The sequence below is a fragment of the Brachybacterium fresconis genome, from assembly GCF_017876515.1.
Classification (GTDB): domain Bacteria; phylum Actinomycetota; class Actinomycetes; order Actinomycetales; family Dermabacteraceae; genus Brachybacterium; species Brachybacterium fresconis.
On sequence record NZ_JAGIOC010000001.1, the window covers coordinates 743,081 to 798,080 of the forward strand.

Here is a 55,000-nt window from a genome sequence, read left to right on the forward strand (position 1 = left end):
CCCTCGGAGCACGCCGCCGAGGTAGTCGACGTACTGCACGATCAGCGGGCGGTCGTAGCCGGCCTCGGCACGGCGCTCCGCGAGCTGTTCAGGGGTCAGCCGGCCGCCCAGGGCCGCCGTGATCGGGTCGCCCGTGATCCTCATCAGGAAGAACACGACCGTCATCAGGATGAACACGGTCGGGATGATGAGCAGGAACCGCACCAGGATGTAGCGGCCGAGACCTCCCGAGCGCTCGCGCTTGCGCGCGGGTCGGGGGGTGGTGGGCTCGACCGTCGTATCGGGTTCCGCGCTCACTTGCTGATCGGAGCGACGCGGAACTTGAAGGACGAGTCCAGCGTGACGCCCTCGACCTCGGCCGTGGACACGGCGATCTGGGCACCCTGCAGCAGAGGCAGGGTCGAGATCTCCTCGGCCACGATGTCCTGGATCTGAACGAACAGCGCCTCGCGCTCCGCCTCGTCCTGGGTGCCGCGCTGCTGCGCGATCAGCTGGTCGACCTTCTCGTTCGAATAGTGGTTGACCAGGAAGTTGTCCGTGGCGAAGAACGGCGAGAGGTAGTTGTCCGCGTCCGAGTAGTCGGGGAACCAGCCCAGCTGGTAGGCCGGGTAGACGTCGCTGGTGCGATCCTTGTTGTACTGCACCCACTCGGTGGACTTCAGGTCCACCACGAACAGCTCGTCGGCCTCCAGCTGCGCCTTCACCGCCGCGTACTCGTCGCCCGAGGAGGCGCCGTAGTGGTCGGGGTTGTACTGCAGGCTGAGCTGCACCGGGATCTCGACGCCGGCGTCCTCGAGGCGCTTCTTCGCGCGAGCGGCGTCGGGGCCGCCCTCGCCGTCGCCGTACATGTCCTTGAACTGGGTGCCGGAGCCCGGCAGACCCTCGGGGATGTAGGAGTACAGCGGCGTGTAGGTGCCCTTGTAGACCGACTCCGAGATCGCCGCACGATCCAGGAGATCGGCGGCGGCCTGGCGGACGGCCTGCGACTTGGCCGGATCGGCGTTGTCGGTCTTGGTGCCGTAGGGCATCGTGGCGAAGTTGAACACGATGTAGCGGATCTCGCCGCCGGGGCCCTCGTGCACGGTCACTGCGTCCTTCGTCGAGAGGTCCTCGATGGCGGTGGCGGACAGCGAGCGCCACACGCAGTCGATGTTGCCCTCCTGGATGTCCAGCCTCATATTGCTCTGGTCGGCGTAGTAGGACATCGACACCTTCTGCGTGGCAGGTGCGCCGAAGATGCCCTTGTAACCGTCGAAGGCCTGGTAGGAGACCAGATCGTTGATCTTCCAGCTGGTGATCTGGTAGGGGCCGCAGAACGCGCCGCCGTCGACGATGTCGTTGTCGGAAAGCACCTCGTCGGCGGGGAAGACGTCGGCGTCGACGATGGGTCCGGCCGGGCTGCACAGCACGTACGGGAAGGTCTGGTCGTTGGGCTCGGTCAGGTGGAACTCGACGGTGAGGTCGTCGACGGCCACGACCTCCTCGAGGTTCCCCAGCAGGCTCGAGGGACCGTTGGGATCGGCGATCTTCAGCTGCCGGTCGAAGGTGTGCTTGACGTCCTCGCTGGTCAGCTCGTTGCCATTGGCGAAGGTCAGGCCCTCCTGGAGCGTGACGGTGTAGACGTTCTCGCTGGTGAACTCCCCGGACTCGGCGAGGTCGGGCTCGGGCTTGCCGTCCTCGGAGCCGATGGACGTGCCCATCAGGTAGCCGTAGCACTGGGTCCACACCGTCGAGGACCCGTTGTCGTAGGCGGCCGCCGGATCCAGGGCGGTGACCTTGTCGGTGGTGCCGACGGTGAGGGCGCCCGACCCGTCGCCGCCACCGCTGCCGCCGCCGTCGTCCGCGGTCTTCGCGCAGGCGGACAGCAGGACGGGGACCCCCGCCATGGACAGCAGCACTGCCCGTCGCCTCGGGGTGAAAGCGGCATCGAACATGGGGTTCCTCCAGGGGTGAAGCGGTCCGCGGGATCACGGCTCTGTGAGGCGCCGGCGGTTGCTTGTGACGTGACGCACCGGTGCGTGTGCCCTGAAACGTAGCAGTGACACGCAGGAGCATCGAATCCCTGGAGGGCATCCGCTGACCTGTGACGGAAACGTTATCCGACCGCTCGGATGGGCCGGCCGGCCTTCCCTGCCGTCCGACGACCACCGTCCCTGCCGCTCGATGCCCGCCTGACGCGCCGTCCTTCGCCCCGCCCGACTCGTCGTCCGACACGCCGGTCCGGACGTGCAGACTTCCCCGATGCGGTGCGGAGACGTCTCGGATCGGGAGAATGGGCAGGGCGAACCGAGCCGAGGACGACCCGAGGAGACCCCCGTGACCGATCACCGCTCCACCCTGCTGGCCGATGGCGCCTCTGTCGAGCAGGTGGCCACCGGCGCCACCTGGGCCGAGGGTCCGGTGTGGATCCCGGGTCGCCGTGCAGTGCGCTTCAGCGACATCCACGACGACCGGATCCTGGAGTACTCCGAGCAGAGCGGGGAGCTGACGGTGTTCAGCGCTGCCGCCGAGTACACCAACGGGCGCACCCTGGACCTCGCCGGGCACGTCGTGGAGTGCTCCCACGGCCGCCGCGCGATCCAGCGCGACACCGCCGTCGGCCCCGGACGCCCTCCCGCGCCGACCACGCTCGTGGACCGCTTCGGACCCCACCGCCTGAACTCCCCCAACGATGTGGTCGTCGCCTCCGACGGGGCGATCTGGTTCACCGACCCCGCCTACGGCATCAAGCGACCCGTCGAGGGGCATGCCGGCGAGGAGGAGTACGGCGACCGCTACGTGTTCCGCTACGACGAGGCCGCCGACACCCTCACCCCGGTGGTGATCGACGTGGAGGCGCCCAACGGGCTGGCCTTCTCCCCCGACGAGTCGCTGCTGTACGTCGCCGACTCCTCGCTCTCACCCGCCGACGAGTCCGACCCGTTCCCCGATCGTCCTCACGGCCATGCGATCCACGTGTACGACGTCGTCGACGGGCGGCAGGCGAAGAACGGCCGCATCCTCACGGAGGTCTCCCCCGGATTGCCCGACGGGATCCGGGTGGACGTCGAGGGGCGGATCTGGAGCTCGAGCCTGTCCGAGGTGCAGGTCTTCGCCCCCACCGGCGAGCGCCTGCTGGACCTGCCGGTGCCGGAGAAGACGGCGAACCTGTGCTTCGGCGGCGACGACGGGCACACGCTCTACGTGGTCGCGAGCACGAGCCTGTACCGGATCCGCACCACGACGCGGGATGCGGTGGCCCTCGCGCGCTCCTGACAGCTTTTATCGGTTGTGTCTGTCGATACAGCAGAAAGCGACGTGGATGCGTCCCCGATCAGCCCGGCAGCTCGTTCCACCACCGCAGCACCCGCAGCGCCTGCAGGGTCAGCCAGGGAGAGGGCTCGCCCAGCGGGACGTCGATCTCGAACCACACCTGGCCGGGCAGGACCTTCTGCTGGAGCCAGGTGCCGTCGCTCTGCTGCGCCTCGCGGACCATCTCGACCGCCTCGGCCATCCGCGGATCTCGTCGGCCCGCGAGGCGGAAGTGGTCCAGCGCCCGCAGCGCGGAATAGATGTGGCGCGGCGGGTAGAGGAAGTGATCCACCCAGGGTCCGAGGAGCTCCCCGGTGCTCAGGCGCCGGGTCAGGTGCCGCTCGAGCAGGTACTCCTCCCCCGACGCGCGCGCCGCGCGGGTGGCCTCGGTGCCGCCGGTGGCCTGCTCGTGGATCAGCAGGGCGCGCAGAGCGTTGAGCGTGGAGTGGACGCTCGAGCGCACCGAGCCGTTCACCCACTCGCAGTTCCAGCCGCCGTCGGGCTGGAGATGCTCGACGAACCAGGTCGCGAGATCCTCGACGTCGGCCCCGAGCCAGAGCCCGTTGGCCAGCGTCATCGCATTGATGCAGCAGTCGACCTCGCCGCCCCAGTACGGCAGGCTGCGGTCGTGCTCCCAATGGGAGTTCTTCGCCAGCAGCGCAGCGGTGTCGCGCTCGATCAGCGGCGCCGCGTCCATCCCCCACTCGCGCAGGGTGGTCAGCGTCCAGGTGGTCGCGGTCCAGGGCTGGCCGGGCAGGGTGCTGCTCTCGGGGTCCTCGAGGAATCCGGCCGGGAAGAACGCGCCGCCTGCCCACTGCCCGTCGGGGTCCTGCCGCTCCAGCAGGGCGGCCCCGAATCCCTCGTGGGGGATCCGGGCACGGGTGGCCTCCCACCGCTCGGTCGGGGCGTCGAGCAGGTCGCGCTCGACCTGCCAGCGCAGCGCGGGGTCGGTGTCCAGGAGCCAGGAGATGACGTCGGTGGGTGCCATGGGGTGATCTTCGCATCGCGTCCGGAGAGCTGTCACGGCGTACTCGGGCGACGCGGAGGTTCGTCCCCCAGGATTCGTCCCGTGCCCGGCGCCCCGGGCGCGCCCCGACCGGAAGGACTCTCATGAGCACCTTCGACCGACTGGCCGGCATGGCCCGCAAGGCCCTCGACTCGAGGACGACTTCCTCCCGCGACGCGGGAACGCGACCTGGTGCACGATCAGGGGCGGGATCCGGCGGGAGCTCCGACTGGCGCTCGATGGTCCGCCGCGCCTCCGATGCGATCACGGGCGAGAGCGACCAGCGCTCCGGCCCGGCTCCGTCGGCCGCGGCATCCGGACCCGCACCGTCGGCGGCGTCCGAGGAGGACCGTCGTGCGATCGCCCGCTACGACTACCTGGTGCGCACCGCGGCGCCCGACCAGCTCGAGCGCGTCCACCGCGAGGCCTTCGAGCGCCTGACCCCTCAGCAGCGCACCCAGTTGACCGCCTCGATGCGTTCCGAGCTGCCCGAGCCCGAGCGGCCCCGCACGGACGCCCCGGACGACCTCGCCCGGTCCGCGACCCGGCTCGGCGCTATGGACCCTCGACGGCTCACGGGCTTGCTGGGGCGTTCCGGACGCTCCCGGTCCGGTGCCGGAGCAACCGGCGCCGGGGCCCTCGGTGTCGGGGCGGTCGGCGCAGCCGGCGGGCTGCTCGGCGTCGTGGCCGGTGGTGCGATCGCCACCGGGGTCGGAGGCTCCCTGCTGCAGGAGGCCGTCGCCTCGGGCATCGACGTCGACTCCCTCACCGCAGGCCTGGAGGCGGATCTGGGCGGACTGACCGAAGGGCTCGAGGGCCTTGCGAGCGCCGAGGACGCCGAGGGTCTTGCCGACGGAGTCGGCGGCGGCATCTCGGATGCCGGGGACAGAGTCTCCGGCATCGGCGAGAAGTTCTCCGACATCGGGGTCGGAGACCTCTTCAACCGCTGATCAGAGCTCGTCAGAGCGGGACCGGGCCGAAGCGGGACCAGGCCACGAAGACGGAGACGATCGCGAGGACGATGGAGGGCAGCGCCTTGGCCAACCCGTCGCCGCGGCGGATGTGCACGAGGGCCGCGAAGACCATGGTGATCGCGAGCCCTGCGGCGGCCAGCGCCACCAGGACCGGCAGGACGCCGGTGACGGCGGGAAGTATCAGGCCGAAGGCGCCGAGGATCTCGAGCACGCCGATCCCGAGGATCACGCTGTGCGGGAAGTCCTCGACGTACGGGGTGCGCTCGATCTGCTGGTCTCGTGCGGTCAGGAGCTTCGCGGCACCCGACGCGGCGAACACCGCGGCGAGCACGAAGGCGAAGATCCACAGGAGCATGTTCATGACAGCGCCTCCTTCATCGGGAACTCGAGTATCTCTCGTCGCGGTGCGCTCTGTCACACGAACGGGACTGCGACCTGGCGGGAGAGCTGGTCGGTGACCTCACGGGCGGACGTGCCGACGAGCTGACCGATCAGTCAGCCGGTCCAGTCCGTCGGCCCGGTCAGTCCGTCAGCCCGGTCAGTCCGTCGGCCGCACCAGGCGGTCGTGGCCCGACTCCTCCAGCTCCGCGATATCGGAATGGGCCTTGAGGAAGGCGGAGAAGGTGCGGAAGCCGAGGGCCTTCTCGCTGAACGAGGGGTCCATGCGGCGCATGTGCGACTTCACGGCGGAGCTGTGCAACCACTCGCTGTCGCCGCGACCGCCGAGCTGCAGGGCGCGCTGGAGCAGACGCGTGGCCGCTTCACCGGGATCCTCGGTGATCTCTTCGTCGTCCGCCTCGTCGACCGTCTCGTCGGCCGCCCCGTCGGCGTTCTCGGAGGGGTCGGAGGGCCCGGCCCCTCCGCCGCTGGAGCGTGAGCCTCTGCCCCGCCCGCGACCGTCGGAGTCCCCCGTGCCCTGCCCGCGCCGGGACCGGGTGGATGCTGCCGGCTCGGGCCGCTCGATGCCGGGGAGGTTGTCATAGGACTCGAACTCGTCGCAGGCCGCGGCCAGGGACTTCGCCGTCGAACCCGCTACCCCGATGCCGATCACGTAGCGTCCCAGGCGCCGGCAGCGCTGGGCGAGCGGCACGTAGTCGGAGTCCCCGCCGACGATCACCACGTGGGTGAGGTCGGGGATGCGGAACATGTCCTCGACGGTGTCCACGGCCAGGCGGATGTCCGCCCCGTTCTTCGCGTAGGCGGCAGCGGGGAAGAGCTGGACCAGGTCCACGGCGCGGGCGACCAGCTGCGAGCGATAGTCGGCGTTGACGGGCGCGGACCAGTCGGCGTAGGCGCGGGTGAGCATGAGAGAGCCGAAGGAGGCGGCGTAGTCGATCACCGCGCCGACGTCGACCGTCGCCGCGGCGAGGCGTTCGGCGACCCCGGGGGCCGACGGGTCCTCGGCGATCTTCTGGCGGTCCCGGCTGTAGGCGTTGCGTCCGTGCACGCGGTCGTACCAGGACATGACGATGTTGTCGAAGTCGAGGTAGACGGCGACGCGGGGATCGGTGGGTTCAGCCATGGCACCAGTCTGCCCCCGCGAGCGGGTGTGATGGCGGAGCGCCGGTCGTGCGGGTGTCGGACGGGCGGCGACGGGGGCGTCGGGCACATGACGGAGCGAGCGCCGGACGGGAGCTTCGGGCACATGGCAGAGCGAGCGCCGGACGGGCGGCGGCGTGGGTGTCACGCGCATGGCGGTCCGGGAGTCGGACGGGCGAAATCCCCCGGAGCTGCGGGGAATCCGACACGCAGATACCCCTGATGCGCGTAGGAGAAGATCAATCTTCACATCACCACGACATACATTCCTGCGCACCCATTGCACCATATCCAGGTGACATTCTAGAGCTCGTCATCGTCGAGCTCCAGGAGGCTCCTTCGCACCCTCGTCGCACGGTGCCTCGGCGCCTCGGCGCCTCCGGTGCGACCGTCCCCATCGTCCGACGTCACGATCCCCGGACGGAGCAAGCCCGTCGCACCAGCTCACCTCCCTCGATCCTGCCGCACGAGCACTCGCCCGCAGGCGTCACCACGCACGAGTGCGGACCGGACGCGCATCCCTTCCGTCAACCCGATCACGGTAATTGTGGACAACTCATGACGGTGGAGGAACGATTCATCCTTCCTCCACAGGCACCCTTTTTCCACATCCTGTGGATACTCTTCGGGAACATCCCCCACTTTGTCCACAACTCTTCTTTTTATGGGCGTCGAACGGTAGGGTCGAGTCATATCGAATGCACATCCGAGAGCAGGGAAGCCCGGACGGGAAGGAGGTAAGGGTCATGAGCGCGATCGTGAGCGCCCCGTCGGCCGATGGGGACGACGAACTGGATGGCTTCGACGCCTCGGATCTCGCCTTCCTCGCCTCCCTCCCCCAGCGCCTCCGTCAGGTCGGCGCCCATAAGCCCTTGACCCGGGAAGACCTGCCCACGCGCGGGAAGAGCACGAAGGCTCCCCGGCTCAGCGACGCCACACAGCTCGCCTGGGACGCCGAGACGAGCAGCGCTCGTGCCCTGGCCTCCCGGTACCGCGCTGTGGCGGCCCTGTACACCTGCGAGGCGGAGGGCGATGAGTCCTGCGACCAGGAGGATCTCGACACGATCCGGACCGCTCTCGCCCTGCGGGTGACCGATGGCGCAGCCCGCTGGGAGCTGCGCACCGCCCGCCAGGCCGTCGACCAGTTCCCCCGCACTCTGGAGCGACTGGAGTCCGGGCGCTTCCCCTCGACGTGGTTCACGCGGATGCTGCGGACGGCCCAGAACCTGAGCGACGAATCGCGACGCAAGATCGACGTGGCGATCGCGACGTGGTCCGTGGACATCACCGCTGAGCGCTTCATCACCCTGCTCAATGCCCTCGTCCAACTCATGGGACAACGCGAGGAGGATGCGGAGGAGGAGCCGCCGGAGCCCGTGCGCACGGTGGAGCTCGCCCCAGATGCCGTCCCGGGGAACGGTTCGATCACCTTCCGTGGCCCGATCCCGGAGATTCTCGCCTATTGGAAGAGGTTGGATGAGGCCGGTCGCGCGCTCCGGTCCGAGCAGCGCAGAGCACTCCGCGAGGGCACCGAGATCCCCTTCGACATCGACGAGATCGCCGCCCGGACGGGTCGCCCGGTCCCGCTCGACCGATTGCGCTTCGAGCTTGCGCTGCAGGCGCCCTTCGACACGGACGGTGTGCACGTGCCCGCGGAGCGGTTCCGCCTCAACATCACGGTGCCGATGCTGACTCTGCTCGGTGCCTCGGACGCCCCGGGCATGGTCGAGGGTCGCTCCCCCGTCCCGCCGCGGATGGCACGCTCCCTCGCGGGCGCCGAGAACACCTGGTACCGCGTGCTCACCGATCCCGGCACCGGCGCCTTCCTGCCGTGTCCCGCCCAGAAGTACCACCCGGACAGATCCATGCTCGAGCACCTGCGGCTGCGGAACGCGACCTGCGCCGTGCCGGGCTGCACCCGCTCCACCTCGTGGGCCTCGGAGGCCGATCACATCGAGGAGTACGACCACGTGGACCCCACCCGGGGCGGCCTCACCGAGGTCGAGAACCTGCACCTGCTGTGCTGGAGGCACCACGTCCAGAAGACCCAGGGCCTGCTCGATCCCGACCGACTGCCGAGCAACGGCACCGGCCCGGGACGCACCCGGTGGGCCGTCGGCCGGTCCGGGGACCACACGATCACCACCGACGACGTCGACCTCGCCACCCGCATCGCGGTGCGGGAGCTAGAGCGCATCTGGGAGCACCATCAGGCTCGGAAGAGCTCCCGACCTTCGGCCTCCCCACCCGAGACGCCTCCGGCAGAACCTCCGACGCCCCCGCCGCCCGCGGCGCCGCCGGAGATCCCGCCCGGGCCGTGGGACCCGGATGATCCCCCGCCGTTCTGATCGGTATCACCCGACCCCGGGGCGTTCCTGCGCGCTCCGGGGCACGAGTGCGTCAGCGGCGCTGGATCTGCAGCGATCGGCGGCGCCGGTGCACGGTGAGGTATTCGAGTCCATCGTCCCCGGCGCGGAAGCCGCGCACCGTGCGGCGGGGCAGGAGCGCGACGTCCCCGGGCCGCAGGGGCTCTTCGGCGTCCTCGGTGACCAGAGTCCCGCTGCCGCTGACCACATGGATCAGCGTGTCCACCTCGGCACCGACATGGGGGTCGATCCCGTCCCCGGCGGGCAGGCGGATCAGATTCGAATCCAGCTCGCGCTCCGGCTCCACGATGGACCACGCGGCACCGCGGCGCGGCTGCTCAGGCAGGTCAGAGGTATTGGTCAGGACAGGCATGTCGTCGGCTCCCGGTTCTCGATGTCGCCTTCGAACGTACCCGCTCCGGGGCCCCGGACGTGGCGGCGAAAAGGGTCCTCGGTGCGCTCACAGGGCTGGTCGCGTGGGTGCCGTCGCCACGGCGACGAGATCCGCGGCCGGTCCGGTGAGACGCCGCGGCCCCGTCCACACAGCGGTCAGGGGCCGGCGCAGCCGTTCCCCCTGGACCGGCACGCGGTGCAGCTGTCCCGTCTCCAGCAGGGAGCGGACGGCCAGCATGCTCAGCACGGCGGGGCCCGCCCCGGAGCTGACCGCCACCCGCACCGCCGCGTTGCTGCTGAGCTCCTGGACGGGCGCGGTGCGAGCGGCCGACGGCACCAGCTCCTCGAAGGCTTCCCGCGTCCCCGATCCACCCTCCCGCACCACCAGCGCGGTCGCCGCCAGCTCCTGGAGGCCGACCGGCTCGTCCCGCGACGCCCAGGGGTGGTGCGGGGCGACCACCACCACGAGCTCGTCCTCGCGCAGGTCCTGAGCGTGCACCCAGCGCGGCACATGCGGGGTCTCGATGAATCCCAGCTGCAGCTGCCCGCCGCGGACCTGTTCGAGCACCTGCGTCGAATTCAGCACCCGAAGGTCCACCCGCACCCGAGCACTGGTGCGGCGCAGCTCGGTGAGCCAGGCCGGCATGAGGTGCTCCGCGATCGTCATGCTCGCCCCGACCTGCAGCTCGAGCGTGTCCTCGTCGCGGCTGTGGTGCAGCCAGCCCGTGAAATCCGCGGCGGCCTCCAGCAGCTCGCGGGCGTGGGCGGCATAGAGCAGGCCGGCCGACGTCGGGCGCGCACCACGCGGATGACGATCCAGCAGCGCCATCCCTGCCTGGGACTCCAGCTGGGCGATCATGCGACTCGCGTTCGGCTGGTACATGCCCAGGCGGCGGGCACCCGCGCCGAGCCCGCCCTCGTCGACCACCGCGACGAACAGGGCGAGAGCCGGCAGATTCGGCAGCGGAGCAGACATATGGGAATGATATGCCCTGATCCGGATCTGCCGTCTACCGGGCCGGACCCCCCGGTGACAGGGTTCTTCCATGCCCTCGCCCCTCGCCGAATCCCGCACCGCCACCGCCGCTCCGTCGGCCCGCCGCACCCTCGCCCCCGGCCTGCTGCTGTGCCTCGCCGTCGCCGTGCTGGCGCAGCTGATCGCCCCGCTCATCCCGGGCGTGAGCGCTCTGATCATCGCGATCGTGGCGGGGATCCTCGTCGCCAACACCACGGGACTGCCCTCCGCCGTCTCCGCCGGCACCGACTTCTCGGCGAAGAAGCTGCTGCGCGCGGGCATCGTGCTGCTGGGGCTGCAGCTGGTGCTCGGCGACATCCTCGCGCTCGGTGCCCCGATGCTCCTGGTCGTGGTGGTGATCGTCGGCGGCGGCATTCTCGGCACCGTGGCGCTGGGCCGGCTGCTGGGCGTCGCGCCGCGTCTCGCGCTCCTGGTCGCCTGTGGGTTCTCGATCTGCGGTGCCGCCGCCGTGGCCGCGGCCGCCGGGGTCACGGATCCCGAGGACGACCACGAGGAGGACACGGTCACCGCCGTCGCCCTCGTCGTGCTCTGCGGGACGGCGATGATCGCGCTGGTCCCGCTCGCCTCGGCCCTGATCGGGCTCGCGCCGGGCACCGCCGGACTCTGGGCGGGCGGTTCGATCCACGAGATCGCCCAGGTCGTCGCCGCCGGCGGCGTGCTCGGCGGCGGGGCGCTCGCCGTCGCCGTCGTCGTCAAGCTCGCCCGCATCCTGATGCTGGCCCCGGTGATGGCCGTGCTCAGCGCCCGGGAACGGCGCCGCGGCGGGGCCGATGGTGCCCGCCCGCCCCTGGTCCCCGTGTTCGTCCTCGGCTTCCTGACGATGGTGCTGCTGCGCTCGTTCCTGCCGCTGCCCGCCGCGGTGGTGGACGCCGGGTCGGTGCTGCAGACGATCCTGCTCGGGGCGGCCATGTTCGCCCTCGGCACCGGCGTGAAGGTCCGCGCCCTCCTGCGGGTCGGGGCTCGTCCCTTCGCCCTGGCCGCCGCCTCCACCGTGCTGGTCGCCTCGATCGCACTGCTCGGGGTGCTGATCGTCGCCTGACGGCCCGGAGCAGCACCCCTTCTTCTCCGCATGTGCGTCGCTATAGTGGTTCTCATGACGCAGATACGGGTTCGAGACGCAGCGGCTTTCCTCGGAGTCAGCGACGACACCGTGCGCCGCTGGATCGAGAAGGGAACGCTCGAGGCGACGGCCGACGCCTCCGGGCGCACGGTCCTGGAGGGCACGGAGGTCGCCCGCATGGCCCGGGAGCTCGCCGTGACCCCGGAGCCCGTCGGCAGCCCCCGGTCCTCGGCGCGCAACCGCTTCGTCGGACTCGTCACCGACGTCGTCCTGGACACCGTCATGGCGCAGGTCGAGCTGCAGTGCGGCCCCTTCCGCGTGGTCTCCCTGATGAGCAGCGAAGCCGCCCGGGAACTCGGCCTCGAGCCGGGAATGGTCGCCAGCGCCGTCGTGAAGGCGACCCAGGTGGTCATCGAGGCCGAGCCCGCGCCGGGCGGACGCTCATGAGAGCCGTCTCCCGCCTCGGGGCCGCGACGGCCGCCCTGACCCTGGCTCTCGGCGTCGCCGGCTGCTCCGGCTCGTCGGCCTCCTCCGACACCCTCGTGGTCTACGCCGCCGCCTCGCTGCAGGAACCCTTCGAGGAGCTCGGCGAGCGCTTCGAGGCCGCCCACGACGGGGTCGCCGTGCAGTTCAGCTTCGCCGGCTCCTCGACCCTGGTCGCCCAGATCCGGGAGGGCGCCCCGGCCGACGTCTTCGCCTCGGCCGACACCCAGAACATGGACAAGCTGACAGGCGCTGACCTGCAGGGCGCCGAGCCCGTGGACTTCGCGACCAACACGCTGATGATCGCCGTGCCCGCCGGCAATCCGGCCGGGGTCACCGACCTCGCCTCGCTCACCGAGGACAGGCTGGACCTCGTCGTCTGCGCACCGGAGGTGCCGTGCGGGAGCGCGACGGAGACCGTCGAGCACACCGCGGGGATCGAGCTCTCCCCCGTCAGCGAGGAGCAGTCGGTCACAGATGTGCTGGGGAAGGTCACCAGCGGCCAGGCCGATGCCGGACTGGTCTACGTCACCGATGTGCGCACGGCCGACGAGGTGGAGGGCATCGCGTTCCCTGAGTCCGACAGCGCCGTGAACACCTACCCGATCACGACGGTGGCCGGCAGCGAGAACGCCGCGCTGGGCGATGAGTTCATCGACCTCGTCACCGGCACCGCGGGCCAGGAGGTCCTGGCGGAGTACGGATTCGCCGAAGCATGAGGTCTTCGGCATGAGGTCGCTGCCCCGCTGGGTCCTGGTCCCCGCCCTGCTGGGCGGGCTGTTCGTGCTGCTCCCGCTGATGGCCATGGCGACTCGGGTCCACTGGGGTGATCTCGGCGCGCTGCTGACCAGCGACTCCTCCCTCGCCGCGCTGCGGCTGAGCCTGAAGACCTCCGCCACCAGCGCTGCCTGCTGCGTGCTGCTCGGCGTACCCATGTCGCTGCTGCTGGCTCGCTCGAGCTTCCCGGGGCTATCCCTTCTGAGGTCGCTGATGCTGATCCCGCTGGTGCTGCCGCCGGTGGTCGGGGGCATCGCCCTGCTGTACACCTTCGGCCGCCAGGGGCTGATCGGCCAGCAGCTCGAGCTGCTGGGGGTGCAGATCGCCTTCTCCACCACGGCGGTGGTGCTCGCGCAGACCTTCGTGGCGCTGCCCTTCCTGGTGATCAGTCTCGAGGGGGCGCTGCGGACCGCGGGCACCCGCTACGAGGCGGCCGCCGCATCGCTCGGTGCCCGCCCCACGCGGGTGCTGATGCAGGTGACCCTGCCGCTGGTGCTGCCCGCTCTCGTCTCGGGCACGGTGCTGTCCTTCGCACGGGCGCTCGGCGAGTTCGGCGCGACGATCACCTTCGCCGGCAGCCTCCAGGGCACCACCCGCACCCTGCCGCTGGAGATCTATCTCCAGCGCGAGACCGATCCGCAGGCGGCGGTCGCCCTGTCCTTCCTGCTCATGATCGTGGCGGTGGCGATCATCGCGGTCACCGGCAGGCGGGCCGCGCTATGAGCCTCACCGTGGGCGCCACGGTCCCCGAGCGCGGGATCGACGTCGAGCTCGAGCTCGTCGGCGGCGAGACTCTGGCTCTGGTCGGTCCCAACGGCGCCGGGAAGTCGACGATCCTGTCCCTGATCGCCGGGACCCTGCGTCCCGCGACCGGCACCATCGCCCTCGACGGCCACGTGCTGACCGGCCCGCGGACCTGGGTGCCGCCGCATCACCGCGCCGTCACCACTCTCGCCCAGGACCCCGTGCTCTTCCCTCACCTGAGCGTGCTCGGCAACATCATGTTCGCCCTGCGCGCCCAGGGGATGCCGCGACGACGCTCCCGACGGGAGGCCGAGCGGTGGCTGCAGGAGATCGGGGGGCCGGAGCTCGCGGACCGTCGGCCCGCCCAGCTCTCCGGCGGGCAGGCGCAGCGTATCGCGGTCGCCCGGGCCCTGGCGGCACAGCCGGACCTGCTGCTGCTGGACGAGCCGCTGGCGGCGCTGGACGTCGATGTCGCCCCCGCACTGCGCGACCTGCTGCGCCGGGTCCTGGCCGAGCGCTCCGCAATCGTGGTCAGTCATGACGTGCTGGACGCGGTGACGCTCGCCGACCGGGTGGCGGTGATCGAGGCCGGACGGATCGTCGAGTCCGGCTCCGCCGCCGAGGTGCTCACGCGCCCGCAGGCCGCCTTCACCGCGCGCCTGGCCGGGATGAATCTGCTCCGCGGCGTCTGGGACGGTCGCGCGATGCGCCTCGGCGAGGAGGGAGGCCAGGCCATCCTGCGGGGCGAGCCGGTGGAGCCGATGGCCGCCGGCACCCCGGTGCGCGCGACGGTTCGCCCAGCGCGAGTCCGACTGCACGACGGGACCGACGCGCCGCCGACGGCGACGGTGCTGCCCATGACGCTGACGGGCCTCGAGCCCTTCGGCGACATGGTCCGCGCCCGGTCGGCCGGCATCGCCGCGGACCTCACGCCGCAGCAGCTGGCGGGCCGTGACCTGAGAGCCGGTGCCGAGGTCCGCTTCCGTCTCGAGGCGGAGGACGTGAGCATCTACCCCGCACTCTGACCGCTCGCGCTGCTCTGCGCCGGGGCACAATGGGGCGATGGACGAGATCGACCTGCGCTCGCTCCATCACGAGCTGCGCGGGCGCCACGGCCCCCAGGGCTGGTGGTGGCCCGGCGAGGAGCCCTTCGAGATCGCCGTGGGTGCGGTGCTGGTCCAGCGCAGCCGGTGGGAGCAGGCCGCGCAGTCGATCGAGGCGCTGCGCCGGGCCGGCCTGCTCGAGCCGACGGCCCTGGCGGCGGCCGATGAGGAGCGGGTGCGGGAGCTGGTGCGCGGCTCCGGCTTCCCGGCCTCGAAGCCGCGTCGGGTCCAGGCCCTCGCACACTGGGTCCGACAGCGTGCCGTCCACGCTCGCGAGCTCGAGGACGCACCGCTGAGGATCGAGCTGCTGGGGGTGGAGGGCATCGGCGAGGAGACCGCCGACGCGATCAGCCTCTACTGCTTCGCCCGCCCCGTCTTCGTCTGCGACGAGTACGCCCGGCGGCTGCTGCGGGAACTGGGCATGGAGGTGCCCAGCTCCTACCGGGCGTTCCGTCGGGCGATCGCGCCCGCGCTCGAGCGGGCCGAACTCTCCGTCGCCGAGCTCGCCGAGCTGCACGGGCTCATCGTCGAGGAGGGGAAATCCGCCTGAGGAGATCGCGCAGCGCCCCGTTGAAGAGCTCCGGTCGCTCGAGGTTCGGGTAGTGGGAGGCGCCGGGGACCTCGACGTATTCGCCGTCGGTGACGGTCTCGGCGAGGCGGCGACCGTTGGCGATATGGTCCGGGCCGTCCAGGGCACCGCACAGGGCGAGGACGGGGACATCCACCCGGTCGAGCAGCTGCCAGGTCCCCGTCACCGGGGTCGGCGGGAGCGGAAGGATCGGGGTGCCGTCGGCGTCCGTGCGCAGGTGCTGCTCGAGGGTGTCCCGGGCCATGGCGTCGACGAGGTCGCGGACCGCCGGATCGACCTGGTCGAGGGTGCGGTGGGGACCCGCCGTGAAGCGCTGGAGGACGTCGATCCACCCCTGGAGGTCACCTCGCTGCTCCGCAGCCCTCCAATCGGCGAAGGCCTGCAGTGCCCAGGGATCCTCGAAGACCGGCTCGCTCGTGCCCGTCCCGCCGACGACGATCCCGGCCACCCGGGTCGGACTCTCGATGGCGAGGTCGCAGGCGGTGCCACCGCCCATGGAGACGCCGACGGCCACGACCTGTTCGATCTCCAGGGCGTCCAGCAGGGCGAGGACGTCGTCGACGAGCCGGAAGGGGCCCTCGGCGTCCGAGGAGCCGCCGTGGCCGCGGGCGTCGGGGGCGAGTACGCGGCGTTCCGGAAAGGCGTCGAGCTGCAGATGCCACATGCGGGAGTCGACCGCGCCGCCGTGCAGGAGCAGCAGGGGCTGGCCCGTCGGATCCTCCGGCCCGACGTCGAGGTGGGCGATGTGCTGGTCGGCGAGTTCCACGATGCGTTTCATGACACCCAAGGTGTCATGGTGACCCGTTTTTGACAACCCAGGTGTCATACTGGGGCGATGAGTTCTCCGCTGCCCCCCGACGCCCTGGCCGCTCGTCTCGCCGAGGTCTATGTCGCGCTCGGCCCGGTCTACCGCCGGGTCTCGCGGATCGTCGAGCACGACGAGTCCGTCAGCGGACTGTCCGTCGGCGTGCGCAACGTGCTGGACCAGTTGCGGCGGGACGGCGAGCGCACCGTCCCCCAGCTCTCTCGACACCAGGACCTCAGCCGCCAGTTCGTCCAGCGCATGGTCCACGAGGCCCGGGCGGCCGGACTCGTGCAGCTCGTGGACAACCCCGCCCATCGCCGCTCGTCCCTGGTGCGGATGACGGCGGCGGGGCAGGATGCCATCACCGCGGTGATCGCTCGCGAGCACGAGCTGATGGGCCGTGTCGGCGGGGGCCTGACCGCCGACGAGCTCGCCGCGACCCTCCGGGTGCTGCACCACATGGACGAGGCCCTGATCGAGATCGAGGCGGCGGCGCGCGGATGAGTGCACGGCCGTTCGACGCGACGCAGGAGCTCGAGGACTACCGCCCGCGGCACGGGCGGTTCCGGGTCCTCGACATTCCCACGCGGAACGTCCTGATGATCGACGGGCAGGGGGGCCCGAACTCCTCTGCGGCCTACGGGGGCCGCGCCTCAGGCCCTCTATCCTCTGGCGTACGCCGTGACGTTCCGCAGCCGGCGCGAGCTCGGACGCGACGACGTGGTCCCGCCGGAGGTCATCCCGGCTCGGGGGCTCGAGATCACCGGCCTGCACCACGAGATCTACCTCGGCGACCCCCGCCGCGCCGCCCCCGAGAGGCTGCGCACGATCCTGCGCCAGCCGGTCAGGAATCGAGAAGCGACGGAGCGGCGGCCGCATTAGCGTGATCGCCATGACGACGATCACACAGCTCCTGCTCGAGTGCGACGACCCCGAGACCGCCGACCGCTTCTACTCCGAGGCTCTGGGTCTCGGCGATCGGATCCGCACCCGCGCCACCGAGAGGTCCAGCACGGGCTTCCGTGGCGCGACCGTGTCGCTGGTCGTGCCCGACCCCGGCGTCGTCGACGGCTTCATGGCCGCCGGCACCGCCGCCGGGGCGCGCGCCGTGAAGCCCGCCACGAGGAACCTCTTCGGCTACGGCGGCACGCTCCTGGCGCCCGACGGGACAGTGGTCACCGTCGCCACCTCCTCGAAGAAGCCCACCGGCGCCGCACCCGGCACGGTCGACGAGCTCGTGCTGCAGCTCGGGGTGGCCGCGGTCGCCCCCAGCAAGGAGTTCTACGTGGCGTGCGGCACCGAGGTCGCCCAGAGCTACGGACGCAAGTACGCCAGCTTCGCCACCGGGCCGATCTCGCTCGCTCTGCTCAAGCGCAGCAGTCTGGCCAAGGCGGCCGGTGTCGCCGCCGAGGGCAGCGGATCCCATCGGCTCGCGATCGTGGGCGACCTCGGTGAGCTCACCGACCCCGACGGGTTCCGGTGGGAGGCGCCGGGCCTCTAGCTGCTGCGCATCAGCTGCGTGCCGATGACGGCGAGGAGGTCCAGCTTCTCCTGGGCGCCGGTGCCCTCCAGGGGGAAGAAGGCGTGCATCGCGACGTCCTCGTCGGGGGTCAGCAGCACCTCGCAGCGCATCTCGATCGCTCCCACCTCGCCGTTGATGATCGTCTTGCGGTCCGAGCGGCGCACGCCGACGTCGTGGAGGTCCCACAGGCGCGCGAACTCCGAGCTGGCCGCCTGCAGCTCCTGGACCAGGGCGGTGACCTCCCGGTCGCCGCTGCGGCGGGTGAAGGCCGCGCGCAGGTCGGCGACATGGGCGGCGGAGATCCGCTCCCACTGCTCCTCGGCGAGATGGCGGCCCGACGGGTCGGTGAACCAGCGCAGGATGATGTTGCGCTCTCGCGGCGTCCCCTCCAGCTGATCACCCAGCAGGGCCTGTCCCAGCGGATTTGCCCAGAGCACCTCGCCGAGATCGGTGGTGATCACCACCGGGAGATCCGTGAGGCGATTGCCCAGGGCGATCAGCCCGGGGCGCACATGCCGACCGGCACGGCGCGGCGGCGTCGGGTGCCCCGTCAGACGGAACAGGTGATCGCGCTGGTCCTGATCGCACTGCAGTGCCTGCGCGATGCCGGTGATCACCCCGACGGAGGGCGTCGAGCTGCGCGCCTGCTCGAGCCGCGTGTAGTAGTCGACCGAGACGCCGGCCAGCATCGCGACCTCCTCCCGGCGCAGTCCGGGCGTGCGTCGGCGGGTGCCCTCCGGCAGGCCGGCGTCGACCGGACGCAGCAGGGCGCGGCGGCGGCGGAGGAAGTCGGCGAGGTCGTGGAGCTCCTGGCGGGCAGTCATGACCCCATCCTGCTCCCCCGCGCCCGCCGCATCCAGGGAGAGGCTCTCCCCCGATGCTCCGGGCCTCGTCCCGGAGCCGCTCGGCGCGCAGGCTGGTCGCCATGACCACCACAGAACAGTCCACGCACCGACCCACCACCCGCCGCCTCGGAACGACCGGCCCGATCGTCACCTCCCCGGGACTGGGGGCCATGAGCCTGTCCGGGGTCTACGGCCCCACCGACGACGCCGAGAGCCTCCGCGTGCTGCACGCCTATCTCGACGTCGGCGGCACCCTCATCGACACCGGGGACTTCTACGGGGCCGGCCACAACGAGATGCTCATCGGCCGCGCCCTGCGCGAGCGCTCCCGGGACGACGCCGTGCTCTCGGTGAAGTTCGGCGCCACCGTCACCCCCGAGGGCATGCCCGCCGGATTCGACACCCGTCCCGAGCACGTGAAGTCCTCCCTGGCCTATTCGCTGCGCCGTCTCGGCGTCGACCACCTCGACATCTATCGACCCGCCCGCCTGGACCCGGAGGTGCCGATCGAGGAGACCATCGGAGCCGTCCAGGAGCTCGTCGAGGCGGGATATGTGCGCCACATCGGGCTCAGCGAGGTGGGCCCCGCGACCATCCGTCGGGCCGCGGCCATCGCCCCGATCAGCGATCTGCAGATCGAGTACTCCCTGCTCACCCGCGACATCGAGGACAACGGGATCCTGGCCACCTGCCGCGAGCTGGGGATCGGCGTGACCGCCTACGGCGTGCTCGCCAAGGGGATGGTCGCCGGCCGCACCGGCGGCGCGCGGCAGGCCTTCCCCCGCTTCCAGGGGGAGAACCTCGAGCGCAACCGAGCGCTGCTGGAGCAGATCCAGGGCATCGCCGCCGCGCAGGGCGCGACCATGGCGCAGCTCGCGATCGCCTGGGTCGCCGCCCAGGGCGTGGACGTCGTACCGATCGTGGGCGCGCGCCGTGTCGACCAGGTGACCTCGATGCTCGCCAGCTCCGCGGTGCACCTGGGCGAACAGGACCTGGCCCGGATCGACGCGGCCCTGCCCGTCGGTGCGGCCCAGGGCGACCGCTACCCCGCCGAAGCCATGGCGCAGCTGGACAGCGAGGGCTGAGCAGCCGCACGACACCGCCGCCGTAGGACCGCAGAGATGCGCGGGCGCTGAGCCCGGACAGCAGAAGGGCCCCACCTCACGGTGGGGCCCTTCTGACGAGTCACTGTCTCACGGTTTCTCGAGTGGACCTAGCGGGAGGCTTGTCGAAACTTGCCCCGCCGTTGGCACGCATGTCCGCAAGCCACCAGGCCATTCGGAAGCGCACTTGTCCCTCGCGCCCTCGGAGGCGCAAGGTCGCTCAGGTACCCAGACCGGACGAGGCGGCGCTTCGTGACGCAGAAGCCGCGTACCTCGCGGGAAGGTCGTTGAAGGCGATCGCGAAGGAAGTCGGGATCGGGCACGAGCGGTTGTCGCGCCTCCTCCGCGAACGCGGAGTCAGGCTACGGAGGCAGCCCCCTACTCGGGAAGAGATGGCTGAGATGCAGACCCGCTACAACGAAGGAGCCTCGCTTGAGCGGATCGGGGCAACACTCGGCTACTCGGCCGGGACGGTCAGGACCCGTCTGCTCACAGCCGGGGTCGTGCTGCGCGACTCCCACGGACGATAGTTCAGTGCGATCAGGCCGATCCGTAGACCTCAAACCCGCCCTTCGTCACAGTCTGCACGTATGAGGCGGCACCGGCGATGAGTCGTAGCTGCTCGTCACTCGCTGAACCGATGCTCAGCCCTGGCTGGGCAATGATCGTCGTGAACCGCGGGAACAGCAGAGACGCTTGCTGCCTGATCCGGAAGAGCTTTTCGCGATCCCCGATTTCGAACGCCGACCCACCCAAGCGACGCGTGTAGCCTGCGGCCCGGCGATCAAGGTGTTCGAGGAGCGGTAGCGCGGCGTGATCTCGCCACCGTGCGCCGCGCATCGCCTGGCCGCAAACTTCGTAGAGGTCGGCAAGCCGGGATCCTGCATCTGGTTTCGAGGAGTACTTGCAGTGCACGAGCGTGACGTGCAGGTCCCCTCCATCGACTCGGATGCCGACTAGGTCAGCCGCCTCACCCGACCTGTCATCGTCGATGAGGACGTCAAAGGTCTGGTTCTCGCCGAGATAGCGTGCCATGAATGCCTGGATCGAGTCTGCCCTGCGATCGGGACCCTGCGATTCGACGGTGATGTTCGCACCTCCGGTGGCCCAGTCGAGAGAACGCAGGTTGTCGCGGGGGTATGGCGGAAGCTCGGTTCGAGGCGCGAGCAGCCGGTCATCGCCAGTGATCAGTCGGTCGCCCGAGAGAAGGAGCGTGGGCTTGTGGTTGTTCAACCAGGTTGACAGGGGCGTCGTCGATCCGCGCCCTCCCTCGACCGTGGCATCGTCACCCAGCGCACGATAGTGGACACCGGTCGAACCGAACCGTGCCTCGTACGGGAGCTCCCACGTAGGTGTGACGACAGAAAAACGAAGCGGGCCGTCGACGCCGTAATCGTCGATCCTCAATCCGGCGTCGGTCAGCGGGACGCCGTTATCGTTGAAGGTGACGCGTGAGGACGTTCCAGTGCCGACGTAGAGCTCCCATGGCCACTCGACCGCGAGAAACGGATACGGGGGCCGCTCCTTGACATCGACAGGGACGATCATGTCGCGAAACAGCGAGCGGACGTCGACGGAACGATCCCGGAGCTTTGCACCCTGATCGCGACACCACCGGCGCCACTCCGCGAGGTTCGACGCAGTTCGCATCGACCAGAATCTCCCTGACAGCGCCGCAGCAATGGTGACGCGCTCTCCCTCCTGGAAAGCTTTGGCTGCGACGTGTGTGTTCGACTTGTGGTTGCGTTCAGCTTCCGTCAGCGCGGTCTCGACATCGCTGCCCACGTGCATCGAGAAGCGCTTGTCGCGATCCCGAGCATCGAGGAGCCCGATGTTCGTCGGGACGAGACGGTCGAGCATTGCGAAGACCTTGAAGGTGTCGTAGCCGTTGACGGGCATCGGCTCGTGCCCGACCACCGCCTCGACGAGATCGTCAAGACTCCGTTTCGTATCGGAACAGTGGATATAGAGGAGACCTTGGGTCCGGTCGAGGAAGAGCACGACGAGTGTGTAGTCAGTCGCGCGCAGGGATGGGATGTCTCCCCAGCGGAGGTCGGAGACGGTCTCGATCACGAACCAGGCGATGGTGTCCTCGCGGTTGACGCTGATCAGGCCGTCCAAGATCGTGTCGCCGTAGACGGAACGGGCGGCGAGTGGGTCCCAGTCGACTGTCGTCGTCGCGAAGGCGCGAGCGCTCATCTTCGGTTCCAGCAGGCCAACAGGTACGTCCGGCGGGTTGTCGACGAACGATGCCTCGAACTCGCTGATCTCGTCGGCGCGCTCTGTTGCACGCTCCGTGATGTCGCTGAGGACCTTGTCCCAGTCGGGATCCTCGCGCAGGAGAAACCGCAGCGGCGAGAGCGCCTGCTTCGGGTCCTGGCGGATGAAGACGCTCGCTGTGCCGACCGGGACTGGAGCAGACGTACGGGCGAGCCGGCCGATGAGCTGGACCATCGGACTCAGGGATCGATGCGTATCGTGGAACGCTCCGACCTTGAGCGTGGGGAGGTCGAACCCTTCGCCCAGCATGTCGACGCAGACGATCACTCGACTGGAGCGCTCGCGCATGGCGTGGATCGCGGCGTCACGTTCGCTCGCGCGCAGCGAGTCGTAAATCACCTTCGGAGCGAACTCGGGGGCGAGCCGTGAGTACAGCGCGTGGATCTCGTCGGCTCGGGGCTTCGTCCCGACCCGCGCCAGCAGCAGGTGTTCGTGCCCGGCGGCCAGATCGCTGCGAAGCCGGGACAGCGCGGACAGGGCAAGCTCTTCGTCATCGTCATCCAGATCGAGGACGGCCGTGAAGTCAATCGTGCTGAAGTAGCCCTCCTTCTGCGCCTCCCGTAGCGGGAAACGAAAGATCACACGTCCCGGCAACGTCAACCCGTCACGCCGGTATGGAGTCGCGGTGAACAGCAGCACGGGACGCTCACCGAAGGCACGGATGATTTCCGTCCACGTTCGCGCCGGCGCGTGGTGCGCCTCATCAACCAGGAGATGCGTGAACTCGGAGAAGAACGCTCGCCGTACGGCCGGCTCCGACGCGTGGATCGCGTTCGGAGTCGCCACCACGACGTTGCAGGCAGCCACGAAAGCGGATGCGTCCTCTTCGCTGTCAAATCGTCCAGCGACCCGCCCGACCCGCGGTCTCATAGCGCTCGGACCGACGATGCCCTCCCGCTGGAGGATGCCAAGCGTCTCGAACTTCGATGCGATCTGCTCTCTCAGAGCCGAGGAGGGGACCACGACGAGGACACGTTCCGGACGCTGCGCGACCAGCCACGCCAGCATGGTCTCGGTCTTGCCAGTCCCCGTTGGCATCACCACGATTCCCGGCTCAGTGAGGCCCGAGGACTGGTATCCGACGATGGAATGCAGCGCCCCGATCTGCGGACGGCGCAGGCTGTGTGGCCTACTGTGGGTCGTGAACCCGATCGCTCCGTCGAACGAGTCCCGCACGGCATCCGCAGGTATGAGGCGTCTCGATCCAGTCCAAGTGATCTCGTCGCTTGACGCGCTGTCCTCTGGAAGGACGGCGGCGATCCCTTCCCCGAGCGGCTCGCCTGGTCCTGATGCGGTCAGCCAGTGGCCATACCTGCTTCGAACGTGCGGGACGTCGCTGTCCGCGAGGTCGAGCCCGTCGTGGGCAGGAACCAGCAATTGCCGGACGGTGTTCTTACCGACAACCTCCGTTGTCGACCAGACGTGGCCGGTTCTCACGTCAGCCATCCTGCGGTGCGCATCGCGAAAGCGCGCTTGACAGACCCAGTCATGCCAAGACGGAATGGGCCATGATCAAGGGCGTTGCGGAGGTTCCACCACGAACATGCTTCAGCGCGCTGCGCCAGGGCTGGTGTCGTCACCGGATGCCTCCTACCGGTGACACGGTCACCTATCTGTAGATTCTCATTGCACTCATCATGCTGGACCGCACGCGCTCCTTCGTGAGCCGACACGCGGAACCCTCACGAGAGGGCAGCATCGGGCGGCTGGCTGCCGTTGCCCGATGTGCGGTCGAAGGGCACCGGCATGCGGCTGCTAGAACGGCAGCGACGTTCCAAGAGCATCGATGACCTCCCGCGCGGCTTCGGCAGTCTCCTCAGTCGCGGCCTTCCCGAGACCCGCGCTGATCGGGGCAAGCAGCCCCTTGATGAGAGTGACGCCCCGGCGCACGATGCCCTGATCGGGCTCGGACTTGACCACTTCCTGGAGGACGAGGTTGGCGTTCTCGCGAAGCTCGGCCCCGTCGGTCTCATCAAGCTGAAAACTCGACAGGCTCGCCAGAATGTCGGTGAGCAGCTGCGCGAGCTGCTCGTAGCCAGGAGCCACCTGCTCGCTGTGCTCCTGAGTCTGCGTGACGTTCTGGTTGTCCCATGCGAGCTGGGCGTGGTCGCCGTTCACAGTGACGACCGGTCCGTTGTAGTTATTGACCGTCGTAGCCGCCGGCAGCGAGACGGCACTGTGCTCAGCCTGCAGCGGCACTCGGACAGGGTTCTTGGCGAACTCGCGCTCGATCTCGCGCGACATCTTCCGTATCGCCTGCTTGTTGATCTTGAACCCGTTCGCCATCCTGCACCGCTTCCATATCGCCGACTGTCACCCTCTAGGATCTCACGCGAGCCTCACCAGCTCGCCGAGGACGCTCTTCCGTTCGCCGGATGTCAGGAGTATTTTGGGTTGTAGGTGGCCTCTACCTGCTTGACCATCGCCGGACGCGGTGGGACGACCAGACGGCTTCGGCCGGAGCGGTCCTTCTTGATTCCTTGTCGCCGGAGACGAGGAGAGGACTGCGCTCATGTTCCGCCTGATCTTGACCGCCAGCGTCCACACCCGCTACTTCCTGCGCCGCTGCATGCCCACGAACATCCTGCTCGATGCGATCCGCACGCGCCGCGGCCTCAAGTGGGGTGTCCCGGCGATGCTGCTGGCCGTCCCCTACCTGTACGTGGCGGGCATCCTGAGAGTGCTGATCGAGGATGGCGGACCGGGCTGGCTGCATGTGCTGGTACTGGTGTGCGTCTGGAACGCGATGAAGTTCGCGATCATGGGCCCAGTCAGTCTCGTCCTGTTGCTCCGCGTCCGGGCCGCGGAGTGGCGGGATCGCCGGGTCTCACGCCTTCCCGTCGTCGCGGCGTAACCGCCCCCACGTACCCGCCTCTGACGGGTGCCGTGCACCTTCTCCACGTCATCCGACCGAGAAGGAACCCAGATCATGTCCGCGACCACCGACCTGGCCCACGACGAGCGCACCGCGCGCATGCTGCTGTCGATCCTTGCCGAGCCGGATGATCCCGTCACCGGACGTGTCCTCGTCCGCGTCGGTGCGGTCGAGACACTGCGCCTCGTCGACGACGAGGCCGCAGTCCCAGGGTTGAACCGTGTGGAGGCCGCGATGTGGCGTGACCGCCTGGCGCTAGCGCATCGGCTGGAAGATGTCGCGGAGCGGATGCACGGCATCGAGCAGAGTGGCTTCACCGTGCTGATACCGGGTGACGAGCACTGGCCGAAGGCCCTCGCAGACCTCGGTGATCGCACCCCGTACGTGCTGTGGGCACGAGGCGCGACGTCTTTCTTCGCACGTCCGATGGAGGACTTCGTGACGATCACCGGCGCGCGAGCATCGACTTCCTACGGACAACACATGGCTGGTGAGCTGGCCGCCGATCTCGCCGGTGCTGAGCGTGTAGTGGTCGCCGGGGGCGCATATAGGATCGAGGGCGCGGCGCACCGTTCTGCGCTGGCTGCGGGCGGGGACACGGTCGCGGTACTGGCCGGTGGCGTCGACCGCCCCTACCCGTCCGGTCACCGGGAACTGCTGGACCGTGTCGCAGACGTCGGCCTGCTGATGAGCGAGATGCCGCCGGGCGCAGCCCCAACGCGGCATCGGTTCCTGGCCCGCGGACGACTCTTGGCGGCTCTGTCCGACGCCAGCGTCGTCGTCGAAGCAGGAGTGCGCTCAGGCTCACTCCGTGTCGCGGCCGAAGCTCGCGTGCTGGGTCGCGGCGTCGGCGCGGTGCCTGGCCCGGTGACCTCAGTGACGAGCGCGGGACCGCACATGATGCTGCGCGATGGGACAGCTCGTGTCGTCACGAATGCCACGGACGTCGAGCACCTGACACGTCGCCCATCGGAACATGGGATCGAACGTTCGGAGCTGGGCCCCGAGTTCTCCCGCTCGCCGAGACCGAGCGCGCCCGGACAGACGCGATCCATGTAGGAACCCCTACCGACGTTCCCTGAGCTGAGTCCCCGCACTCGGACCAGTCGGTGGGAGGCCCTCTTCTCTGCGCGGGAACCGGCCTACAAGCCTCGTCCAGGGGTGATCCGTTGTGCGGGTCGCCGCTCCGGGGCCGGGCTCGGCTGAGTGTTGAGTGCGCGAAGTGCTGTTTCGGCGCGGGCGCGGTCGATCTTCTGAGCGACTGAATCGGGTGAGGCGCCGACAGGAGTGGTGTCGGTGATGGTGTACCGGTCGCGGTAGGCCGCGATCACCCGTGCGCGCCGCCGCCAGAGACGTTTCCCGGGTGCGTCGTTCGGCATCGGTCCGAGCGCGCCGGTCCAGGGCGCGTTGTCTTGCAAAGCGGTGGCGAGGACGGCATCGGCTCGGGCTTCGATGAGTCGGTGGCGCTCGTCCAGGGCGTCGCGCATGTCCCGACTCATGGGGCCGTCGGCGTGTGGGATGAGGCCGGCGATGAGGCGCGGAGCCTTACGGTTGCGCCCGGAGCCAGCTGGGCGGGCAGTCGCCCGAGCGAGGCGGTGGTGGATGACAGAGGCGACGTCGTCGGCGTCCTCGAATCCTCGCGCCCGGACGAGGCGTGGCAGGAGCCGGTCGATGTCGTGGTGGTTGGCCTCGGCGCGGCGCAGTTCAGCGGCGAGGGCGCCGAAGGCTTCGGAGTCGATGACGGCCTCGGCCTGGTCGCCCGTGAGTCCACTGGTGCGGATGAGGTTGACCCACCGGTCGTGCTGGGTGGCTGCGGCGATGGTCTCGTACTCGGCGGCGAGCTGTGCGATCGACCCCCAGGTCTCCTGCTCGGCGGTGATGGTCTCGTGGGCGGAGCGTTCGGCACCGACATGCTGGAGCACTCCGAACAGCACCGATCGGGCGGTGGCGTCGGGGTTGTCCGAGGGGTGTGGGGTGGCGTGGTCGTCGGGGCGGTTCAGGACCACGTACGCCTGATTCGACTGGCGTCCGCGGGTCATGGCGACGTAGAGGTTCTCCCGCGTCGTCGTCGGCTCGACCAAGACGTGGGAGGTATCGGTGGTGATGCCCTGTGCACGGTGCGCTGTGACGGCGTAGCCGAGGTCGACGTGCTCGGCCACGTAGTCGGCCGGGAGCACGATCGCCCCGAACCGGCGGCCGGTCTTGCGGATCGTGATCGACCCGTCATCGCGCACATCTGTCACCTGCCAGGTCTCACCGTTGCGCACCCAATCCCGGCCCGTGCCCGTGCGCAGACGTCGGTCGTTGCGGCGGGTGATGATCGTGTCCCCGACCCCCGCCCGGGTGCCCTCAGCCAGAGTCACCTCGCGAGTCTGGGTGATGCGGCCTTCGAGGATAAGGTCGGCGCGGGCGCGGGCGTTGAGCGCGGTCACGTCCTCCCGTGTTTCGGCGATCAGCACCGACACCTGCCCGGCGTCTCGGTCGGCCCGCCACGCGGCGTAGGCGGCATCGATCATCCCCTCGCCGTCGCCATCGGTAATGCGGCCATGACCCGCGTAGGTGTCGATCACAAGGGTGCGGCCGTGCCGCAGGTCCAGGGAGGCGGTCTTCTCCCACTCGTGGATGAACCGATGCACGTCCACCAGCTCCGGCGCATCATCGTGGCGGTCGGCCACGAGCATCCCGAACGCCCCACCGGCATCCACGGATTGCAGTTGTCCGTAGTCGCCGACCAGCAGCACCTTCGCGCCCGCCTGCGCCGCCAGGGCAGTGATGCGGTCCAGCGAGAGGGTGCCGGCCAGTGATGCTTCGTCGATGATGACCAACTGGCCCGCCTTGAACGTGCCGCCGCGGGTGAGGTGGTTCTGCCACCACTTCGCCGTGTTCTCCGTGGCGATCCCGAGGTCATCACCCAGCACCTGCGCCGCCACCGCGGACGGTGCCAGCCCGACCACGGAACCGGCGCCGTGCTGTTTCTCCCACGCCCGCCGCAACGCGTTCATCGCCGTGGTCTTCCCCGCTCCGGCAGGGCCGACCAGCACGTCCAGCACCCGCCCCGAGACCGCGATCGTGGTGAGCGCGTCAGCCTGATCCGCCCCGAGTACCCGGCCCTGCCGGTCTGGCTTCGCGGCGATCCGCTCGACCGTCTCGACGTCGACGGTGGGGCCGGTGCGGGTGCCGGCCAGGTGGAGGAGGCGGTCTTCGGCTTCCAGCAGCATGGTCGAAGAGAACACCGTCGAATGCCGCGGACGAAACACGCTCGTGCCATCCTGACGGCGGAACGCGACCGGGCTCGAGGCCAGCTCCGGCGGCGTCAACCGCAGCGAGGCCTGCTCGGCGGCATCCGCGATCATCGCGACGATCGCTTCCCGGTCCTGCACACTGGCGAACCGCCAGCCCATCGACTGCCGGCTCGCTTCCGCGTGGAGGTTCCAGCGCCGCCAGGTCGACCGCTTCTCACCGACGACCTCGACGACGGTCTGCCCGAGTTCGGCGATCACCTCCAACGGCACGTCGTCGGCGCGCAGGGGCCGGGCCGCTTGGGTCTGGGTGATGCGGCTGGCCCATCCGGTGGCGTCTTCACCGAGCACGTGGGTGGCGCGGTCGCGCCAGCCGGCGGTGAGGTCGGCCAGCGAGTGCACGTCCTTGTCCGGCCGGGTCGCGAGCGTCGCTTGGGCTCTCAGCCGCACGATCGTCCTTGCGGAGGGGCGGCGGCCGTGTTCGGCAACGTAGGCGGCGATGAGCCGGTCGGCTTCGGCGTCGATGTCGTGGGAGCGAGTGGAGAACTCCTCGATCAGCTCCTCACCGACCCCGACGATCTCCCACGCCGGGTTCCGGTCCCGGCCCCGATCCCGCGCCTCCCAGCCCAGGCCGAGCATCCCGGTGAGCCGGTCGGCCAGGACCGCGTTGTAATGCTCCGACAACGCGACCACCGCGGCGTGCATCGGTCGACCGTCCAGCGATCGCCACCGCCCATCCAACGCTGTCTGCACCTTGTTCGAGACCACGACGTGCGTGTGGAGCTGCGGGTCGGAGGACCGGGAGTCGTAGTGATCGAACGCCGTGGCGACCAGTCCGGTGACATCGACCTGGGCGACCGCGCCATCGGCGGCGGTGTACCCGGTGCGAGTCGCGGCGACCTCCCGCTCCATGAACTCCAGCACCTCCGCCACGGCATCATGATGCGCTTGGGCGATCAGCGCCTGGGTGCCGGCGTCCGCGACGCCCCACAGCACCGAGACTGACTTCGGCACCGAGAACGTGTAATCGAAGCCCGCGACCGCACGCCGGTTGCCACGCTCGGTCTCCTCGGCCTCGATCTGGGCGACCTGCTCGGCACGCTCACCCATCCCCAACGCCGGATCAAGACCCTTCACGCGCTTGCTGATGCGGTCGGCGACCGAGACGTACCGCGGGAACGCCCGGCCCAGTGGCTTGCCGGTGATGGGGTCGCGGCCCATCCCGATCAGCAACTGCAACTGCGCCTCGGACACCTGATCCCCAGCACCGATCTGCCCGTCACCGAGACCGGGCAGGGCCAATCCCATCCAGTTGCCCGGAGGTGTGCCCTCCTCCGTGTAGTACCTCGTCAGCGGCGTCGAGAGGGAACGGTCGCCGTCGGCGGCGGCGATCGTGCGCAGCAGGTACTTGTACCCGTCGCCCGCGCTCATCACGCGCATCGAGACCGTCATACCGACGAGGTGAACAGTGCAGCCACGAAGGCACTTCGCGTTATCAATATCAATACTGATAGCATTGGGGCATGGCTACTTCTTCAGCGCTGCTGCATCCGGTCCGGCTTCGTATCGTCCAGGCGTTGCTGGGTGAGGGGGAGCTGACGACGCATCAGCTTCATGAGCGGTTGTCCGATGTTCCGATCGCCACGCTGTACCGGCACGTCGGCCACCTGGTCAAGCACGAGTTGATCGAGGTGGCCGATGAGCAGCAGATTCGGGGTGCGAGCGAGAAGACCTACCGGCTGGCTCCGGGGTTCGCGAACCCTTCGGCGGAGGAGCTGAACTCTCTGAGCAACGAGGAGCTCCTGACGGCGTTCACGGTGTTCACCTCGGGTCTGATCCGCGACTTCGACGACTACCTGCAAGCGGGAGACCCTGACCTGTACGCCGATCGGGTGAGTTTCGCTCAGGCCTCGTTCTGGGCGAGCGATGAGGAGGTCGATGAGTTCGGCCGCGCCCTCATGGCGGCACTCGAAGGCCTGCTGGCCAACGATGCGACCCCGGATCGTCGTCGCCGGACTCTCAGCACGGTGCTGATGCCGCGAGCAGAAGCCGGGCCAGGAGACGCCGCTCAGCGAGAAGCGACACAGAAGGGATCGGAGGCAGACGAATGAGCGCGACCGATACTGCCAACGTCTCCGGGATCGTGGCGGGTTACGGCGACACCGAGGTGCTCGGTCCGGTCGACCTGTCGCTGCGGCCGGGCGTGACCGCACTGCTGGGCCGCAACGGCTCGGGCAAGACGACGCTGATGCGCACGCTGTGCGGCATCATCCCCGCTCTGAGCGGCACCTGCACGGTACTCGGCTCTACCGTGGCCGACGGCGCTGCCGTCCGGTCCAGCGTGGGCTATCTCGGGCACGAGTCCGCGCTCGCGAGCGCGCTCACTGTGGAAGAGAACCTGCGGTTCTGGGAGAACATCACGAGCACCTACCCGGATGCCACCGTCGTCCCCGCCGAGGAACTGGTTGAGCGTTTCGACCTCGCCGATCTGCTCGACAAGAAGGTGTCCTCGCTCAGCCGGGGTCAACGGCAACGGGTCGATCTGGCACGGCTCGCGATGACCGATCCCGAGTTCATCGTGCTCGACGAGCCGCTCACCGGCCTTGATCCGGTCTACGCCGCGCAGACCCGTGCCCTGCTCAGCGAATGGGGCGAGACCCGCACGGTGCTCTACTCCACGCACAGCGTGCCCGAAGCGCTCGAACTGGCGCGGCACTTCCTGATCGTCCAGGGCCGCGACCTCATCGAGTTGGACTGCGACCACGAAGCGGTGACCGAGACGACGATCCTCGACGTGCTGGAGGCCCACGCATGACCACAACCACCGCCCCTGCCCGACGCCGCGTGTCCGCGTTCGCGAGACGCGCCTGGATACAGCAGGGCACCACCGCCGTGTGGCTCGCCGCCCTTGTCGGCGGAGCGCTCGGGGTGCTCGTCTTCCTCGGCTCCGGCGGCGTGAACACGCTGGCGAACATGCCCGAATTGATTCCCAGCGACCCCGACGGGCTGGTCGCCGTTCGCGACACGGCCGGGGAATTCCTGCCGATGACCTCGTATCTGCTGACGATGACTCCGGCGATCCTGGGGATGCTCGTGGCCATCGTCGCTACGCTGACGCTTCCCGGCGTAGTCGCCGACGACATCACCGGCGGCGGGATCGAAGCGTTACTGGCCGGGCCGATCCCGCGTCGGCACCTGTTCTCGGCCTATCTCGGTGCCGCGCTCGTGCTGACCGCTGTGGCCTGGATCGTCGCGATGCTCGCCTTCTTCCTCGCTGCGGTGATCACCTCCCTCGTCATCGGGGCGTCGGTGTCGCTGTCACCGACCTACGGCTTCGCACTGGTCGTCGTGCCGTTGTCGATGGGCTTGTGGTCGGCCACCGCGACACTCTTCGGCGCGCTGCTGTACCCCAGCAGCCTCGACACCAAGGCCGGGCTCAACGGCGGTCCCATCCGCCTCGTGGCGATGCTGCCCGCGCTCATCGCGGTGCCCTCGGTGCTGCTCCTGCCCGAGTGGGTGCTGCCCGCACTCGCACTGGTGCTGGCGGTAACCCTGCTCGCGAGCCTCATCCTCATCCGGCTGACCGCACGGGGCTTCCGCAGCACCCGCGTGCTCGGCAACTGAACTCCTTTGAACGAAACGGAACCATTTGTGAATCTCGTGAATTTCGATGCGGCGATGCTCATCCCGCTCATCCCCGTGCTCGTCCTCGCCGTCCTGCTGATCGGGTGGTCGCTGATCGACATTGGCCGGCGACCCGTTCAGCACCTCCCCAAGTGGGCGTGGGCGCTGATCGTGCTGCTCGCGATCCCGCTCGGCGCGGTCGTCTACCTCATCATCGGCCGCACCCGAGGTCAGAAGCTCCGAGATGAGGACCTGCGATGACCACGGCCCTGACCGTCAAGGATCTCACCCGCGTCTACCCCGGAGGCGGGGGCGTCCGGGGCATCGGCTTCACCGCCGACGAACACGCCGTGACCGCGGTCATCGGCCCTAACGGGGCGGGAAAGACCGTGCTCTTCAGCATCATCGCGGGCCTCGCCCAGGCCGAGTCGGGCACCGTCGACTTCGCCTCGCCGAAAGCGCGAGTGGCGTATTGCCCCGACGTACCCCAGTTCGAGTCCTGGCTCACCGCCCTTGAAGTCGTGGAGACCTCCCTCGCCGTCTCACGCGAGAGCACGGGCCGGGTGCGGATCGCCCGCGGCACCGGCGGCGACGGCTTCGCACGCGGAGCACTCGAGGCGTGCGGTCTCGGCTCGGTGATGGATCGTCGTGTCGCGGACTTCTCTCGCGGCATGCTGCAACGCCTCGGGATCGCCGCGGCACTGGTCACCGATCCGGAGATCCTGATCCTCGACGAGCCGAACAGCGCGCTCGACCCCATCGGCCGCGCCGACGTGCGCGACATCATCACCGAGCAGAAACGTCACCGCTGCATCCTGCTCTCCAGCCATATGCTCAGCGAGGTCGAACAGCTCGCCGACCACATCGTCGTCATCGATCAGGGCCGCGTCGTCACCCGGGGCACCACGGCATCGATCCTCACCGACGGCCTCGAACCCGTCTGGACGATCCGTCTCGGCGCACCCGCGCAGATCAGCGCCGCAGACCTCGCCGTCGCTGTTCCCGAGGCCCGCTTCGAGTTCGAGACGGACACGCTGTGCACCGCCCGCTTCCGCAGCTTCGAGGCCGCCGGGAGCCAGCTCATGACCGCCCTGCACATCTTCCGTTCGCCCGTCATCGAGGTCACCCTGCGCGACCGCGACCTCGACGCCTCCTTCGCCCGCATCGTCCAGAATCAGGAACACCGATGAGCCTCATCCTTGCCTCGGCGCGCGTCGAGACGCGCCGCCTCACCCGCTCCGGCCTGTTCATCGGGCTGCTTGCCGTGTTCGCGTTCTTCGGGCTCTCCGGCCCCGCCCTCGCCCTCTACATGCCCGAGATCCTGGGAGCCGCCGCGGGCACCGAGCAACTCACCATCGAAGCCGCCGACGCGAGGCCGGAAGACGGGATCGCGCTGTTCAACCAGAGCGCCATGCAACTCGGACTCATCCTCGCCGTCGCCGTCGCGATCACCTCGCTGAACTGGGATGCCCGGCCAGGCTCCTCGATCTTCTACCGCACCCGCGTGAGACACCTCGCCCGGCTCACAGTGCCCCGCCTCGCCATCGGCTGGATCGCCGTTATCGCCAGCTACACCGTGGCGCTCCTGCTCGCCGCCGGGCTCACAGTCATGTTCCTCGGGCCGATCGAGACCGAACTGATCGTCACCGTCGGTATCACCTCGACGATCTACCTCGTCATGGCGATGAGCATCGGCTACCTCATCATGGTGCTCACCCGGCGCACCGCCGCCGCGATCGCCGCCGCCACGGTGTTGATGCTGTTGCTGCCGCTGCTGAGCAGCATCGATGCGCTCACTCCCTGGGCACCGACGACGCTCCTGGCAACACCCGGGCTCGGGCTTGCGGACCTTGCGGCACCGCTGCTCTCGGCGGTTGCCGTCTCCGCCGCATGCGTGGTCACCGCAAGTTTCGTCGCCAACCGGCAGAGCCTCAGACGCGATGCGTAAGTAGCGGTCATGGCCGAGGCGATACTCGTCCCCAGCAAGGAAGTTCCTCTGGCACGTTCACCGCCGCGGCAGCCGCGTTCGCGAACCTCACTCGAGCTCCAGCAGGAGACGCCTGGGAATCTTTGCGACTCACCATCCCGCTCGACGGCATTCAAAGATGATGGTGACGAGCGGTGACGGATAAGCACCCGTTGTCGAACTATCAAGTGCTGCTCGCGAGGACCCGGACCGTGCACCGGCCAATTGGGCCGTTGGCGTATGACTGCGTGAAGGTCATCGTCGTCAGAGACGGCAGCGCGATCCTCTTTAGTGAATTCGGGCAGAAGCCCGTGCGTGCCGGTGACGTCATCTTGCTTGGCCCGAACGTTCTGTGCGGGTCCGAACCCGAGGGGCACATCACGGTCACCACGATCTACGCGGATACCGACTATGTGATCGACCAGGCGTTCTGGCAGTACGCGGGCCTTCTGCATGATCGGCTCGATGCGCCGGTGTTCGTCAAGGAGACCTTCACCGAGCCGGCACAGGTCATTCGCCTGGGTGAGCATCACGCCGGCTTGCTTATGCCCTGGCTTGATGAGCTGGTCGCGCTCAGTCTCGATGATGAGGATGCCAGGTTCCACAGGATGCAGGCGCTCTGGTTCGCGGTCGTGGACCGCATCGCTCCGCACGTCCGCGTCACCGATCACCGGGTCTCACCCGCGCAGCGAGCGCGGAGCATGCCAGTGCATCCGCGGGTACGCCGATTCGCGCCCGCCCGACCCGAAGCGGTCAAAGTGCGTGAAGCGCTCAGTGGGGCGATCGCCGAGTCATGGACACTGAAAAACTTGGCGGGGATGGTGCATCTGTCGACGAAACAACTGTCGCGAATGTTCGTCGATGCTTACGGAAAAACGCCGCTGGCGTATCTGACGATGCGGCGGGTCGAGGAAATGGCCCGCTTGCTCCGGGAGACCAATCTCACCATCGAGCAGGCGGGCCGCAAAGTCGGGTGGCATTCCCGCAACCGCGCCTCTGAGGCATTCCGGCAAGCAACCGGCATGACCCCGAGTAGGTATCGAGGGCTGCAGATGGCGAGGAACCGGAACTCAGCATGAAACGCCGAGCTCAGGCGTGCACCGCCGGAACCAGTAGCTCGCGATCGGGGCAGCGAGCTAAGGCCCCGAGCAGTGTGCTGAGTTCGGCGTAGTAGCAGGGCGTCCAACCGGGGAAGATCCGATTCCTACTGTCTAGGGCGTGTCTCCCATAGGGCGTAATCAGATCGGTGCTGCGCCACGTTGTTGGCGTCAGACGTGCACAACGCTGTCGTCGCGATCGTGAACGAGTTCTGGGACGCATCGCGAATAGTTTCGTGACGTCGGTACGGTTGATGCCTTGCTAAGCGGCGGGCAGGAGCCGTACTGTCATGCCATGATCACTCACATAGCGTCTGCGATCCTGTATGTGACCGACCAGGATGAGAGTCTCGCCTTCTACCGAGACGTTCTGGGATTTGAAGTCATCACCGATGCCGACATGGGCGGCGGAGCTCGCTGGCTGGAAGTGCGCCCGGCCGGTGCACAGACCGCCATCGTCCTATTGGCTGCTGCAGCTTTTGGCCGGTCTCCAGGGGAAGGTGCGAATCTGACTTTCGCCAGCAGCGACATCGCCACGACCATCGAAGTTCTGCACTCTCGCGGAGCAGAGGTTTCAGAACCGGTCGAAGAGCCGTGGGGTACTTATGCGACCGTCGTCGGTCCGGACGACCATAGGGTGCAGTTCAACGAACGACGCAAGCACATATAGGGCTCTACTCTACCCCGTGGCGCGTAGCCAGGTCATGATGGCGCAGAGGGTGACGGCGGCGCGGTAGGTTATCGCGAGTTTGTCGTAGCGGGTGGCAAGGCCTCGCCATTGCTTGGCCAGGGCGAAGGATCGTTCGATGACGTTGCGGCCCTTGTACAAGCCGGCGTCGAACGCCGGAGGCCGGCCACCGGCGCTGCCGCGGCGGGCGCGGGCGGCGATCGTGTCCCGCTTTTCCGGGATCACGGCGGTGATCCTGCGACGCCGTAGTTCGCGGCGCAGCGCGCCATTCGAATAGGCCCGATCGGCGAGCACCGCATCCGGCCGAGAGCGCGGCCGACCCCGCCCCCGGCGAGGCACGTGTATTTCGGCCAAGACCTCGTGGAGCATCGCGCCGTCGTTGCGCTGACCGCCGGTGACCACCGACGCCAGCGGCCGGCCATGCCCGTCGACGGCACTGTGGATCTTCGTGGTCAACCCGCCGCGCGACCGCCCGATGCCGTGGCCTGCGGGTTCACACTCGCTGGCCGGCAGGTTCCTGTGATTCGACCGTGCCCCCTGTGTCCTGGTCGAGACGGCTGGTGTTCGTCGCGTGCTGGTGGGCACGGCAGATGGTCGCGTCGACCGACACATCCCAGTCGATCATCCCGGCAGCGTCTGCGTCGGCGAGGATGCGCTGCAGGATCCGGTCCCAGGTGCCGTCCGCGGCATAGCGAGCATGGCGCTTCCAGACCGTCTGCCACGGACCGAACTCGTCCCGCGGCAGGTCCCGCCACGGGATGCCCGTCCGGTAGCGGTAGACGATCGCTTCGACGATTCTGCGATTGTCGCGAAACGGATGCCCCTGCCGACCGGCGTTGGACGGCAGCAGCGGCTCGATCCGTTCCCACTGCTCGTCGGTGAACTGGCGGAACCTCGACGTCGTTCGTGCCATACGGTCACGATCTCGCAGCCTGCCGCTCACCTATGGGAGACACGCCCTAGTCATTGATGGGTGCGGCGAGAGGCTCGGGATTTCCATTCTCTGCGACGGCGGCAAGTGCTCGTTCAAGCACTTGAAGGTCTTCCACGGTTTCCACGGAGATGACCTTGCCCCATGCAAGTGTCATGAACTGGAACACCGTGTTCTCGTAGCGTACGTTCCCAGGCAGATCACCCGAGATCGATGCCCGCACAGCGATGCGAGTCCTCCACGGCCCACCGCTGACCAGGATGTCGTGGATATCGAAGCGAGCTCCCGGAAGAAGATCGAGGATGCGCTTCCACCAGCGGATCATCGACTCGCGTGTTGTGCGGCGGCCGCCCAGCGCGTGATCGCCGTGAAAGCGGTATTCGAACGACGGGGCGAGTCCGTCGACCATCGCCATGTAGTCACCCGCGTTGATTCGTTCAAAAACGGCTCGCACCTTGCCCTGACGATTCGCTTATACAATATCGGACCCTTTCTTTTCGCTATTGTCGGGAGCACACCCTAATCGGTGACGGGCACGACCTTGCCCGGGCATCCTTCTCCCGAGCCGCGCGGCACCTCTGCCGCAGTACGGCGTCCTTGCTTCTCGGTGTTGGCAAGCTCACGGAGCCGAAGTGTTCTTGAAGAATGCCTTGAGTGTCGAGGCGATCCGTTGCGGGTTGCCGCCATTTGCAGCCGAGAGGTGGCCGACCCCCTGCAATTGGATGCGGCGAGCGTTGGGCAGTTCACGTTCGAGCACGTTGAGGGCGGCGATCAGTGATTCGGCCGCACGGTCACCGCTCATAAGCAACGTTCTTGCATTTATAGTGGGGACCGCCGGGAGCATGGCACGGGCTTCACGAACGATTCGAGCGTCTTGGCGGAACGTGGGCAACAGCGTCTCAAGCCTTTCTCCGTCGGCTCCCCGACCCCAGCGCAGCGCGGTGGCCGCGACAAGTCTCAAGAGGACGCGAGGTGCGAGCTTGACGGCCCAATGGTCGCCGACAACCTCAATCATCCGCGTGAGCGCGGCGACTTTCTGATCTGCTTCCAGCATCTGCGCCACGTCGTCTGTCCAGTCGAACGCCTCGTGATAGCCGGATGTTGCGAGTGGTGGCTCGTAGAGAGCTACAGAATCGATGTGGTTCGGTTCGATCTGGGCCGCTTTCAGGGCGATGAGCGCACCGCTTGAGAGGCCAAACAGATGGTGCGCATTCATGGTCTTGGCGACATTGAGTACATCTTCAGCCTCGGCGTCCATGCCGCCCAGGGACGAAAGATTGGAGCTTGCGCCGCGCCCACGCCGGTCGATTGTGATCGTTGTGAATGTTGTCGCCAAGAATGCGGCGAGCCGGTCGAGGTCGGCGGCAGTCTGCATACCGCCGGGCACGAGGACGACTCCCGGACCGTGACCCCGCACGCGAACCGATACCGGCGTAGCTCCGCTCTCGATGACGATATCCGTGCCCTTCTGACCGCTCCGCTTTATCCGCGATTTGCGAGCAGCCTGTGTCTGGTCAAGCGGTGCCTTCCACTGTTGCAGCTTGGTCATGGCGCCGGCGATCAGTGGGGACGGTGCGGCACGGAGCCCGGTATCGCGCAGACGGACGGCGAGCGGGCTTGCCGCCTGTGCGACGCGTCCAGTGAGGCGTGACTGGCGCCATAGTCCATGGGTGCGCGAATGTCGAAGACGATCGAACTGTTGGAGGATTCGATCGAGGTCATCTGCGTTGGCACCGCGCAGGAGCAGGGTCAGGGTGGCGGCGTCCTCGATGGCCTGACCTGCGCCTTGGCCGAGGTCGGGAGTCATCGCGTGGGCGGCGTCTCCGAGTAGTACGCCTCGACGGTGGACGAAGGTCGCGGGGAAGGCGGCGAGGTCGTAGATGTCGTGCCGGAGGATTTGCTGCGGTGGTGTCCCGTCGATCAGTTCCTTGATCGGGGTGTGCCAGGAGTCGAAGAGGCGGTGGAGGGTGTCTGAAACGTCGGCGTCGACAACGTCATGACCAACTACAACTAGGCGGCGTCGTGCGGGTGGCGAACCAGTAGACCCGGTCGTCGGGGAGCGGCACGATCCCGAAGCGTGCGCCTCGCCCCCAGGTTTCTCCGGCCTCGTCCGAGAGGTGCCCGGTGGAGGTCGTGACGCCGCGCCAGGCGGTGTATCCGGCGTAGCGGAGTCCTCGATCCAGCCCCCATCGCGCGCGGGCAACGCTGTGGATGCCATCGGCGGCGATCACCAGGTCGAAGCGCTCCTCGTGGCCGTCGATGCTCAGCACCGGCAATCCGTCGGCGGACGTTCGTGCCGTCTGGGCGAGGTGGAGCGTTTCCGGCTCCAGGCGCTGCACGAGCACCCGATGCAGGTCATTGCGGTGCAGGCTTCGCACGCTCGGGGATTCAGCAGGCTGCAGGGAGACCAGCCATCGGCCGGACGGTTGACGTTGGCCTGAGCGCAACCGCCCCAAGGCGGTACTGCTCACCTCCCGCACCAGCTCACCGAGCCCGATCACCTCCAAAGCCGCGATTGCGTTGCCAAAAAGGGTGAGTCCAGCGCCGGCCGCTCCTGCATCGGGGCGTCGCTCGTAGATGGAAACGTCATGCCCATCCGCTTGCAGGCCCGCTGCGGCGACCAGGCCTCCGATTCCGGCCCCGACGATCCCGATGCGCATTCGGTTCCCCTCCGCGTCTCGAAGCCGCCTCAGCGAGCCGCGCTCTCAGCGTCTGCCGGAGTCTCAAGGGCCTGGGCGATATCGGTGATCGAACTCAGGAACGCCTGTGCCTGTTCGGGTGGCCAGCGGTCGAATACCGCATGGAGTTGGTCGATGCTCTCGGCGTAGAGCGCGTTGAAGCGTTCCACGCTGGTGGCATGGATACGGATCGAACGGCGATCGTTCGCGTCTGGGCGACGCTCGATCCACCCCTCCTTTTCGAGCCGCGTGAGTACCCCGGTCATGGTCGCCAGATGCGTGTTCGTTCTCCGTGCGAGTGTTGTCGGGGACTGCGGCCCCTCACGGTTGAGCACTTCGAGCACCGTGAGGTCGCTGTCTTTGAGGTGAGCGGCTTCCGCAACTACGCGATCACGTGCCGCCAGGTCCGTGCGGAGTCGCCTGAGCGCGAGCAGGAGCGGTTCGTGGGCGTGCGGTGAAGCGTTCACGCTCCCAACCTCCTTGCAATGAGCGGGAACGGTTCGATCCCGACGTTGTGCAGTTGCTTGCGCACGACACTGTAGAAGCTCGGGCGAAGCAACTGTCCGGCCAAGAACGGCACGGTCTTCCCAGGGAGCACGGCGTAGTTCATGATCAAAAACGGAGCATCTGGGGTGAACTCGAGCAACGTCGAATTGTCGACTTTGAGCGCTCGCGCATACCACTCGGAGACAGACTTCCATGCCTCGACCGCGTTCTCGGAACTCGTCTCCCCAGCAAAATGGTTCAGCAGGATTTCTCCGTCCTGCCCCTCGGTATCGCCAAAGCGACCACCGTTGCGCGCCGTCATCGCCAGTTCAGGCGATGGGAACCCGAGGGCCGTCGTGCGCTCGACCAGGGAGTCGCGCATCGGTTCCGCAGCGTGGACGAGCAGCGCGAGGTCGTACTGCGGCCCGCCTTTGACCGGCACGATCACGGTGACGCCGAGAGCGTGTGCGGTCGTCGCCCCCTCGTCGCGGAGCTTCTTCGCCAGGTTCACCAGCCGGTGATCGTAGTCGGCTCGTCGGCTGCTGGCCTTCACGAACGGGCCTCTCGTGCTCAAGTCGATGTTCCATGCCAGGTGGGTGAACCACCCGTCGAGCGGGGCATCGAAGTTCATCCTGCGCCTCCCTAGGTATTACGTGTTTCATACTATATGACGCTCGTAGTAAAACTGCAAGGGCTGCAATCCCTCGATACGCGCTACTTGCCGGATGCTTCCTCAGCAGCGTTATGCGCGAGCACGAGGCTGCGAGGAGTCTCGACGATGTGCCAGAGGATGAGGGCCATGACGTTGAGCCCGGCCTGCCATGCATGGTGGGCCGGTGCTCGTTCGTTCGCTGCCGCCTCGGTGTGTTCGACCGTTCGGGCGAGGGTGTAGGCGAGCGAGGGCACGATGAGCGCGGCGAGGATGAGGCCGAGCGGTGCACCCAGCACCGAGGTCGCACCTTGCCCCCATGCGGTCTGTTCGGGGATGAAGTCCATCTCCATGAGTGTGAGGTTGTGCAGCATGAATACCGCGTATCCGCCCGCCACAAACAGCAGCGTGCGCGCGCCTCGTCGGAGACGCCGAATCTGCACGGTCGCGGCAAGCGGCAAGAATGCGACGACAACGGAGAGTGCCGCGAATGCGACCTGCAGCACGACTCCCGGCATGCGTCCCTCAAAGTAGGTGGCGATCCCCCCGAGAAACAATCCCTCGGCAGCTACTGCCACGATAATCAGGCTCGGGGTCAAACGTTTCTGATCGCGCAACAGCGTGAACGCGACAACGCCAGCAAAAAGGCCGATCAACCAAGGCAGTACCGTGACGGCCTGGGGGTCTCCGGCGGTCACGGCAGGTGCGAGGGTCAAGAGGATGCCCGCGATCGCCGCGATGTGCAGAATCACGAACAGCAACAGCGTTCTCCAAAGCATCCGACGCACAGACATTGGGGACGCTTGTTCGGCCGTCATACCAGGACTGCAATGCCGGTATTGAGCAGCGTCAGCAGCCCAATAGACCAGAACAGGATCGACGAGTTCGGCTTCTTCCGGCGATGGCGGGCACCGCCGATCCCGAGCAGCGCGCCGATCATGACGAGCACGACGAGCTTGACGCCGATCTTCATGTAGTTCAGATCGCCGTCGAGCCCCCAGGGGGCGGCGAGTGCCATGCCGGTGACCAGGGCCGCAACCAGTCCCCACTGCATGAGTCCGGTAACCCGCTGCCGCTTGCTGAGCAGTTCAGCGAACCACGCCCCGAAGAGCATGGCAAAGCTGATCAGGTGCAGGACGATGACGATGCCGCGTAGGGCTTCCATTCTTCCGTAGCTCCTTCCAGAGCGGCTAAGCAGCGACGTGACGTAACAAGCGAAGGCTGATCAGTTGGCGACGTAAACATGCTTGCGGCCAAGGCCATCTCGTTCGGCAATATCCAGCAGAGCCGTCGCCATGTCCGGCGCCGTGATCATCCAGCCACGCGGAAGCGGCTTCTCCTCATCGAGCCGATAGCGGCCCTTCGCGGCCGCTGGCCGTATACGAGGTGCGCGAATCGCAGTCCACTGAGCGGCGCTCTCCCAAAGCACGACATCCATGCGGCGCATGTCGTCATAGGTCGCGCCGATGAACTTCTGCAACAGCGGCAGCACCACCCACAGTCTGAAGAGCCCTTGATGTGCCCAGTGCTCGGCCACCTCGGACGAGATGACCACGATCCGCTCGACGCCGTACTTATCCATCCCGGCGAGCAGGTTCCGGGCACCCTCGGAGTAGAGGGTCGTGGGCTGCTTGGAAGCGCCGATTCCAACGGTGCTCACCACGGCGTCGACCCCCTCAAGAAGCGGTTCGACCGACGCCGCGTCGAGGATGTCGCCTTGCGCCCTAGTAAGGCGCGGATGTTCGATAGCGAGCTTCGCCAGGTTTCTCGCGATCGCGACGACCTCGTGCCCGCGCCCGAGCGCCTGTTCCACCACATGACCACCGACCATGCCGGTCGCCCCCGGTACCAGAATCCTCACCTTGTCTCCGCCCTCTCGCCCATGCAGTACACTTACGGGATGATCCCGAACCGGGGTATTCCCGAACGTGGAACAGTGTAGCAAAGGAGTGTCAACATGAGCGACGAGCTGGTGGGACAGGTGCGGGCAGCGCTGCAGCGCCAGTTGGTGCACGCGATCCTGGACAACGAGCGGGTGGCCAGGGAGCACGGGCTGCGGGTCACTGACCTCCAGACCCTGCACCTCATGGTGCTGCGCGAAGACGTGCGGACGCCGCGACTGATCAGCGACACCACGGGGATGCCGACCAGCACGGTCACGAAGCTGATCGATCGGCTTGAGCAGGCCGGGTACGTGCGTCGTGCTCCTGACCCCGCAGATCGCCGTAAGACGCGAATTGAGCTCGTGCCCGACGCGATCGCTCCGCTCCAGACGCTATATGGGAACGCTGACGCTGAGTTCGATGCGCTTAGCCGACAGTTCAGTTCGAGTGAACTCAAGGTCGTCATTCGCTATTTAGAAGCGGTAAGTGGGTTCTACGGACCGGACGACCCAATGGGTTGAGTCGGGCGAGAGCCATGCGGAAGAAGTGCCGGCGCCTTTGCCGCGAGCGAGTGTGGTCAACCTTCCTTCGTTGAGCAGATATCAGGTTCTGCTTGCTCGCACTGACACGATCCATCGTCCTATCGGACCGTTGGCGTATGACTGCGTGAAGGTCATCGTGGTCAGGGACGGTACGGCTGTCCTCTTCAGCGAGTTCGGGCAGAAGCCCGTGCGTGCCGGCGATGTGATCCTGCTCGGGCCGAACGTCTTGTGCGGGTCCGAGCCCGAGGGGCACATCACGGTCACCACGATCTACGCGGACACCGATTACGTGATCGACCAGGCCTTCTGGCAGTACGCCGGCATTCTGCACGACCGGCTCGACACGCCAGTGTTCGTCAAGGAGACCTTCACCGAACCAGCGCAGATCATTCGCCTAGGTGTTGCGGGTCATGACGTTGTGGACACCGCGTAGGGGATGAAGGAACGGGCCCCTGGACTGCACGATGGGTGGTGTCTAGACAGCCATCTCGCAGCAGGAGGCCCGTTCCATGCACCACCGTAATGCCCCATTGACCGTCGTCGGAAGACAGCGAGCAGTCGCCCAGGTCGTCGACTCCGGCCGCCCGATCGCGCACGTCGCAGCCGAGTTCCGCATCGCCCGCACCACGCTCTCGAAATGGGTCGGCCGCTTCCGCGAGCACGGTGAGGCTGGGCTCGAGGACCACTCCAGCGCGCCAGCGAACCGCCCCACCCGCCTCCCGATCTGGGCGCTCGAGTTGATCGAGTCCTGGCGGCGGAAGAAGAAATGGTCCGCGCGCCGGATCACTCGCGAGCTCGCCGACGGGCATGGCTTCGCATGCTGCGTGCGGACCGTGACGCGGTGGCTGGACCGCCTGGGATTGAACCGGATCCGCGACATCACCCCGGACGGTGAAAACCTCCGCTCACCAGGGAAGATCATCGCCCGCTATCCCGGCCACATGGTCCACATGGACGTCAAGAAGGTCGGCAAGCTCCGAGACGGCGGCGGGTGGTGGGCCCATGGCCGAGGCTCCGTCCAGGACAAGAAGAAGCATGGCCAGAGAGTCGGCTACGCCTACCTCCACTCGATCATCGACGGGTTCTCCCGCCTCGCCTACACCGAAGCGCTCGAGGACGAAAAAGCCTCTACGACCATCGGTTTCTTCCACCGCGCCCGAGTGTTCTTCGCTGCCCACGGCATCACGAGGATCTCCCGCCTGGTCACCGACAACGGCGCGAACTACACCTCGAAGGCATTCCGCCGCTCGACCCGCGCGTTCATCGGCCGTCACCAGCGCACGAAGATCTACACGCCCCGCCACAACGGGAAGATCGAGCGCTACCAGCGGATCCTGGCCGACGAGTGTCTCTACGCCCGCCCCTACGCCTCCGAGAACGAACGGCGAGAGGCCATCGCGGTCTGGGTCCATCACTATGACTACCATCGCCCCCACACCGCCTGCGGCGACCAACCCCCGGCCTCACGCCTCCACACCGGCGTCGACAACGTCATGACCAACTACACCAGGCGAGCATCACGCCGGTTTGCTCATGCCGTGGCTGGACGAGCTGGTCGCTCTGAGCCTCGATGACGCGCACGCTCGGTTCCATCGGATGCAGGCGTTGTGGTTCGCGGTGATGGACCGCATCGCCCCGCACATCCATGTCACCTCTCACCGGGTCTCGCCGTCGCAGCGGGCACGAGGCGCCCCCGTGCATCCGCGGACACGTCGCTTCGCGCCGACACGGGCTGAAGCGGCCGAAGTGCGTGAAGCGCTCAGCGGCGCGATCGCCAGGCCGTGGACCTTGGGCGACTTCGCCGAGATGGTGCATCTGTCCACGAAGCAGCTCTCGCGCGTGTTCGTCGATGCCTACGGGAAGACGCCGCTGGCGTATCTGACGATGCTGCGAGTTGAGGAGATGGCCCGCCTGCTCCGGGAGACCGACCTGACGATCGAGCAGGCCGGCCGCCAAGTCGGGTGGCACTCTCGCAACCGCGCCTCCGACGCATTCCGGCAAGCAACCGGTATGACTCCGAGCAGGTATCGGAGGTTGCGGATCACGAAGGAACAGCGCTCGTCCTGAACTCAGGAGCCCCCGCGGGCGGTAGCGCAACCGGCCGTCATGGTGCGTTGCCTCAGAGGGGTTGCATCTGGCACGGCCGAGCCTGACGGTGTGCTCCCTCGCGGCGGTTACGGATCAGTTCGCTGCAACCCTCCTCGGGTGCAGCCCGTCGATGAATATTTGAAGCTGTGGAGGCCACCGGATATTGCCTCTGGGGGCCAGGGGTAGTGCCGGTGGGGGCCAGCGGTCGCGGCTGTCGGGGCCGCCGGCCTCCACCGGGGTTGGTTACTTGAGCGTGGCGACGTGCTCGCGCATGTTGTGGCTGCCGGTATCGACCCAGATGGTGTTGTGGACGATCCGGTCCATGATCGCGTCGGCGTGGACTCCGGAGCCGAGGCGTTGGTGCCAGTCCTTCTTCGCGTACTGGGTGCAGAACACGGTCGAGGCGTTGTCGTAGCGGTGTTCGAGGAGCTCCAGCAGCATGTAGCGCATGTCCGCGTCAGGGTGGTCCAGGAGCCACTCGTCGATCACCAGCAGGCTGAACGCTGCGTATTTCCGCAGGAACTTGTTCTTCCCCTGGGGCTTGTCGCGGGCCAGGGCCCAGGCCTCGGCGAGGTCGGGCATCCGGATGTAGTGGGCACGGATTCGGTGCTGGCAAGCCTGTTTGGCCAATGCGCATCCCAGATACGACTTCCCCGAGCCGGTGAAGCCCTGGAAGACGACGTTCTGCTGGCGGGCGATGAATGAGCACGTCGCGAGCTGGGTGATCACGTTGCGGTCCAGGCCGCGCTGCTCGATCAGGTCGAGCCGGCGGAGGTCAGCACCGGGGTAACGCAGTCTGGCCCGGCGGATCAGTCCTTCGACCTTCGCGTGGGTGAACATCGAGTGGGCCTCGTCGACGGCGAGCTGGAGACGGTCTTCGAACCCCATCCCCAGCACGAGGTTCTCATCCTGGGTCTCGAACGCTTCCAGCAGCGGTGCCGCGCCCATCTCGCGCAGCTTGCGCTTGGTCTCGATATCGATGACGCTCACTTCACACCTCCGGCGTAGTAGTCGCCGCCACGGACGTAACCGCCCTGCTCAGCGTTCTCTTCTCGTGGTGGCCGCAACGCGGCCATCCGGTCCTGGCCGGTCGCCAAAATGGGGTGCAGGTGCGCATAACGCGGCGACCTCACCCTCCCGGCCAGCGCCAGCTGGCAGGCCGCTTCTACCCGTTCACTGGAGTAGCGGCGCGATAGGCGCAGCACCGCCAGCGCGGCGTCCAGGCCCTGCTCATCGATGGGCACGGACTCGAAGATCCGGTCGATCACGGTCACGGCTGCGGGGCCGATCCGCTCGGCCCACGCCCTCACTCGTGCAGCGTCCCAGGGCTGGTAACGCTCCCCACCGGGAAGGTCAGCCTCGTTGGTGCGGTACTCATTGGCCGCAGTCTCCGGCAGCAGCAGGTGGCTGGTCAGCCGCTCGGTGCCGCGATAGACCTCCAACGCCCGGTCGGTGATCCGCAGATCCACCCGCTCCCCGATATGAGCGAACGGCACCGAGTAGTAGTTCCGTTCCCAGACCACGTGCGCGTTGCGTCCGACCCGGCGGGCATAGACCCACCGCGAGATCTCATAGCCCACCGCCGGCAGCACGGTCAGCAACGGCTTCTCCTCCGCGGTGAAGACGCTGGCCCGAGACCCGGGCCGCTTCTGGAACGGCTCGGCGTTGTACTCGTCCATCCGCTCGGCGACCGCTGCTGTCAACTCCGGCAGCGAGGTGAATCGTCGATCCCGCAGTCCCGCGATGATCCAGGTCGCCACGTGCGCGACCGTGTTCTCCACGCTGGCCTTGTCCTTGGGCTTCTTGATCCGGCCGGGAAGGACTGCCGCGGAGTAGTGCGCGGCCATCTCCCGGTAGGCGTCGTTGAGGACGACCTCGCCCTCGCGGGGATGCTTGATCACCCCGGTCTTGAGGTTGTCCGGCACGACCCGGGGCGTCGACCCGCCGAAGGCCTCGAACATCGCCACATGCGCGCGCTGCCAGGTGTCCTGACGCATATCCAGCGCCGGCCAGGCGAACGCGTAGCGGCTAAACGGCAGGCACCCCACGAACAGGTAGACCCTGGTCTCCTTCCCGGTGACCGGGTCGCTCAGCGTCATCGTGGGGCCGGACCAGTCGACCTCCACGCTCGCGGCAGCCTTGTGCCCGACCCGGGAGGCGGCCCCGGTGACCAGGACATGACGCTGGTAGGTCTTGCAGAACCGGTCATAGCCCATCGCCGGATCTCCCGCAGCAGCGCAGGCATCGACGTACTCACCGTGCAGCAGCTTCAGCGTCACCCCCACCCGGGCCATCTCGCGGTGGGCGCGTTCCCAGTCCGGCTGGGCGAACACGCTCTCATGCTCACCCCGGCCCGGGAACAACCAGGCATACACCTCCCCGTCAGGGAAGTCGGCGACATCGTCCCAGCTGATCTCGGCCGCGTCTGCAGCTTCCAGTACTGCCGTGATGCTCTTGCGCGACATGCCCTGCGACGCCGCGATCGCCCGCCCGGACAAGCCCTCCGCCCGCAGCTGCAGCACGAGCTTCGCTCTAATCTTCCGTACCATTTCCGATTGCTCCTTCCGCCACGTGCCCTATACACGCGGCGGAAGGAGCCTATGGACGTGGCCCCCAAGCACACCGTCGGTGGCCCCCGAGCGCGCTACACCCCGACTCGCGCACCGGCCCCGAGACGCGCTACCGACGGACCCCAGTGACGCGAATATTCAGTCGAGGCGCGGGTGCAGTGTCGAGGGCGCGTCGCGGTCCTATGAGACGTCGGCGGGCGCAGTGCCAGTGTTCGTCTGCCTATTGTTCTCGACCCAGACGGCCAGGGCTCGTTCGTGCTCGCGAAGGCTCTTGATCTGCCGCCGCACGTCACGTTGATGCTCGACCAGCAGGGCCAGTTGTTCTTGGCGGGTCGAGTCGCCTTGGGAACGGAGGGCGGCGTACTCACGCATCCGGGCGATCGGCATCCCGGTCTCTCGTAGCCGGACCAGGAGCCGTATCCATTCGACATCGCTGTGCTGGTAGCGGCGCTGGTTCCCCGTGGTGCGGGCGATGGGGCGGATCGGGCCGACGCGTTCGTAGTAGCGCAGCGTATGCCCGGTAACGCCGGTGACCTCGGCCATCTCCGCGACCGTCAGCCCTATCGTCTCCAGGTCCTGGCTCTCGGCGCTGTCATCTACCACGGTGACGATCCTAACTTAGAGTGCGCTCTAAGTTTGCACCTCGATCTGCAAGAGGTGTGATCGCTCAGAGGGCGGTGGAGATCGGGCTGGCTCGGAGGGTCGGCGCGGGGAGGTCTCGGGTTCTGGGTGACGACGCGGCGTGTGCTGCCGCGGGTGGGTCTGCGGCTGGTGGCCCTGCTGGTCGTGGGGTCGTGCACCTGGCAGGTGTTCGACCTGGTATCGGGCTCCGGTCGGGGTCTGGTGCCGGGTTCCACTGACCTGCCGGAGCCCTCATGCACGACACTGCCTCCTCCTCGATTCCCCGCCCGCGGATCGGCTCGCTGTTCTCGGGATACGGCGGCCTCGACCTCGCCGTCGAGCACGCCACCGGCGGCGAGACGGTCTGGTTCTCCGAGCTCAACGAGAACGTCGCCCGCGTCTTCTCCCACCACTGGCCCGACGCGCCGAACCTCGGCGACATCAGCACCATCGACTGGGGCCAGGTCCCGCCGGTGGACGTCTTGTGCGGCGGGTTTCCGTGCCAGGACATCTCGACGGTCGGCAAGCAGGCCGGTCTCGCACCGGGCACCCGCTCGGGGCTGTGGTCGTTCATGGCCGCAGCAATCGAGGCGTTGCAACCCCGGCTCGTCGTGATCGAGAACGTGCGCGGGCTGCTCTCGACCCGCGCTGTCCGTCCCGAGATGCAAGGAGCAACCCCCGATGAACGCAACCCCGACCCCGCAACCGCCGCAATCGCAACCGCCGCGGATGGCGCAACCGCAACCCTTCGCAACCTGGAACCCGACCGCTGGGGTCTGGGAGACGGGCCAGCTCGACCTCTTCGGGCACTCGGAGCCGTTCTCGGCGATCTGGCCGACCTGCGGCTCCATGCGCGATGGGTCGGCCTACCGGCTTCCCGCGTCGGCGCTCCCCACCACAGGTTCCGCGTCTTCATCTTCGCTCACCGCCAAGACTCTGTTCCGGACGCCGCTGGCGACGGACTCCTCGCGGGGCGGCGAGACCCTGGAACAGGTGCGGGCAAGACGGGGAACGATCGCGCTGTCGCACCAGATCATCGACTTCGCCCTGCACGGACCGGATGGCTCACCGACCAAGCAGAACGAGCCGGAGACCCTGTTCGTCCTGATCGAGAACATCTTCGACGCTGGGGACGCTACGCCCACGCCATCGCCTGGCTTCGCCGGTTTCGTCCGACACCGCTTGTCGGTGAGTTCTGACACCACTCGGGCCGGATCCACGCCGGGGATGTAGGTCTGCGTCGACACCACTGCTCGGGCGTACGACCTCCGGTCAGCTCGTCTGCTTCTTGGTGGCCTGGGCCAGACGATAAGAGTCGGTGCCGGTCTCCAGGATGGTGCCACCGAAGGTAAGCCGGTCGACGATGGCCGCGCACAACCGGGGGTCGGTGAATGTCTTGGTCCAGCCGCCGAAGGACTCGTTGGACGCGATCGCGACCGAGGCCTTCTCCTCACGCTCGGTGAGGACCTGGAAGAGGAGTTCCGCACCGCGGCGGTCGAGCTGCATGTAGCCGAGCTCGTCGATGCACAGCAGGTCGACTCGGCCGTAACGGGCGATGGTCTTGGCGAGGGTCATCTGGTCGGCTGCTTCGACGAGCTCGTTGGCGAGCTGGGTCGCCAGGGTGTATTTGACGCGGTAGCCGGCCATGGCGGCCTCGGTGCCAAGGGCGATCAGCAGGTGCGACTTCCCGGTGCCGGAGTCCCCGATCAGACACAGCGGCTGGCCCTTGTGGACCCATTCGCCCTTGGCAAGGGTGTGCACCACGGCGGGGTCGATGTTCGGGTTGGCGTCGAAGTCGAATGCCCGCAGGGACTTCTCCCGTGGGAACTTGGCCGCCCTGATCCGCCGCTCGGACCGGCGGCGGGCGCGGTCGTCGCACTCGGCGAGGAGCAATTCGGCGAGGAACCCGCGGTAGGACATCTGCTCACGCCCGGCCCGGTCGGCGTACTCGGTGAAGGAGCCGCGGATGGTGGGCATCCTCAGCATCCGGCAGGCCTGGTCGATCGCGGCGTCAGCGGCTTCCTCGGTCATTCCACGGCGCTTGGTGGTCACGGTGCAGCTCCTTCGTTCGGGTTCTCGCGACGGTTGGGCAGCAGCTGGTCGTACTTGTCCACGCTCGGCAGTGGGCGAGTGTCGGCTGGGAGGTGTGCGCGCAGCCGGCGCTCGGTCAGCGATCGCACGGCAGGGGCCTCGCCTTCGCCGTACGCCTCTGAGCCGACATGGGCGGTTGGGTGGTCCAGGGCCGCGTCATCTGCCGTGTCCTCGTGCTTGCGTGCCTCCAACGCGACCGCGTCCGCGGTCAGCGCACCGGCACGTAGCGCGGTTGCGAGCCCGGCGACGACCTGCTCGTGGGGAAGGTGGCGATGCAGCATCAGCACCTCGATCAGGGCCCGGGTGCCATCGGCGTCCCCGTGGGCCTTGCATGCCGCTGCCCACCAGGCGTCGTGCACCTGGGTGAACCGTCCCGATGCCCGTGCCTGCTCCAACGCTGTTGCTCCGGGGAGCGCGCCGGGTTTGCGGAGGAGGACCTCGAGGTAGTGGTCCAGGTCGACCCGAGTCGCGCCCTTGGTCATCAGTCGCTCGTGGCGGGCGATCTCGGTCTTGCCGTCGTAGATGATCAGGTCGCTGGCATTGAGAAGCACCCGGGCTTGGCGGCCGACCAGACGCGCGGGGACGGAGTACTTGTTCATCCTGACCGTGACCTGGGCGTACCGATCCACGCGCGGGGTAAACCACCGGCCGGTCTCGAACACCTCGACAGGTAGTGGCGCGAGCAGTGGCTGCTCGGTGACGAAGTGCTCCCCGACCGTGCGGGCCCGGGACCCGATCCGGCGAGTCTCGTCTGCCAGGTCCCACTCGTCGACCAAGCTGTTGAGCTCGGAGAGGGAGTCGACCTCGGGGATGGGGACGAGGTGGTTGCGGCGGAACCAACCGATCTGGCCCTCGACGCCGCCCTTCTCGTGGGCCCCCTGGATGCCGGGTTGGCAGTAGAACGCCTCGATGCCGTAGTGCGATCGGAACGCCGTCCAGCGGTCGGCCTCGACCCGCTGACGGCTGAACCCAATCACGCTCGCGACCGCGGCCTTGAGGTTGTCGTAACGGATCTTCCCGACCGGCACCCCGCCGAGGACGCGGAAGGCGTGGGCGTGGCCTTCGAAGAAGGCTTCCTGTCCCGCAGAGGCACTGATGCGTTGCACGGCCTTGCCGGAGTAGGAGAGTCGGAGGCTGAACAGCGCGCAAGTGACAAGCTCGCCCCGCAGCCGGATGGCCACATCACCGAAGTCGACCTCTGCCTCCCTGCCCGGGAGGTGTTCTTGTGGGATGAACGTGGCTGCGGGCTCTCGACCGGCCTCGATCCGGATCTCCCGGCGTCGGGTCGCGACGTAGTCCCGCACCATCCCGTATGAGATCTCGTGAGCGTCGTGCTCGTCCAGAAGCCGATCGAAGATTCGCTTGGCGGTGTGACGCTGCTTGCGCGGAGCATCCAGATCGTCCCGCAGCCAGGAATCGATCACCCCGCGGTGTGGATCGATCCTCGATCCACGCTTCGGCTGTGGCTTGCGTGGCCCCGGCCACGCCGAGGCCTGCGCGGCAGCCACTGTCCGGTACCCCACGCCGTACTTGCGCTGCAGGGCGCGGTTGGACATCCCGGCGCGGACATCGCGCCGGATTGCGGAGTACAGGTCGACCCTGGACCTACCCGCCGGCACGGACACGCCCGTCTTGGGTCGGGCCGGAGGTCATCGGCCATTGCCGGAGGTTGGTGTGCCGAGGCGTTTTGCGATGCCGTCGAGAATCAGGCCGACACCACGCCGGTAGGCACCTTCGGGGTCGTTGGCTTTGCCGGTCTGTTCTCCGAGGGTGCGTGAGACGCGCGAGGCGGTCGGGAACCGGGTCTGGTCGCCGATCGCGGTGGTCAGGGCCGGTTCGATGTTCGACCACCAGTCGGTGTCGTGGTCTTCGCCCGGCAGCCTGGAGTCTTGGGCGGCGCGTGTGGCGCGGGCGGTTCCCTGCACCAACGAGAGCAGGGCGGTGAGGGTGTGCTCCATCTCGATGTCGGTGAGCCCGATTCCGTCCAGGGCGCGCAACTCGGTCTCGTACTTCGTTGAGGCCCCTGGTCCCGGGACTGGGCGTCCGGTAGCGAGGTCGGTGATCCAGGGATGGGCTTGGCAACTCGCCCAGTTCGCTTCGGCGAGCGCGGTGACGCGTTCCCGCCAGTCCGCGCCCTCGGGGATCGTGACGGCCTCGTAGGTCACGCCGGCGACTTGATCGAGCATGAGCTCGACGAGTTCGGCACGGCCACCGATGTGTGGATACAGCGCCATCGCGGTGACCCCTGCCTCCTCGGCCAGTCGCCGGATTGTCACGGCGTCCAGGCCTTCTCTGTCGGCGAGGTCGACTGCCAGTGTGGTGACGCTTTGGGTGCTGATCCCGCTGCGTGGGCTCACCGGCGAGTCACGCCAGAGCAGTCCGATCAGCTTGAACTCGTCCACGCCTGTGCGCTTGGCCATCTCTGTCCTCCTCAAAGTCTACGATGTATAATACACTGTAGAACGCGATGAGAGGAACAGCATGGATGTCGAGATGAGCCCACCCGGTTCGATCCGGGTCGAGGCGGTGCACAAGACCTTCCCGAGGCGGGACAAGCCCGCGTTGGCCGGGGTCGATCTGCGAGTCGACTCCGGCCGGGTGTGCGCACTGCTGGGAGCCAACGGTGCCGGCAAGACGACCTTGGTGCGGATTCTGACGACGCTGACGGGCAAGGACTCCGGGACTGTGAGCGTAAATGGCTGGGACGTGGACCGCGATCCTGCACAAGTACGGGCATCGATCGGCGTCGTGGGGCAGTACGCCGCCCTGGACGAGGTGCTCTCGGCCAGAGAGAACCTGGAACTGTTCGCCCGGCTGATCGGGCTCTCACGTACCGCGGCCCGGTCGCGGGCAGTCACGCTCCTGGAGCAGGCGGGGCTGAGCGAGCACGGCGGGCAGAAGGTATCCGGGTTCTCCGGTGGCATGCGACGTCGCCTGGACCTCGTGACCTCGATGATCACCCGTCCCGCCGTGCTCCTCATCGACGAGCCGACGACCGGCCTCGATCCGATCGCCCGTCGCACGATCTGGAACGCGGTGCGCTCGTTGGTGGACGAGGGTACGACGGTCCTGTTGACCACGCAGTACCTGGAGGAGGCCGACGAACTGGCCGATGACGTCGTGATCCTGCGCGAGGGTTCCGTAGTCGCCACCGGCACCCCATCGGACTTGAAAGCAATCGTGGGAGAGCCGCGGATGGAACTGCGCGAACCCACCCTCGAAGACGTCTACCTGCATCTGCATCAAGGAGGCGACGCAGCATGAGCGCCACGACGATCGAGCACCACGGTCCGGCTACGGGCCGCATTCTGCGCGAGGCCGTCATCCTGACCGGCCGCGCGATGCGGCACTGGCGGGCGCGACCGATCACGTTCAGCATCCAACTGCTCTTCCCCGTCTTGGTCATGCTGCTCATGGGCGGTCTGCTCGGTGGGGCGATCGCCGGCACCACCGGGGACTACATCGTGTTCGTCGTGCCGGGCATCCTCGCCTTCACCGTGCTCTCGGGAATCGAGACGACAATCACCGCTGTCACCGGAGACGCCGCCAAGACCGTCACCGACCGGTTTCGCACCCTGCCCATCTCCCGCGGTTCGGTGCTGCTGGGACGGGTCTTCGCTGACATGCTCACTGCCGCCGTGGAACTCGCGGTCGTCACCGCCGCAGGACTGCTGCTCGGCTGGCGTCCCGAAGGGGGCGTCGCCGATGTTGTGCTCGCCTACGTCCTGCTGCTGTGGCTGAGGTTCGGACTGCTGTGGGCCGGCGTCTGGATCGGGTTGAAGGCAGGCACACCAGAGGCGGCCACGACCGCCCAGCTTGCGATCTGGCCGGTGGCGTTCCTCTCGACTGTGTTCGTCGATCCGCGCACGATGCCGGCCTGGCTCGGAGTCGTCGCCGAATGGAACCCCCTGTCGGCGACCGCATCCGCGGCGCGTGAACTGTTCTCGGGCACCGACCTCACCGGGGTTACCTTCGTCGCCGACCACGCCGTGCTCTTCGCCATCGGCTGGCCGCTCGCGCTGACCGCGGCGTTCATCCCCCTCGCCATTCGTGCCTACCGGAGACTGTCATGACGACCACGACCCACGACGTGATCCGCGTACGCGGAGCCCGTCAGAACTCACTCCAAGACATCGACGTCGACGTCCCCAAGCATCAGCTCGTGGTCGTCACCGGCGTATCCGGATCAGGCAAGTCCTCGCTGGTGTTCGACACGATCGCGGCCGAATCAGCGCGCCAGCTCAACGAGACATTCTCGGCTTTCGCCCAAGGCAGGCTCCCCAGCTACGCCCACCCCGACGTCGACCTGCTGGAGAACCTCTCGGCCGTTATTGTGGTGGATCAGCAGCGCCTCTCCGGCGGACCTCGCTCCACGGTCGGGACCATCAGCGACATCGGCGCACGTCTACGGCTGCTGTTCTCCCGCATCGGTGAGCCGGCCGCCGGCTATTCCAACGCCTACAGCTTCAACGACCCCGCCGGCATGTGCCCGAACTGTCAGGGGCTCGGCGTCGCGGCCTCGGTCGTGGAATCCGAACTCGTTGACGACGACCGCTCCCTCAACGAGGGCGCGATTACTTTCCCCAAGTTCAACCCGGGCACCTGGCTGTGGAAGGCCTACGCCAAGTCCGGGTTCTTCGACCCCGACATGAAGATCCGCGACTACACCCCAGAACAACGCGAGCTGTTCCTCTATGCACCGGCCGGGGAACACACCCCGCCGGCAGGGATGGATGCAGTCGGCACCGCCTACGAAGGCCTCGTCACCCGGTTCAACCGCATCTACCTGCGACGCGAGCCCGACTCCTTCAAAGGCGCCCAGCGCGAGGCGTTCGAGCGGATCGTCTCCCGCGGACCTTGCCCCGAATGCCACGGCTCCCGACTCGCCGCGCCCGCCCGAGCCAGTCTCATCAACGGCAAGTCCATCGCCGACCTCAACGCGATGCAGATCAGCGACCTCGCCGAGCACGTCGCGAAGATCGACGGCGACGCCGTGGCACCGCTGGTCGCGAACCTGCGCGTCCACCTGGAACGGATGATGACCCTCGGCCTCGGC

The 55,000-nt window shown here is 67.9% G+C and carries 58 protein-coding genes and 1 pseudogene (2 of these 59 cut by a window edge); 32 read left to right on the forward strand and 27 right to left on the reverse strand.

The genetic code is table 11. The annotated features are described in order from the left end of the window. A protein-coding gene (locus JOF44_RS03320) for an ABC transporter permease (protein ID WP_209887383.1) crosses the window boundary here: on the reverse strand, positions 1-297 show its beginning. The gene continues 792 nt to the left of window position 1, outside the view; the window shows 297 of its 1,089 coding nt (coding positions 1-297); its start codon is at positions 295-297; its stop codon lies beyond the left edge, outside the window. Further along, the gene (locus tag JOF44_RS03325; protein ID WP_209887387.1) at positions 294-1,934 is read right to left on the reverse strand and encodes an ABC transporter substrate-binding protein; all 1,641 of its coding nucleotides are present in this window, start codon (positions 1,932-1,934) and stop codon (positions 294-296) included. Before JOF44_RS03325 ends, JOF44_RS03320 begins: the two co-directional genes overlap by 4 nt. Positions 1,935-2,316: 382 nt before the next feature. On the opposite strand from JOF44_RS03325, the gene JOF44_RS03330 reads away from it, so the two are divergent. After that, positions 2,317-3,255, forward strand: coding sequence for an SMP-30/gluconolactonase/LRE family protein (locus tag JOF44_RS03330; RefSeq protein ID WP_342591651.1), 939 nt, complete (start codon positions 2,317-2,319; stop codon positions 3,253-3,255). Positions 3,256-3,313: 58 nt separating this feature from the next. On the opposite strand, the gene JOF44_RS03335 is transcribed toward JOF44_RS03330, so the two are convergent. Then, positions 3,314-4,279 carry a squalene cyclase gene (locus tag JOF44_RS03335; RefSeq protein ID WP_209887393.1) on the reverse strand — a complete coding sequence of 322 codons (966 nt, stop codon included), beginning with the start codon at positions 4,277-4,279 and terminating at the stop codon, positions 3,314-3,316. Between the two features lie 122 nt (positions 4,280-4,401). Here JOF44_RS03335 and JOF44_RS03340 point away from each other — a divergent pair, with 122 nt between their 5' ends. Next, complete coding sequence (locus JOF44_RS03340; protein WP_209887396.1) at positions 4,402-5,247, forward strand: cation-transporting ATPase; 846 nt, start codon at positions 4,402-4,404, stop codon at positions 5,245-5,247. A 10-nt stretch (positions 5,248-5,257) separates the two neighbouring features. Here the strand turns inward: JOF44_RS03340 and JOF44_RS03345 are convergent, their stop codons facing one another. Next, positions 5,258-5,632: a DoxX family protein gene (locus tag JOF44_RS03345; RefSeq protein ID WP_209887399.1), complete on the reverse strand. Its 375-nt coding sequence runs from the start codon at positions 5,630-5,632 to the stop codon at positions 5,258-5,260. A gap of 177 nt (positions 5,633-5,809) precedes the next feature. Beyond that, the gene (locus JOF44_RS03350; RefSeq protein WP_209887402.1) at positions 5,810-6,793 is read right to left on the reverse strand and encodes an NYN domain-containing protein; all 984 of its coding nucleotides are present in this window, start codon (positions 6,791-6,793) and stop codon (positions 5,810-5,812) included. Positions 6,794-7,556: 763 nt separating this feature from the next. Here JOF44_RS03350 and JOF44_RS03355 point away from each other — a divergent pair. Further along, positions 7,557-9,158, forward strand: coding sequence for an HNH endonuclease signature motif containing protein (locus JOF44_RS03355; RefSeq protein WP_209887405.1), 1,602 nt, complete (start codon positions 7,557-7,559; stop codon positions 9,156-9,158). Between the two features lie 52 nt (positions 9,159-9,210). On the opposite strand, the gene JOF44_RS03360 is transcribed toward JOF44_RS03355, so the two are convergent. Both JOF44_RS03360 and JOF44_RS03365 read right to left on the reverse strand, forming a co-directional pair. Then, a complete protein-coding gene (locus JOF44_RS03360) occupies positions 9,211-9,549 on the reverse strand; it encodes a cupin domain-containing protein (protein WP_209887408.1) in 339 nt (112 codons plus the stop codon). Between the two features lie 87 nt (positions 9,550-9,636). Next, complete coding sequence (locus JOF44_RS03365) at positions 9,637-10,545, reverse strand: LysR family transcriptional regulator (protein WP_209887411.1); 909 nt, start codon at positions 10,543-10,545, stop codon at positions 9,637-9,639. Positions 10,546-10,615: 70 nt separating this feature from the next. Here JOF44_RS03365 and JOF44_RS03370 point away from each other — a divergent pair, with 70 nt between their 5' ends. The 6 genes from JOF44_RS03370 to JOF44_RS03395 are packed head-to-tail and all read left to right on the forward strand — an operon-like array spanning position 10,616 to position 15,322. Continuing rightward, positions 10,616-11,644, forward strand: coding sequence for a YeiH family protein (locus tag JOF44_RS03370; RefSeq protein ID WP_209887414.1), 1,029 nt, complete (start codon positions 10,616-10,618; stop codon positions 11,642-11,644). Between the two features lie 54 nt (positions 11,645-11,698). After that, on the forward strand, positions 11,699-12,112 hold the full coding sequence (locus JOF44_RS03375; RefSeq protein ID WP_209887417.1) for a TOBE domain-containing protein: 414 nt from the start codon (positions 11,699-11,701) through the stop codon (positions 12,110-12,112). Beyond that, positions 12,109-12,867, forward strand: a complete 759-nt coding sequence (gene modA, locus JOF44_RS03380) for a molybdate ABC transporter substrate-binding protein (RefSeq protein ID WP_209887419.1) — start codon at positions 12,109-12,111, stop codon at positions 12,865-12,867. The genes JOF44_RS03375 and modA overlap by 4 nt, the downstream gene beginning before the upstream one ends. Before the next feature lie 10 nt (positions 12,868-12,877). Beyond that, the gene (locus JOF44_RS03385) at positions 12,878-13,648 is read left to right on the forward strand and encodes an ABC transporter permease (RefSeq protein ID WP_209887422.1); all 771 of its coding nucleotides are present in this window, start codon (positions 12,878-12,880) and stop codon (positions 13,646-13,648) included. Then, positions 13,645-14,694 (forward strand): sulfate/molybdate ABC transporter ATP-binding protein, encoded by a 1,050-nt coding sequence (locus tag JOF44_RS03390; RefSeq protein WP_209887425.1) that lies wholly within the window; start codon positions 13,645-13,647, stop codon positions 14,692-14,694. Before JOF44_RS03385 ends, JOF44_RS03390 begins: the two co-directional genes overlap by 4 nt. A 37-nt stretch (positions 14,695-14,731) precedes the next feature. After that, positions 14,732-15,322, forward strand: a complete 591-nt coding sequence (locus JOF44_RS03395; protein ID WP_209887427.1) for an endonuclease III domain-containing protein — start codon at positions 14,732-14,734, stop codon at positions 15,320-15,322. Here the strand turns inward: JOF44_RS03395 and JOF44_RS03400 are convergent. Further along, a complete protein-coding gene (locus JOF44_RS03400) occupies positions 15,294-16,139 on the reverse strand; it encodes an alpha/beta fold hydrolase (protein ID WP_209887429.1) in 846 nt (281 codons plus the stop codon). The two genes, JOF44_RS03395 and JOF44_RS03400, sit on opposite strands and share 29 nt — an antisense overlap. A 57-nt stretch (positions 16,140-16,196) precedes the next feature. On the opposite strand from JOF44_RS03400, the gene JOF44_RS03405 reads away from it, so the two are divergent. The 3 genes from JOF44_RS03405 (at position 16,197) to JOF44_RS03415 (ending at position 17,667) form a co-directional block, all read left to right on the forward strand. Further along, complete coding sequence (locus JOF44_RS03405) at positions 16,197-16,670, forward strand: MarR family winged helix-turn-helix transcriptional regulator (protein WP_209887432.1); 474 nt, start codon at positions 16,197-16,199, stop codon at positions 16,668-16,670. Between the two features lie 177 nt (positions 16,671-16,847). Next, entirely contained in the window at positions 16,848-17,048 is a 201-nt protein-coding gene (locus tag JOF44_RS21070; protein ID WP_342591652.1) for a hypothetical protein, read from the forward strand. 10 nt (positions 17,049-17,058) lie between these two features. Beyond that, positions 17,059-17,667, forward strand: a complete 609-nt coding sequence (locus JOF44_RS03415; RefSeq protein WP_209887435.1) for a glyoxalase — start codon at positions 17,059-17,061, stop codon at positions 17,665-17,667. Here the strand turns inward: JOF44_RS03415 and JOF44_RS03420 are convergent. Continuing rightward, positions 17,664-18,512, reverse strand: coding sequence for a helix-turn-helix transcriptional regulator (locus JOF44_RS03420; protein WP_209887437.1), 849 nt, complete (start codon positions 18,510-18,512; stop codon positions 17,664-17,666). The genes JOF44_RS03415 and JOF44_RS03420 overlap by 4 nt on opposite strands. A 101-nt stretch (positions 18,513-18,613) precedes the next feature. On the opposite strand from JOF44_RS03420, the gene JOF44_RS03425 reads away from it, so the two are divergent. After that, complete coding sequence (locus JOF44_RS03425) at positions 18,614-19,618, forward strand: aldo/keto reductase (RefSeq protein ID WP_209887439.1); 1,005 nt, start codon at positions 18,614-18,616, stop codon at positions 19,616-19,618. Between the two features lie 410 nt (positions 19,619-20,028). Then, positions 20,029-20,166 carry a sigma factor-like helix-turn-helix DNA-binding protein gene (locus tag JOF44_RS03430; protein ID WP_209887442.1) on the forward strand — a complete coding sequence of 46 codons (138 nt, stop codon included), beginning with the start codon at positions 20,029-20,031 and terminating at the stop codon, positions 20,164-20,166. A 10-nt stretch (positions 20,167-20,176) separates the two neighbouring features. Here JOF44_RS03430 and JOF44_RS03435 read toward each other — a convergent pair whose 3' ends face one another. Next, the gene (locus JOF44_RS03435) at positions 20,177-23,353 is read right to left on the reverse strand and encodes a DEAD/DEAH box helicase (protein ID WP_209887444.1); all 3,177 of its coding nucleotides are present in this window, start codon (positions 23,351-23,353) and stop codon (positions 20,177-20,179) included. 318 nt (positions 23,354-23,671) lie between these two features. Next, a complete protein-coding gene (locus tag JOF44_RS03440; RefSeq protein WP_209887446.1) occupies positions 23,672-24,202 on the reverse strand; it encodes a hypothetical protein in 531 nt (176 codons plus the stop codon). Positions 24,203-24,428: 226 nt separating this feature from the next. On the opposite strand from JOF44_RS03440, the gene JOF44_RS03445 reads away from it, so the two are divergent. Both JOF44_RS03445 and JOF44_RS03450 read left to right on the forward strand, forming a co-directional pair. After that, a complete protein-coding gene (locus JOF44_RS03445; protein WP_209887448.1) occupies positions 24,429-24,770 on the forward strand; it encodes a sulfate permease in 342 nt (113 codons plus the stop codon). A 75-nt stretch (positions 24,771-24,845) separates the two neighbouring features. After that, positions 24,846-25,850 (forward strand): DNA-processing protein DprA, encoded by a 1,005-nt coding sequence (locus tag JOF44_RS03450; protein ID WP_209887450.1) that lies wholly within the window; start codon positions 24,846-24,848, stop codon positions 25,848-25,850. Positions 25,851-25,933: 83 nt separating this feature from the next. Here JOF44_RS03450 and mobF read toward each other — a convergent pair whose 3' ends face one another. Then, positions 25,934-29,482, reverse strand: a complete 3,549-nt coding sequence (gene mobF, locus JOF44_RS03455) for a MobF family relaxase (protein WP_209887453.1) — start codon at positions 29,480-29,482, stop codon at positions 25,934-25,936. 71 nt (positions 29,483-29,553) lie between these two features. On the opposite strand from mobF, the gene JOF44_RS03460 reads away from it, so the two are divergent. The 8 genes from JOF44_RS03460 to JOF44_RS03495 all read left to right on the forward strand — a co-directional run bounded on the left by JOF44_RS03460 (position 29,554) and on the right by JOF44_RS03495 (position 35,387). Beyond that, complete coding sequence (locus tag JOF44_RS03460) at positions 29,554-30,141, forward strand: helix-turn-helix domain-containing protein (protein ID WP_209887456.1); 588 nt, start codon at positions 29,554-29,556, stop codon at positions 30,139-30,141. Further along, positions 30,138-30,845 carry an ABC transporter ATP-binding protein gene (locus JOF44_RS03465; protein WP_190247101.1) on the forward strand — a complete coding sequence of 236 codons (708 nt, stop codon included), beginning with the start codon at positions 30,138-30,140 and terminating at the stop codon, positions 30,843-30,845. Before JOF44_RS03460 ends, JOF44_RS03465 begins: the two co-directional genes overlap by 4 nt. Then, positions 30,842-31,654 (forward strand): hypothetical protein, encoded by an 813-nt coding sequence (locus JOF44_RS03470; RefSeq protein WP_209887459.1) that lies wholly within the window; start codon positions 30,842-30,844, stop codon positions 31,652-31,654. The genes JOF44_RS03465 and JOF44_RS03470 overlap by 4 nt, the downstream gene beginning before the upstream one ends. 27 nt (positions 31,655-31,681) lie before the next feature. Then, positions 31,682-31,915: a PLD nuclease N-terminal domain-containing protein gene (locus tag JOF44_RS03475; RefSeq protein WP_209887462.1), complete on the forward strand. Its 234-nt coding sequence runs from the start codon at positions 31,682-31,684 to the stop codon at positions 31,913-31,915. After that, positions 31,912-32,844 carry an ABC transporter ATP-binding protein gene (locus JOF44_RS03480; protein WP_190247099.1) on the forward strand — a complete coding sequence of 311 codons (933 nt, stop codon included), beginning with the start codon at positions 31,912-31,914 and terminating at the stop codon, positions 32,842-32,844. Before JOF44_RS03475 ends, JOF44_RS03480 begins: the two co-directional genes overlap by 4 nt. After that, complete coding sequence (locus JOF44_RS03485) at positions 32,841-33,602, forward strand: ABC transporter (protein ID WP_190247098.1); 762 nt, start codon at positions 32,841-32,843, stop codon at positions 33,600-33,602. Before JOF44_RS03480 ends, JOF44_RS03485 begins: the two co-directional genes overlap by 4 nt. A gap of 266 nt (positions 33,603-33,868) precedes the next feature. Next, entirely contained in the window at positions 33,869-34,699 is an 831-nt protein-coding gene (locus tag JOF44_RS03490; protein WP_223289947.1) for a helix-turn-helix transcriptional regulator, read from the forward strand. 313 nt (positions 34,700-35,012) lie between these two features. Next, positions 35,013-35,387, forward strand: coding sequence for a VOC family protein (locus JOF44_RS03495; protein WP_209887465.1), 375 nt, complete (start codon positions 35,013-35,015; stop codon positions 35,385-35,387). 9 nt (positions 35,388-35,396) lie between these two features. On the opposite strand, the gene JOF44_RS03500 is transcribed toward JOF44_RS03495, so the two are convergent. The 9 genes from JOF44_RS03500 to JOF44_RS03535 form a co-directional block, all read right to left on the reverse strand. Further along, positions 35,397-36,318, reverse strand: a protein-coding gene (locus JOF44_RS03500) for an IS5 family transposase (RefSeq protein WP_377785326.1) whose coding sequence is annotated in 2 segments (ribosomal slippage) — positions 35,397-35,933 and positions 35,935-36,318 — 921 coding nt in all. Because the reading frame shifts where the segments join, the coding sequence is not laid out codon by codon here. Between the two features lie 46 nt (positions 36,319-36,364). Then, a complete protein-coding gene (locus JOF44_RS03505) occupies positions 36,365-36,751 on the reverse strand; it encodes a nuclear transport factor 2 family protein (RefSeq protein ID WP_190247097.1) in 387 nt (128 codons plus the stop codon). Positions 36,752-36,955: 204 nt separating this feature from the next. Next, a complete protein-coding gene (locus JOF44_RS03510) occupies positions 36,956-38,269 on the reverse strand; it encodes an alpha/beta fold hydrolase (RefSeq protein ID WP_342591881.1) in 1,314 nt (437 codons plus the stop codon). 61 nt (positions 38,270-38,330) lie between these two features. After that, a complete protein-coding gene (locus JOF44_RS20590) occupies positions 38,331-38,996 on the reverse strand; it encodes an NAD(P)-binding protein (protein ID WP_245348835.1) in 666 nt (221 codons plus the stop codon). 29 nt (positions 38,997-39,025) lie between these two features. Then, positions 39,026-39,481, reverse strand: coding sequence for a MarR family transcriptional regulator (locus tag JOF44_RS03515; RefSeq protein WP_209887472.1), 456 nt, complete (start codon positions 39,479-39,481; stop codon positions 39,026-39,028). Next, positions 39,478-40,131, reverse strand: coding sequence for a hypothetical protein (locus JOF44_RS03520; protein WP_209887474.1), 654 nt, complete (start codon positions 40,129-40,131; stop codon positions 39,478-39,480). Before JOF44_RS03520 ends, JOF44_RS03515 begins: the two co-directional genes overlap by 4 nt. An 83-nt stretch (positions 40,132-40,214) precedes the next feature. After that, positions 40,215-40,967 carry a Bax inhibitor-1/YccA family membrane protein gene (locus JOF44_RS03525; RefSeq protein WP_190247094.1) on the reverse strand — a complete coding sequence of 251 codons (753 nt, stop codon included), beginning with the start codon at positions 40,965-40,967 and terminating at the stop codon, positions 40,215-40,217. Further along, entirely contained in the window at positions 40,964-41,314 is a 351-nt protein-coding gene (locus JOF44_RS03530) for a Fe-S protein (protein ID WP_190247093.1), read from the reverse strand. Before JOF44_RS03530 ends, JOF44_RS03525 begins: the two co-directional genes overlap by 4 nt. Positions 41,315-41,374: 60 nt before the next feature. Then, positions 41,375-42,010: an NAD(P)-dependent oxidoreductase gene (locus JOF44_RS03535; protein ID WP_209887475.1), complete on the reverse strand. Its 636-nt coding sequence runs from the start codon at positions 42,008-42,010 to the stop codon at positions 41,375-41,377. Between the two features lie 96 nt (positions 42,011-42,106). Between JOF44_RS03535 and JOF44_RS03540 the strand changes: the two genes are divergently transcribed. The 4 genes and pseudogenes from JOF44_RS03540 to JOF44_RS03555 all read left to right on the forward strand — a co-directional run bounded on the left by JOF44_RS03540 (position 42,107) and on the right by JOF44_RS03555 (position 44,641). After that, positions 42,107-42,553: a MarR family winged helix-turn-helix transcriptional regulator gene (locus JOF44_RS03540; protein WP_190247091.1), complete on the forward strand. Its 447-nt coding sequence runs from the start codon at positions 42,107-42,109 to the stop codon at positions 42,551-42,553. 145 nt (positions 42,554-42,698) lie between these two features. Beyond that, a complete protein-coding gene (locus JOF44_RS03545; protein ID WP_342591654.1) occupies positions 42,699-43,007 on the forward strand; it encodes a hypothetical protein in 309 nt (102 codons plus the stop codon). Between the two features lie 76 nt (positions 43,008-43,083). Next, a pseudogene (locus JOF44_RS03550) lies at positions 43,084-44,082 on the forward strand (IS481 family transposase); the annotation flags it as partial. Positions 44,083-44,194: 112 nt separating this feature from the next. Further along, positions 44,195-44,641 (forward strand): helix-turn-helix domain-containing protein, encoded by a 447-nt coding sequence (locus JOF44_RS03555; protein WP_245348836.1) that lies wholly within the window; start codon positions 44,195-44,197, stop codon positions 44,639-44,641. A gap of 264 nt (positions 44,642-44,905) precedes the next feature. Here JOF44_RS03555 and JOF44_RS03560 read toward each other — a convergent pair whose 3' ends face one another. From JOF44_RS03560 to JOF44_RS03570, 3 genes are all read right to left on the reverse strand, one after another. After that, a complete protein-coding gene (locus JOF44_RS03560; RefSeq protein ID WP_342591655.1) occupies positions 44,906-45,652 on the reverse strand; it encodes an ATP-binding protein in 747 nt (248 codons plus the stop codon). Then, the gene (gene istA, locus JOF44_RS03565; RefSeq protein WP_209887479.1) at positions 45,649-47,211 is read right to left on the reverse strand and encodes an IS21 family transposase; all 1,563 of its coding nucleotides are present in this window, start codon (positions 47,209-47,211) and stop codon (positions 45,649-45,651) included. The genes JOF44_RS03560 and istA (JOF44_RS03565) overlap by 4 nt, the downstream gene beginning before the upstream one ends. Positions 47,212-47,412: 201 nt before the next feature. Further along, the gene (locus JOF44_RS03570) at positions 47,413-47,835 is read right to left on the reverse strand and encodes a MerR family transcriptional regulator (protein WP_209887481.1); all 423 of its coding nucleotides are present in this window, start codon (positions 47,833-47,835) and stop codon (positions 47,413-47,415) included. A gap of 272 nt (positions 47,836-48,107) precedes the next feature. Between JOF44_RS03570 and JOF44_RS03575 the strand changes: the two genes are divergently transcribed. Next, the gene (locus JOF44_RS03575; RefSeq protein ID WP_209887484.1) at positions 48,108-49,052 is read left to right on the forward strand and encodes a DNA cytosine methyltransferase; all 945 of its coding nucleotides are present in this window, start codon (positions 48,108-48,110) and stop codon (positions 49,050-49,052) included. A gap of 73 nt (positions 49,053-49,125) precedes the next feature. Here the strand turns inward: JOF44_RS03575 and istB are convergent, their stop codons facing one another. The 3 genes from istB to JOF44_RS03590 are packed head-to-tail and all read right to left on the reverse strand — an operon-like array spanning position 49,126 to position 52,364. Further along, positions 49,126-49,884: an IS21-like element helper ATPase IstB gene (gene istB, locus JOF44_RS03580; protein WP_209895657.1), complete on the reverse strand. Its 759-nt coding sequence runs from the start codon at positions 49,882-49,884 to the stop codon at positions 49,126-49,128. A gap of 17 nt (positions 49,885-49,901) precedes the next feature. Then, on the reverse strand, positions 49,902-51,563 hold the full coding sequence (gene istA, locus JOF44_RS03585; protein ID WP_342591882.1) for an IS21 family transposase: 1,662 nt from the start codon (positions 51,561-51,563) through the stop codon (positions 49,902-49,904). A gap of 30 nt (positions 51,564-51,593) precedes the next feature. Continuing rightward, positions 51,594-52,364: a TetR/AcrR family transcriptional regulator gene (locus tag JOF44_RS03590; protein ID WP_209887490.1), complete on the reverse strand. Its 771-nt coding sequence runs from the start codon at positions 52,362-52,364 to the stop codon at positions 51,594-51,596. Between the two features lie 73 nt (positions 52,365-52,437). On the opposite strand from JOF44_RS03590, the gene JOF44_RS03595 reads away from it, so the two are divergent. The 3 genes in view from JOF44_RS03595 to JOF44_RS03605 are tightly spaced (each overlapping or abutting the next) and all read left to right on the forward strand, a layout consistent with a single transcriptional unit that may run on beyond the window. Continuing rightward, a complete protein-coding gene (locus tag JOF44_RS03595) occupies positions 52,438-53,208 on the forward strand; it encodes an ABC transporter ATP-binding protein (protein WP_245348837.1) in 771 nt (256 codons plus the stop codon). Further along, positions 53,205-54,017, forward strand: a complete 813-nt coding sequence (locus tag JOF44_RS03600) for an ABC transporter permease (RefSeq protein ID WP_209887495.1) — start codon at positions 53,205-53,207, stop codon at positions 54,015-54,017. The genes JOF44_RS03595 and JOF44_RS03600 overlap by 4 nt, the downstream gene beginning before the upstream one ends. Further along, positions 54,014-55,000, forward strand: partial view of an ATP-binding cassette domain-containing protein gene (locus tag JOF44_RS03605; protein WP_209887497.1) — the beginning only. 1,284 nt of this gene lie beyond the right edge of the window; 987 of the gene's 2,271 nt are visible here — the first part of the coding sequence; it begins with the start codon at positions 54,014-54,016; the stop codon falls past the right edge of the window. Before JOF44_RS03600 ends, JOF44_RS03605 begins: the two co-directional genes overlap by 4 nt.

What these genes read in the sequence shown, in the direction of transcription:
- JOF44_RS03325 (WP_209887387.1), bottom strand. Translation starts at nt 1,934, where the DNA reads ATGTTCGATGCCGCTTTCACCCCGAGGCGACGGGCAGTGCTGCTGTCC.
- JOF44_RS03335 (WP_209887393.1), bottom strand. Translation starts at nt 4,279, where the DNA reads ATGGCACCCACCGACGTCATCTCCTGGCTCCTGGACACCGACCCCGCG.
- JOF44_RS03340 (WP_209887396.1), top strand. Translation starts at nt 4,402, where the DNA reads ATGAGCACCTTCGACCGACTGGCCGGCATGGCCCGCAAGGCCCTCGAC.
- JOF44_RS03345 (WP_209887399.1), bottom strand. Translation starts at nt 5,632, where the DNA reads ATGAACATGCTCCTGTGGATCTTCGCCTTCGTGCTCGCCGCGGTGTTC.
- JOF44_RS03350 (WP_209887402.1), bottom strand. Translation starts at nt 6,793, where the DNA reads ATGGCTGAACCCACCGATCCCCGCGTCGCCGTCTACCTCGACTTCGAC.
- JOF44_RS03355 (WP_209887405.1), top strand. Translation starts at nt 7,557, where the DNA reads ATGAGCGCGATCGTGAGCGCCCCGTCGGCCGATGGGGACGACGAACTG.
- JOF44_RS03360 (WP_209887408.1), bottom strand. Translation starts at nt 9,549, where the DNA reads ATGCCTGTCCTGACCAATACCTCTGACCTGCCTGAGCAGCCGCGCCGC.
- JOF44_RS03365 (WP_209887411.1), bottom strand. Translation starts at nt 10,545, where the DNA reads ATGTCTGCTCCGCTGCCGAATCTGCCGGCTCTCGCCCTGTTCGTCGCG.
- JOF44_RS03370 (WP_209887414.1), top strand. Translation starts at nt 10,616, where the DNA reads ATGCCCTCGCCCCTCGCCGAATCCCGCACCGCCACCGCCGCTCCGTCG.
- JOF44_RS03375 (WP_209887417.1), top strand. Translation starts at nt 11,699, where the DNA reads ATGACGCAGATACGGGTTCGAGACGCAGCGGCTTTCCTCGGAGTCAGC.
- modA (WP_209887419.1), top strand. Translation starts at nt 12,109, where the DNA reads ATGAGAGCCGTCTCCCGCCTCGGGGCCGCGACGGCCGCCCTGACCCTG.
- JOF44_RS03385 (WP_209887422.1), top strand. Translation starts at nt 12,878, where the DNA reads ATGAGGTCGCTGCCCCGCTGGGTCCTGGTCCCCGCCCTGCTGGGCGGG.
- JOF44_RS03390 (WP_209887425.1), top strand. Translation starts at nt 13,645, where the DNA reads ATGAGCCTCACCGTGGGCGCCACGGTCCCCGAGCGCGGGATCGACGTC.
- JOF44_RS03395 (WP_209887427.1), top strand. Translation starts at nt 14,732, where the DNA reads ATGGACGAGATCGACCTGCGCTCGCTCCATCACGAGCTGCGCGGGCGC.
- JOF44_RS03400 (WP_209887429.1), bottom strand. Translation starts at nt 16,139, where the DNA reads ATGAAACGCATCGTGGAACTCGCCGACCAGCACATCGCCCACCTCGAC.
- JOF44_RS03405 (WP_209887432.1), top strand. Translation starts at nt 16,197, where the DNA reads ATGAGTTCTCCGCTGCCCCCCGACGCCCTGGCCGCTCGTCTCGCCGAG.
- JOF44_RS03415 (WP_209887435.1), top strand. Translation starts at nt 17,059, where the DNA reads ATGACGACGATCACACAGCTCCTGCTCGAGTGCGACGACCCCGAGACC.
- JOF44_RS03420 (WP_209887437.1), bottom strand. Translation starts at nt 18,512, where the DNA reads ATGACTGCCCGCCAGGAGCTCCACGACCTCGCCGACTTCCTCCGCCGC.
- JOF44_RS03425 (WP_209887439.1), top strand. Translation starts at nt 18,614, where the DNA reads ATGACCACCACAGAACAGTCCACGCACCGACCCACCACCCGCCGCCTC.
- JOF44_RS03430 (WP_209887442.1), top strand. Translation starts at nt 20,029, where the DNA reads ATGGCTGAGATGCAGACCCGCTACAACGAAGGAGCCTCGCTTGAGCGG.
- JOF44_RS03440 (WP_209887446.1), bottom strand. Translation starts at nt 24,202, where the DNA reads ATGGCGAACGGGTTCAAGATCAACAAGCAGGCGATACGGAAGATGTCG.
- JOF44_RS03445 (WP_209887448.1), top strand. Translation starts at nt 24,429, where the DNA reads ATGTTCCGCCTGATCTTGACCGCCAGCGTCCACACCCGCTACTTCCTG.
- JOF44_RS03450 (WP_209887450.1), top strand. Translation starts at nt 24,846, where the DNA reads ATGTCCGCGACCACCGACCTGGCCCACGACGAGCGCACCGCGCGCATG.
- mobF (WP_209887453.1), bottom strand. Translation starts at nt 29,482, where the DNA reads ATGACGGTCTCGATGCGCGTGATGAGCGCGGGCGACGGGTACAAGTAC.
- JOF44_RS03460 (WP_209887456.1), top strand. Translation starts at nt 29,554, where the DNA reads ATGGCTACTTCTTCAGCGCTGCTGCATCCGGTCCGGCTTCGTATCGTC.
- JOF44_RS03465 (WP_190247101.1), top strand. Translation starts at nt 30,138, where the DNA reads ATGAGCGCGACCGATACTGCCAACGTCTCCGGGATCGTGGCGGGTTAC.
- JOF44_RS03470 (WP_209887459.1), top strand. Translation starts at nt 30,842, where the DNA reads ATGACCACAACCACCGCCCCTGCCCGACGCCGCGTGTCCGCGTTCGCG.
- JOF44_RS03480 (WP_190247099.1), top strand. Translation starts at nt 31,912, where the DNA reads ATGACCACGGCCCTGACCGTCAAGGATCTCACCCGCGTCTACCCCGGA.
- JOF44_RS03485 (WP_190247098.1), top strand. Translation starts at nt 32,841, where the DNA reads ATGAGCCTCATCCTTGCCTCGGCGCGCGTCGAGACGCGCCGCCTCACC.
- JOF44_RS03495 (WP_209887465.1), top strand. Translation starts at nt 35,013, where the DNA reads ATGATCACTCACATAGCGTCTGCGATCCTGTATGTGACCGACCAGGAT.
- JOF44_RS03505 (WP_190247097.1), bottom strand. Translation starts at nt 36,751, where the DNA reads ATGGCGATGGTCGACGGACTCGCCCCGTCGTTCGAATACCGCTTTCAC.
- JOF44_RS20590 (WP_245348835.1), bottom strand. Translation starts at nt 38,996, where the DNA reads ATGCGCATCGGGATCGTCGGGGCCGGAATCGGAGGCCTGGTCGCCGCA.
- JOF44_RS03520 (WP_209887474.1), bottom strand. Translation starts at nt 40,131, where the DNA reads ATGAACTTCGATGCCCCGCTCGACGGGTGGTTCACCCACCTGGCATGG.
- JOF44_RS03525 (WP_190247094.1), bottom strand. Translation starts at nt 40,967, where the DNA reads ATGACGGCCGAACAAGCGTCCCCAATGTCTGTGCGTCGGATGCTTTGG.
- JOF44_RS03530 (WP_190247093.1), bottom strand. Translation starts at nt 41,314, where the DNA reads ATGGAAGCCCTACGCGGCATCGTCATCGTCCTGCACCTGATCAGCTTT.
- JOF44_RS03540 (WP_190247091.1), top strand. Translation starts at nt 42,107, where the DNA reads ATGAGCGACGAGCTGGTGGGACAGGTGCGGGCAGCGCTGCAGCGCCAG.
- JOF44_RS03555 (WP_245348836.1), top strand. Translation starts at nt 44,195, where the DNA reads ATGGACCGCATCGCCCCGCACATCCATGTCACCTCTCACCGGGTCTCG.
- istA (WP_209887479.1), bottom strand. Translation starts at nt 47,211, where the DNA reads ATGGTACGGAAGATTAGAGCGAAGCTCGTGCTGCAGCTGCGGGCGGAG.
- JOF44_RS03575 (WP_209887484.1), top strand. Translation starts at nt 48,108, where the DNA reads ATGCACGACACTGCCTCCTCCTCGATTCCCCGCCCGCGGATCGGCTCG.
- istB (WP_209895657.1), bottom strand. Translation starts at nt 49,884, where the DNA reads ATGACCGAGGAAGCCGCTGACGCCGCGATCGACCAGGCCTGCCGGATG.
- JOF44_RS03590 (WP_209887490.1), bottom strand. Translation starts at nt 52,364, where the DNA reads ATGGCCAAGCGCACAGGCGTGGACGAGTTCAAGCTGATCGGACTGCTC.
- JOF44_RS03595 (WP_245348837.1), top strand. Translation starts at nt 52,438, where the DNA reads ATGAGCCCACCCGGTTCGATCCGGGTCGAGGCGGTGCACAAGACCTTC.
- JOF44_RS03600 (WP_209887495.1), top strand. Translation starts at nt 53,205, where the DNA reads ATGAGCGCCACGACGATCGAGCACCACGGTCCGGCTACGGGCCGCATT.